Origin of the sequence: Bradyrhizobium erythrophlei, from assembly GCF_900129425.1 — a bacterium.
Lineage (GTDB): Bacteria > Pseudomonadota > Alphaproteobacteria > Rhizobiales > Xanthobacteraceae > Bradyrhizobium > Bradyrhizobium erythrophlei_C.
Window position 1 is genome coordinate 6,848,062 of the sequence record NZ_LT670817.1, and the last position, 57,177, is coordinate 6,905,238.

The 57,177-nt window shown below is 63.3% G+C and carries 52 protein-coding genes and 1 pseudogene (1 of these 53 only partly in view); 23 read left to right on the forward strand and 30 right to left on the reverse strand.

Translation table 11 applies throughout. The features are described 5' to 3' along the window. The 5 genes from purD to B5527_RS32660 form a co-directional block, all read right to left on the reverse strand. Window positions 1-1,091, reverse strand: the 5' portion of a protein-coding gene (gene purD, locus B5527_RS32640) for a phosphoribosylamine--glycine ligase (RefSeq protein ID WP_079605163.1). The gene continues 193 nt to the left of window position 1, outside the view; the window shows 1,091 of its 1,284 coding nt (coding positions 1-1,091); its start codon is at window positions 1,089-1,091; the stop codon falls past the left edge of the window. Window positions 1,092-1,298: 207 nt separating this feature from the next. Then, on the reverse strand, window positions 1,299-1,604 hold the full coding sequence (locus B5527_RS32645; RefSeq protein WP_079605164.1) for a winged helix-turn-helix domain-containing protein: 306 nt from the start codon (window positions 1,602-1,604) through the stop codon (window positions 1,299-1,301). 3 nt (window positions 1,605-1,607) lie between these two features. Further along, a complete protein-coding gene (locus tag B5527_RS32650; RefSeq protein ID WP_079605165.1) occupies window positions 1,608-2,165 on the reverse strand; it encodes a hypothetical protein in 558 nt (185 codons plus the stop codon). Then, window positions 2,162-3,184 (reverse strand): alpha/beta hydrolase, encoded by a 1,023-nt coding sequence (locus B5527_RS32655; RefSeq protein WP_079605166.1) that lies wholly within the window; start codon window positions 3,182-3,184, stop codon window positions 2,162-2,164. Before B5527_RS32655 ends, B5527_RS32650 begins: the two co-directional genes overlap by 4 nt. Further along, window positions 3,181-4,176 carry an alpha/beta hydrolase gene (locus B5527_RS32660; protein ID WP_079605167.1) on the reverse strand — a complete coding sequence of 332 codons (996 nt, stop codon included), beginning with the start codon at window positions 4,174-4,176 and terminating at the stop codon, window positions 3,181-3,183. Before B5527_RS32660 ends, B5527_RS32655 begins: the two co-directional genes overlap by 4 nt. A 144-nt stretch (window positions 4,177-4,320) precedes the next feature. On the opposite strand from B5527_RS32660, the gene xseA reads away from it, so the two are divergent. Further along, window positions 4,321-5,934 (forward strand): exodeoxyribonuclease VII large subunit, encoded by a 1,614-nt coding sequence (xseA, locus tag B5527_RS32665; RefSeq protein ID WP_079605168.1) that lies wholly within the window; start codon window positions 4,321-4,323, stop codon window positions 5,932-5,934. 126 nt (window positions 5,935-6,060) lie between these two features. On the opposite strand, the gene B5527_RS32670 is transcribed toward xseA, so the two are convergent. Further along, the gene (locus B5527_RS32670) at window positions 6,061-6,897 is read right to left on the reverse strand and encodes a dienelactone hydrolase family protein (RefSeq protein ID WP_079605169.1); all 837 of its coding nucleotides are present in this window, start codon (window positions 6,895-6,897) and stop codon (window positions 6,061-6,063) included. Window positions 6,898-7,091: 194 nt separating this feature from the next. Here B5527_RS32670 and B5527_RS32675 point away from each other — a divergent pair, with 194 nt between their 5' ends. Beyond that, window positions 7,092-7,319, forward strand: a complete 228-nt coding sequence (locus B5527_RS32675) for a DUF2093 domain-containing protein (protein ID WP_079605170.1) — start codon at window positions 7,092-7,094, stop codon at window positions 7,317-7,319. Here B5527_RS32675 and lpxK read toward each other — a convergent pair. Genes lpxK through B5527_RS32705 form a run of 6 tightly spaced genes read right to left on the reverse strand, consistent with a single transcriptional unit; the run spans window position 7,316 to window position 12,860 of the window. Next, window positions 7,316-8,344 carry a tetraacyldisaccharide 4'-kinase gene (lpxK, locus tag B5527_RS32680; protein ID WP_079605171.1) on the reverse strand — a complete coding sequence of 343 codons (1,029 nt, stop codon included), beginning with the start codon at window positions 8,342-8,344 and terminating at the stop codon, window positions 7,316-7,318. The genes B5527_RS32675 and lpxK overlap by 4 nt on opposite strands. Further along, window positions 8,337-9,641: a 3-deoxy-D-manno-octulosonic acid transferase gene (locus B5527_RS32685; RefSeq protein ID WP_079605172.1), complete on the reverse strand. Its 1,305-nt coding sequence runs from the start codon at window positions 9,639-9,641 to the stop codon at window positions 8,337-8,339. The genes lpxK and B5527_RS32685 overlap by 8 nt, the downstream gene beginning before the upstream one ends. Beyond that, window positions 9,634-10,350 carry a lysophospholipid acyltransferase family protein gene (locus tag B5527_RS32690; protein WP_079605173.1) on the reverse strand — a complete coding sequence of 239 codons (717 nt, stop codon included), beginning with the start codon at window positions 10,348-10,350 and terminating at the stop codon, window positions 9,634-9,636. The genes B5527_RS32685 and B5527_RS32690 overlap by 8 nt, the downstream gene beginning before the upstream one ends. Further along, window positions 10,347-10,595, reverse strand: coding sequence for a DUF4170 domain-containing protein (locus B5527_RS32695; RefSeq protein ID WP_079605174.1), 249 nt, complete (start codon window positions 10,593-10,595; stop codon window positions 10,347-10,349). The genes B5527_RS32690 and B5527_RS32695 overlap by 4 nt, the downstream gene beginning before the upstream one ends. A gap of 59 nt (window positions 10,596-10,654) precedes the next feature. Further along, window positions 10,655-11,473, reverse strand: a complete 819-nt coding sequence (locus B5527_RS32700; protein ID WP_079605175.1) for a 3'(2'),5'-bisphosphate nucleotidase CysQ — start codon at window positions 11,471-11,473, stop codon at window positions 10,655-10,657. Continuing rightward, the gene (locus tag B5527_RS32705; protein ID WP_245332355.1) at window positions 11,460-12,860 is read right to left on the reverse strand and encodes a TldD/PmbA family protein; all 1,401 of its coding nucleotides are present in this window, start codon (window positions 12,858-12,860) and stop codon (window positions 11,460-11,462) included. The genes B5527_RS32700 and B5527_RS32705 overlap by 14 nt, the downstream gene beginning before the upstream one ends. 271 nt (window positions 12,861-13,131) lie before the next feature. On the opposite strand from B5527_RS32705, the gene B5527_RS32710 reads away from it, so the two are divergent. Further along, on the forward strand, window positions 13,132-13,659 hold the full coding sequence (locus tag B5527_RS32710; protein WP_079605177.1) for a DUF6101 family protein: 528 nt from the start codon (window positions 13,132-13,134) through the stop codon (window positions 13,657-13,659). A 62-nt stretch (window positions 13,660-13,721) separates the two neighbouring features. On the opposite strand, the gene ubiA is transcribed toward B5527_RS32710, so the two are convergent. Together ubiA and B5527_RS32720 are read right to left on the reverse strand one after the other, a co-directional pair. Continuing rightward, window positions 13,722-14,657, reverse strand: a complete 936-nt coding sequence (ubiA, locus tag B5527_RS32715) for a 4-hydroxybenzoate octaprenyltransferase (RefSeq protein ID WP_079605178.1) — start codon at window positions 14,655-14,657, stop codon at window positions 13,722-13,724. A 10-nt stretch (window positions 14,658-14,667) separates the two neighbouring features. Next, window positions 14,668-15,336: a hypothetical protein gene (locus B5527_RS32720; protein WP_079607689.1), complete on the reverse strand. Its 669-nt coding sequence runs from the start codon at window positions 15,334-15,336 to the stop codon at window positions 14,668-14,670. Between the two features lie 203 nt (window positions 15,337-15,539). Here B5527_RS32720 and B5527_RS32725 point away from each other — a divergent pair, with 203 nt between their 5' ends. The 6 genes from B5527_RS32725 to B5527_RS32750 all read left to right on the forward strand — a co-directional run bounded on the left by B5527_RS32725 (window position 15,540) and on the right by B5527_RS32750 (window position 21,517). Next, window positions 15,540-16,301: a 16S rRNA (uracil(1498)-N(3))-methyltransferase gene (locus tag B5527_RS32725; protein WP_079605179.1), complete on the forward strand. Its 762-nt coding sequence runs from the start codon at window positions 15,540-15,542 to the stop codon at window positions 16,299-16,301. Between the two features lie 141 nt (window positions 16,302-16,442). Next, on the forward strand, window positions 16,443-17,618 hold the full coding sequence (locus B5527_RS32730) for an ATP phosphoribosyltransferase regulatory subunit (RefSeq protein WP_079605180.1): 1,176 nt from the start codon (window positions 16,443-16,445) through the stop codon (window positions 17,616-17,618). Next, complete coding sequence (hisG, locus tag B5527_RS32735) at window positions 17,615-18,592, forward strand: ATP phosphoribosyltransferase (RefSeq protein WP_079605181.1); 978 nt, start codon at window positions 17,615-17,617, stop codon at window positions 18,590-18,592. The genes B5527_RS32730 and hisG overlap by 4 nt, the downstream gene beginning before the upstream one ends. A gap of 84 nt (window positions 18,593-18,676) precedes the next feature. Beyond that, the gene (locus B5527_RS32740; protein ID WP_079605182.1) at window positions 18,677-19,723 is read left to right on the forward strand and encodes a glycosyltransferase family 2 protein; all 1,047 of its coding nucleotides are present in this window, start codon (window positions 18,677-18,679) and stop codon (window positions 19,721-19,723) included. Then, the gene (locus B5527_RS32745; RefSeq protein ID WP_079605183.1) at window positions 19,720-20,562 is read left to right on the forward strand and encodes a ChbG/HpnK family deacetylase; all 843 of its coding nucleotides are present in this window, start codon (window positions 19,720-19,722) and stop codon (window positions 20,560-20,562) included. Before B5527_RS32740 ends, B5527_RS32745 begins: the two co-directional genes overlap by 4 nt. Before the next feature lie 115 nt (window positions 20,563-20,677). Next, the gene (locus tag B5527_RS32750) at window positions 20,678-21,517 is read left to right on the forward strand and encodes a DUF2076 domain-containing protein (RefSeq protein ID WP_079605184.1); all 840 of its coding nucleotides are present in this window, start codon (window positions 20,678-20,680) and stop codon (window positions 21,515-21,517) included. 72 nt (window positions 21,518-21,589) lie between these two features. Here B5527_RS32750 and B5527_RS32755 read toward each other — a convergent pair whose 3' ends face one another. Next, window positions 21,590-22,363, reverse strand: a complete 774-nt coding sequence (locus B5527_RS32755; protein ID WP_079607690.1) for a L,D-transpeptidase — start codon at window positions 22,361-22,363, stop codon at window positions 21,590-21,592. 312 nt (window positions 22,364-22,675) lie between these two features. On the opposite strand from B5527_RS32755, the gene B5527_RS32760 reads away from it, so the two are divergent. Then, a complete protein-coding gene (locus B5527_RS32760; RefSeq protein ID WP_079605185.1) occupies window positions 22,676-23,452 on the forward strand; it encodes a protein phosphatase CheZ in 777 nt (258 codons plus the stop codon). A 72-nt stretch (window positions 23,453-23,524) separates the two neighbouring features. On the opposite strand, the gene B5527_RS32765 is transcribed toward B5527_RS32760, so the two are convergent. Then, the gene (locus B5527_RS32765) at window positions 23,525-24,040 is read right to left on the reverse strand and encodes a hypothetical protein (RefSeq protein WP_079605186.1); all 516 of its coding nucleotides are present in this window, start codon (window positions 24,038-24,040) and stop codon (window positions 23,525-23,527) included. A 324-nt stretch (window positions 24,041-24,364) separates the two neighbouring features. On the opposite strand from B5527_RS32765, the gene B5527_RS32770 reads away from it, so the two are divergent. The 4 genes from B5527_RS32770 (at window position 24,365) to B5527_RS32785 (ending at window position 29,543) form a co-directional block, all read left to right on the forward strand. After that, window positions 24,365-24,661, forward strand: coding sequence for a co-chaperone GroES (locus tag B5527_RS32770; RefSeq protein WP_079605187.1), 297 nt, complete (start codon window positions 24,365-24,367; stop codon window positions 24,659-24,661). Window positions 24,662-24,819: 158 nt separating this feature from the next. Beyond that, a complete protein-coding gene (gene groL, locus B5527_RS32775) occupies window positions 24,820-26,466 on the forward strand; it encodes a chaperonin GroEL (RefSeq protein ID WP_079605188.1) in 1,647 nt (548 codons plus the stop codon). A 205-nt stretch (window positions 26,467-26,671) separates the two neighbouring features. Next, window positions 26,672-27,871 (forward strand): hypothetical protein, encoded by a 1,200-nt coding sequence (locus B5527_RS32780; RefSeq protein ID WP_079605189.1) that lies wholly within the window; start codon window positions 26,672-26,674, stop codon window positions 27,869-27,871. 127 nt (window positions 27,872-27,998) lie between these two features. After that, complete coding sequence (locus B5527_RS32785) at window positions 27,999-29,543, forward strand: phytoene desaturase family protein (protein WP_079605190.1); 1,545 nt, start codon at window positions 27,999-28,001, stop codon at window positions 29,541-29,543. A gap of 5 nt (window positions 29,544-29,548) precedes the next feature. Here the strand turns inward: B5527_RS32785 and B5527_RS32790 are convergent, their stop codons facing one another. Continuing rightward, window positions 29,549-29,965 carry an META domain-containing protein gene (locus B5527_RS32790; protein WP_079605191.1) on the reverse strand — a complete coding sequence of 139 codons (417 nt, stop codon included), beginning with the start codon at window positions 29,963-29,965 and terminating at the stop codon, window positions 29,549-29,551. 161 nt (window positions 29,966-30,126) lie between these two features. Further along, on the reverse strand, window positions 30,127-31,791 hold the full coding sequence (locus B5527_RS32795) for an L-lactate permease (RefSeq protein ID WP_079605192.1): 1,665 nt from the start codon (window positions 31,789-31,791) through the stop codon (window positions 30,127-30,129). 307 nt (window positions 31,792-32,098) lie between these two features. Between B5527_RS32795 and B5527_RS32800 the strand changes: the two genes are divergently transcribed. Next, window positions 32,099-33,847, forward strand: coding sequence for an ABC transporter ATP-binding protein/permease (locus tag B5527_RS32800; RefSeq protein ID WP_079605193.1), 1,749 nt, complete (start codon window positions 32,099-32,101; stop codon window positions 33,845-33,847). Window positions 33,848-34,207: 360 nt separating this feature from the next. On the opposite strand, the gene B5527_RS32805 is transcribed toward B5527_RS32800, so the two are convergent. Further along, on the reverse strand, window positions 34,208-35,221 hold the full coding sequence (locus tag B5527_RS32805; RefSeq protein ID WP_079607691.1) for a TorF family putative porin: 1,014 nt from the start codon (window positions 35,219-35,221) through the stop codon (window positions 34,208-34,210). 647 nt (window positions 35,222-35,868) lie between these two features. Here B5527_RS32805 and B5527_RS44760 point away from each other — a divergent pair. Further along, on the forward strand, window positions 35,869-36,318 hold the full coding sequence (locus tag B5527_RS44760; RefSeq protein ID WP_154072643.1) for a hypothetical protein: 450 nt from the start codon (window positions 35,869-35,871) through the stop codon (window positions 36,316-36,318). Here the strand turns inward: B5527_RS44760 and glcF are convergent. Continuing rightward, window positions 36,261-37,577: a glycolate oxidase subunit GlcF gene (gene glcF, locus B5527_RS32815; RefSeq protein ID WP_079605195.1), complete on the reverse strand. Its 1,317-nt coding sequence runs from the start codon at window positions 37,575-37,577 to the stop codon at window positions 36,261-36,263. The two genes, B5527_RS44760 and glcF, sit on opposite strands and share 58 nt — an antisense overlap. After that, window positions 37,574-38,812 carry an FAD-binding protein gene (locus B5527_RS32820; RefSeq protein ID WP_079605196.1) on the reverse strand — a complete coding sequence of 413 codons (1,239 nt, stop codon included), beginning with the start codon at window positions 38,810-38,812 and terminating at the stop codon, window positions 37,574-37,576. The genes glcF and B5527_RS32820 overlap by 4 nt, the downstream gene beginning before the upstream one ends. Window positions 38,813-39,093: 281 nt before the next feature. Between B5527_RS32820 and B5527_RS32825 the strand changes: the two genes are divergently transcribed. After that, window positions 39,094-39,432 (forward strand): putative quinol monooxygenase, encoded by a 339-nt coding sequence (locus B5527_RS32825; protein WP_079605197.1) that lies wholly within the window; start codon window positions 39,094-39,096, stop codon window positions 39,430-39,432. 263 nt (window positions 39,433-39,695) lie between these two features. Here B5527_RS32825 and B5527_RS32830 read toward each other — a convergent pair whose 3' ends face one another. After that, the gene (locus tag B5527_RS32830) at window positions 39,696-41,189 is read right to left on the reverse strand and encodes an FAD-linked oxidase C-terminal domain-containing protein (RefSeq protein WP_079605198.1); all 1,494 of its coding nucleotides are present in this window, start codon (window positions 41,187-41,189) and stop codon (window positions 39,696-39,698) included. Between the two features lie 234 nt (window positions 41,190-41,423). On the opposite strand from B5527_RS32830, the gene cycA reads away from it, so the two are divergent. The 3 genes from cycA to B5527_RS32845 all read left to right on the forward strand — a co-directional run bounded on the left by cycA (window position 41,424) and on the right by B5527_RS32845 (window position 47,922). Continuing rightward, a complete protein-coding gene (gene cycA, locus B5527_RS32835) occupies window positions 41,424-41,816 on the forward strand; it encodes a cytochrome c-550 CycA (protein ID WP_079607692.1) in 393 nt (130 codons plus the stop codon). An 81-nt stretch (window positions 41,817-41,897) separates the two neighbouring features. Beyond that, a complete protein-coding gene (locus B5527_RS32840) occupies window positions 41,898-45,095 on the forward strand; it encodes an adenylate/guanylate cyclase domain-containing protein (RefSeq protein WP_079605199.1) in 3,198 nt (1,065 codons plus the stop codon). A 271-nt stretch (window positions 45,096-45,366) separates the two neighbouring features. After that, entirely contained in the window at window positions 45,367-47,922 is a 2,556-nt protein-coding gene (locus B5527_RS32845; RefSeq protein ID WP_245332356.1) for a hypothetical protein, read from the forward strand. Here B5527_RS32845 and B5527_RS32850 read toward each other — a convergent pair whose 3' ends face one another. Then, entirely contained in the window at window positions 47,923-48,903 is a 981-nt protein-coding gene (locus tag B5527_RS32850; RefSeq protein ID WP_079605200.1) for an alpha/beta fold hydrolase, read from the reverse strand. A 261-nt stretch (window positions 48,904-49,164) separates the two neighbouring features. Between B5527_RS32850 and B5527_RS32855 the strand changes: the two genes are divergently transcribed. Then, window positions 49,165-50,463, forward strand: coding sequence for an IS4 family transposase (locus B5527_RS32855; RefSeq protein ID WP_172842477.1), 1,299 nt, complete (start codon window positions 49,165-49,167; stop codon window positions 50,461-50,463). 215 nt (window positions 50,464-50,678) lie between these two features. Here the strand turns inward: B5527_RS32855 and B5527_RS32860 are convergent, their stop codons facing one another. Further along, a complete protein-coding gene (locus B5527_RS32860; protein ID WP_079605201.1) occupies window positions 50,679-51,446 on the reverse strand; it encodes a DUF3750 domain-containing protein in 768 nt (255 codons plus the stop codon). Window positions 51,447-51,607: 161 nt separating this feature from the next. Between B5527_RS32860 and B5527_RS32865 the strand changes: the two genes are divergently transcribed. Further along, window positions 51,608-51,790, forward strand: a complete 183-nt coding sequence (locus B5527_RS32865) for a hypothetical protein (protein WP_079605202.1) — start codon at window positions 51,608-51,610, stop codon at window positions 51,788-51,790. A gap of 35 nt (window positions 51,791-51,825) precedes the next feature. Here the strand turns inward: B5527_RS32865 and B5527_RS32870 are convergent, their stop codons facing one another. From B5527_RS32870 to B5527_RS32890, 6 genes and pseudogenes are all read right to left on the reverse strand, one after another. Beyond that, window positions 51,826-52,080: a hypothetical protein gene (locus tag B5527_RS32870; RefSeq protein WP_079605203.1), complete on the reverse strand. Its 255-nt coding sequence runs from the start codon at window positions 52,078-52,080 to the stop codon at window positions 51,826-51,828. A gap of 123 nt (window positions 52,081-52,203) precedes the next feature. Next, the gene (locus B5527_RS32875; protein ID WP_079605204.1) at window positions 52,204-52,857 is read right to left on the reverse strand and encodes a tetratricopeptide repeat protein; all 654 of its coding nucleotides are present in this window, start codon (window positions 52,855-52,857) and stop codon (window positions 52,204-52,206) included. Between the two features lie 107 nt (window positions 52,858-52,964). Then, window positions 52,965-53,090: a type B 50S ribosomal protein L36 gene (gene ykgO, locus B5527_RS32880; protein WP_002718645.1), complete on the reverse strand. Its 126-nt coding sequence runs from the start codon at window positions 53,088-53,090 to the stop codon at window positions 52,965-52,967. A 217-nt stretch (window positions 53,091-53,307) separates the two neighbouring features. Beyond that, a complete protein-coding gene (locus tag B5527_RS32885) occupies window positions 53,308-54,012 on the reverse strand; it encodes a hypothetical protein (RefSeq protein WP_154072644.1) in 705 nt (234 codons plus the stop codon). 676 nt (window positions 54,013-54,688) lie between these two features. Next, window positions 54,689-54,835 carry a hypothetical protein gene (locus B5527_RS44765; RefSeq protein WP_154072645.1) on the reverse strand — a complete coding sequence of 49 codons (147 nt, stop codon included), beginning with the start codon at window positions 54,833-54,835 and terminating at the stop codon, window positions 54,689-54,691. A gap of 241 nt (window positions 54,836-55,076) precedes the next feature. After that, window positions 55,077-55,344, reverse strand: a pseudogene (locus B5527_RS32890) (IS1595 family transposase); the annotation flags it as partial. A gap of 223 nt (window positions 55,345-55,567) precedes the next feature. Between B5527_RS32890 and trpS the strand changes: the two are divergent. Beyond that, window positions 55,568-56,593, forward strand: a complete 1,026-nt coding sequence (gene trpS / locus B5527_RS32895) for a tryptophan--tRNA ligase (protein WP_079605206.1) — start codon at window positions 55,568-55,570, stop codon at window positions 56,591-56,593. Window positions 56,594-57,177: the final 584 nt, after the last annotated feature.

Sequence of the window (57,177 nt, forward strand, 5' to 3'; positions counted from 1 at the left end):
GCGTGGAAAATCTCGACGCCCTCGACCTTTGCGGCGTCATCGAGCCCTTCGATGCGCGTACCCTTGGCGTAGTCACCCGGATAGCCCTTCGCCGCCATCACTACCGTGAGCGCAGCTTCGGGAAACCAGCGCAGGTCAAAATTCTTCAATTGTCCGTCGCATGACGCCAGCAAGGCCGGCACGATGTCCGACATCATCCGCAGCATCAGCACCTGGCATTCCGGATCGCCGAAGCGGACATTGTATTCGAACAGCTTTGGGCCGTCCGGCGTCAGCATCACGCCGGCATACAATATGCCTCGGAACGGCGTGCCGCGCGCCTTCATGCCGTTGACCGTGGGAAGGATGATCTTCGCCATGATCTCCGCATGGATTTCGTCCGTCACGAATGGCGTCGGCGAATAGGCGCCCATGCCGCCGGTGTTCGGGCCCTCATCGTGGTCGAACACGCGCTTGTGGTCCTGCGCGGACGCGAGCGCGATCGCGGTCTCGCCGTCGGACAACGCGAAAAAGCTGATCTCGCGGCCGGATAAAAATTCCTCGATCACAACTTCGGCGCCCGCCGCGCCGAACGCGCCGTCGAACATCATGGCAATGGCGGCTTCGGCTTCGGCCATGGTCATGGCGACGACGACGCCCTTGCCGGCCGCCAGACCATCGGCCTTGACCACGATCGGCGCGCCCTGCGCGCGGACATAAGCGAGCGCGCCGGCGGCATCCGTGAAGCGGCCATAGGCGCCGGTCGGAATGCCGAATTCGGTGCAGAGCGCTTTTGTAAATCCCTTGGATCCCTCGAGCTGCGAAGCCAGCTTGCTCGGCCCGAACGCCTTGATGCCGGCGCTGGCGAGATCGTCGACGATCCCCGCCGCGAGCGGAGTTTCCGGGCCGACCACGACGAAATCAACGGCGTTGGACCGGCAGAAACCGATCACCGCGGCATGGTCGGCAATATCGAGCGCCACGCATTCGGCCTCGCGCGCGATGCCGCCATTGCCCGGCGCGCACCAGAGTTTTGTCACCAGCGGGGAAGCTGCGATCTTCCACGCCAAAGCATGTTCGCGGCCGCCGGAGCCGAGCAGGAGGATGTGCATGAGACGCAGCCGGATCAGGAGATTCGAAACCGAGTCGGTCGCACGAAACTCCCTCGCGCTGCAAGGGGAAGATGACCTCAATCACCGTCATTCCGGACGGCGCGCTTGCGCCGATCCGGAATCTCGAGCTTGTTTTGCGCCCGGCGCCCTAAAGCTCGAGATTCCGGGTTCGCTCGCGTTGCGAGCGCCCCGGAATGACACGAGAACTCACGGCTGGCGCGTCGCGGCCGCGATGATTTCCTGCAAGGTCGCGACATGGCGGGCGAACGCGCCGCGCCCGGCAGCCGTGGCGGTCACCGTGGTCTGGGGTTTTTTGCCGACAAAGGCCTTTTCGACCGACACATAGCCGGCCTTGGCCAGCGTTTCGATATGGGCGCCGAGATTGCCGTCGGTGGCGCCGGTCAGCTTCTTCAGCCGGGCGAATTCCAGCCCGGCGGCGGCGGGCAGCGCGTTCAGCGCCGCCATGATTTTCAGCCGCAGCGGCTGATGGATGATGTCGTCGAGTTCGGCCATCGGTCAGTCCCGGCGCATCCAGAGACCGCCCAGGATGAGCCCGCCGCCGTTGACGAAGGCCATCCACGGGTCAAACCAGTCGCCGCTGAAGAAATAGCCGATCAGCGTCAGCGCGGTGATGCCGAGGCCGATCGCCACGAACGCCTGCCCGAACCACAACCCGGCGATGGTGTAAAACAGCATGTAATAGATCGGCCAGAACGTTGCCATTTGACGCGGTGTGAAATGGCCGAGCCAGCAGCTGGAAAAAACTCCGAACGCGATGAACAGCAGCAGTGCGACGAGCATTCGGAAATCGAAGCTGCGGATGCCCGTCTGTGAATAGCTGGAGGCGCTGATCGCGAACGAACCCGCGATTCCCGCGACATCGACGGCGATCCAGATATAGCCGGCGGTGCGCGGCCACAGGAACGACGCGATATTGCCGGCAAAGACCAGCATGCCCCACATGATCATCAAGAGGCTGGAGAGATTGTAGATCGTCGATTGACGAACCCGGCGCGCGATCAAGTCGATATCCGACAGCGCGGAGGCGGCTTCCCTGGGATCGATGCTCGTCACGAGTTCAGACCTGCGGTCGCGACGTCGTCGGCGATCATCGATACGGCTCTCGGGTTGCTGACGATGCCCACGTGGTTGATGCCGTCGATCAGCTTCACAGTGACCGGCGGCGTGACCCCGCGCACCGCCTCGGCGTATTTGTCCGCCAGCATCAGCTCGTCATCGGCGCCGGAATAAATGCTGACCGGTCTGGTGGCCGCGGCGAGATCGGTCCGGAAGTCCAGATGGGTGGCAAAATTACTTCGCAGCCGTTCGGTATAGGCCGGCACCAGGCTCTGCTCGGAATGCGGTGGCACCGCGAACGCCAGCACGGGAAGCGCATCGCAGCACACGATTCCTATCCTCCGCAGCATCGTCAGGGCGATGATGCGCGGCATATCGGGGCTGGCCCAGCCGCCGGAATTCGGCCGGTTGGTCGGCGCGTAGTAGCCGAGATAAGGCGCGAGTAGCACGGTGCGCACGAACAGTCCCTGAATCGGCGATCCCGCGACGCGCAGCGCAAAGCCGCCGCCTGCGGAGTGGCCGATCAGCGTCAGCGGCGCGGTCGGTGATGTCTTGCGAACCACCGCAACGAAATCGGCGAGATCGTGCTCGAGCTGCCCGACATAGCCGATATCGCCGCGCGTCCCCGATGCGCCGTGGCCGCGAATGTCCACCGCATAGCTTTCGACGCCGTGCGCCGCCAAGGCCATCGACAGCACATGGATCGCGTTTCCGCTGGAACCGGATGAGCCGTGAATCAGGATGGCCACGCGCCCGGTCGCGGGGCCCGTCGCGGGATAGTGACGGAAGCCCAGCGCAGTGCCGTCGCGCGCCTGAAACCGCTCGATGGCAGGCAAGGTGCTGAAATCGATGGTGCCCCGGGCCGCAGAGATGGAACGGAGTTCAGGCGGAGCAACCAGGGGCGCCGCGATCATCACCAAGAGTACCAGGGCAGCGACGCCAACCCCGCAGAGCCCCCACCGGAGGGCGCTGAACAGCGCTGAGGCGGTTTTCTTCAAGCCAATGCCGTTGATCATGATCCGCTCCCTGCTTTGGCGATGTCATCCGCGATCGCAGCGACCGCCGCAGCGTCGCTGACAATTCCCATGTGGTTGACGCCATCGATCAACCTGACCGGGGCGCGCTCGCCCACGGCATCCCGGTATTTGTCGGGAAACATCAATTCGTCGGCGGCACCGGCGAACACCGCGACCGGCCTGGTCGCGGCCACAAAGTCGTCGCGGTAGTCGCGCGAACTGCCGAAATTGCGCATCAGGCGATACGAATAGGTCGAGGCCAGGATCGCACTGGTGTTTGGACCAACCGCGAAGGCGACGGTCGGCAGCGATTCACAGCAGACGATTCCGAGCCGGCGCAACATCGTCAGGCCGAGGAGACGGGGAATGTCAGGGCTCGCCCATCCGCCCGCGTCCTGGCGGCTGCTCGGCGCGTCGTAGCCGAGATAGGGCGCGAGCAACACGGTGCGCACGAACAGGTTCTGGATCGGCGATCCCGCGACCCGCAGCGCGAACCCGCCGCCGGAGGAATGGCCGATCAGGGTAAGCGGCGCGGTGGGATTGTTTTTGCGGATCTCACCGACCAAATCCGAAAGATCGTCCTCAAGCTGCCCCAAATAGGTGATGTCGCCACGAGTGCCGGACGCGCCATGGCCGCGAATGTCAGGCGCGTAGGTCTCAACGCCCCGCCCCGCGAGCGCCTTTGCCAGAGCGTGAACCGCAACGCTAGATCCCGACGAGCCGTGGATGACGACGGCAATCTGTCCGGTCGCCGGCGAGCCGGCCGGATAATGCCGGTAGGCCAGTTCAGTGCCGTCGCGGGCATGAAACCGCTCGATCCCCGGCATGTCGCTGCGATCCACCGCACCCGCCGTGTTCGAAACCGAGATCAGCTCCGGTGGTCGCCGGACCGGCGTGGCGACCAATGCCGCCAGCACCAGCGTTACAAAGCCTGCGGCGGCAAGACTCCAAAGGATGAGCTTGAAACTTCCCGAAACGATGGTTGCGACCATGAAAAGCCTCCGGAAATCGTATTTATTCACAATACAGAGAACTCTGTAATACAGAGTAAGTGCGAACGCAAGCGCAGATTTGCGGTGACGGCTCAAATCCTTACCTTGCATGCTGGTACAAAAAGCCCGATTCGATAGCCCGAGATGACTGCAACTGAAGCCCTGATCAACGCACCCGAATTTACCGTCTCCGAACTGTCGTCCGCCTTGAGGCGGACGGTGGAGGACGCCTATGGGCATGTCCGGGTGCGCGGTGAAATCTCCGGTTTTCGCGGGCCGCACTCCTCCGGGCACTGCTATTTCGCGCTGAAGGACGAGAGCGCCAAGATCGAGGCGGTGATCTGGAAGGGCGTCCATGGACGGATGCGCTTCAAGCCACAGGAAGGCCTCGAGGTCATCGCCACCGGCAAGCTCACCACCTATCCCGGCTCGTCAAAATATCAGATCGTGATCGAGGCGATCGAGCCCGCCGGGATCGGCGCGCTGATGGCACTGATGGAAGAGCGCAAGCGCAAGCTCGGCGCCGAGGGGCTGTTCGACGAGGCGCGCAAGCAGCTTTTGCCCTGGCTGCCGGAAGTGATCGGGGTCGTCACCTCGCCGACCGGCGCGGTGATCCGCGACATCCTGCATCGGCTGGAAGATCGATTTCCGCGCCGCGTGCTGGTGTGGCCGGTGCGGGTGCAGGGCGAAGGTTCGGCCGAACAGATCGCAGCGGCGATCCGTGGCTTCAATGCGCTGCCGGCGGGCGGCAGGATTCCGCGGCCCGATCTCTTGATCGTCGCGCGCGGCGGCGGTTCGCTGGAAGACCTGTGGTCGTTCAACGAGGAAATCGTGGTCCGCGCCGCGGCTGACAGCATGATCCCGCTGATCTCCGCGGTCGGACACGAGACCGACATCACGCTGATCGATTTTGCCGCCGACAAGCGCGCGCCGACGCCGACGGCCGCCGCCGAGATGGCGGTGCCGGTACGCGCCGAACTGTTTGTCGAAGTCGCGACGTTCGCGCGGCGCACGATGGTGTGCTGGCAGCGCGGACAGGAGGGCCGCCGCAACGAACTGCGCGCCGCCGCGCGCGCGTTGCCGGCCGCGGGCGAGTTGCTGGCGATCCCGCGGCAGCGGCTGGACGGCGCCGCAAGCGCCCTGCCCCGTGCCTTGAAAGCCAATACCCACGCCCATTTCCGCCGCTTCGCCGCCACCAGCGCTCGGCTGACCGTGCGGGTGCTGCGCGGGCAGTTGGCGCAGGCCAACCATCGGCTGACGGTGTCGGGCGAACGGATGACGCTGTCGGCCCGATCGCTGCTGCGAAACCGAAAGGAGCGGTACGCGGGCCTCCAGATCAGGCTGAAGGCCTCAAAGCTTTCCAACGCGCAGGCGCAGCGCCAGACCATCGCCCGCGACCGCGAACGCGCGTTGCGGCTGGCCGAGCGCGCCCGCCGCGCGCTCACAACGGCGATGCAGCGGCTTCAGGCCCGGGTCACCCATAGCGGCCAATTGCTGGGGGCACTGTCGTATCGCAGCGTGCTCGCGCGCGGGTTTGCACTGGTGCGCGATGAACAGGGTTTTGCCGTGCATGCCGCAGCCGGCATAGGGCCGGGGACGCGGCTTGATCTGGAATTCACGGACGGACACGTCGCGGCCACCGCCGATGCGGATCGGCCGGCGGCGAAGCCAGCACCGTCAAGGCCGGCCGCGAGCGAACCGAAGCAGTCAGCGCCAAAGCGCGTGGTCAAGCCGGTGGATCAGGGCAGTTTGTTTTAGAAATATCTCGCCGCCGTCATGCCCGGGCTTGTCCCGGGCATCCATGTCTTTCTTCGCTGCAACAAGGCGTGGATGGCCGGGACAAGCCCGGCCATGACGATCCACTTTAGTCGATCGACGACGCTCTCACCTTGCCAGCCATTCCGCGACGCGCTTTTGCGAATCGGCGCGCGCTTCCACGTCGGTACCGAGATGGCCGCGGTCCGGCACGGTCGCATCCGATGTCCCGGATATCGCATGGAGCGGAAAATTGGCGCGGTCGAAATCGTGATAGGCGCCGGGATAAACCACGATCCGGGCCAGCGCGCTGCGCCCGCGCGCGCCGTCCACCATCTGGCGGCAAGCGGGCGGCGAACTGACGTCGTCCTTGGCGCCGATCAGGAGCAGCGTCGGAACCCGCGCGCTCCATCCAAGGCCGGACGAGACGCGGCAATCCGGATAGAACGCCACCGCCGAACGGAAGTCCGGCAGCGCATTGCGCGACGACAGTTGCGGACGCACCGCCCATAGCAGCGCGCTGGCGCCGTTCGCCCATCCCAAAAGGCTGATGCGATCGTGAACGGCCCAGGGCTGATGCTCCAGCCATTGCCGCGATGCCATGATGTCCGCCACCCGTTCGCGGCGGGCGCTCACCCGGCGCTCCTTGACGCGGCATTGCGGGCCGAGTTCGCGCGAACCATAACTGTCCGGCAGCAGGACAGCGCTGCCCGCCTTCAGCAATTGCTCGGCCCAATCGCGGTAGCGCGGCAGCACCGGCTCGGAATGGTTGCCCAGCCCGCCGCACCCGTGCAGGGCGATCACGGTCGGAAACGGGCCGGCGCCGTTGGGCTTGTAAAGCTGCGCGTGCAACAACCCGGTGCCCAGGGGGATGTCGACCTCGTGCGGGACAGGCAACGGCGCCGTATGCGCGGCAGAAGCCAAGGCAAATAGCGTCAGGAACGTGATCGCTGAGAGGAGGCGCATCGGGTGTGTCGGGTCGTTATGCTGCTTCAAAATCAGCGTTCCATTGGCGCGAAAGTTAGCATGTGCCAAAGCCGGAATTTCATCACAAATCGGTGGGTTTGACGGACGGACACCGTGACCTATTTATGATAGATCGCATCGGGAAAAGCATTTAGTCTGGCCGAACAGGCCCGGATTACTCGGAGATTTCAACCGTGCTGAATAAATTCGGTCCCTCGGGCCATGGCGAAGCGCAGGTGCAATATCTGGATGGCGATTTTCGCGTGATTTCGCCGGGAACCTATGTGCGCTGCGCGGTCACCGATGCCCGGATCCCGCTCGACGAACTGAAATACTGGAGCGTCGATCTGCAGGAAGCTTACGCGGTGCCGAGCGCGGTGTTGCAGCGGCATTTTCCAGCGGCGTTGAAGACGCAGGGCTAATTGCGGCAGCGAAATCTGTTGTCCCTTGCCTTGAACAGCCGATCGGACACGAACTTCCGCAGCCCCGCGGCATCGTCGAACTCGAGCGTCACCGCGAACGGCACGATATCGCGTGCCCAAACCGGAAGCCCGCCGCCGGTGCGCAGCCGCGCCAGATCCTTTTCCGTCGTGACCAGCGTGAGCCCATCGCGTTTGGCGCCAGCGATCAGGGCTTCGATCTCATTTTGCGAAAGCGGATGGTGATCGGCGAAGGCGCGCTCGCCGACGACCTCGATCCCGCTTGCGCGCAACGTCCTGAAGAACCTGGCGGGATCGCCGATCCCGGCAAAGGCCAGCACGCGCTTGCCGCGCAGCGACGCCAGCGAGACATCGTCAGCCCTGAGATGTGCCGACAGCACGGGCTTTCCCCGCGCGGCGACGGCGGCGGCAACCGTCGCGGCGGCCGCGCCCTCGCCGACCACGATCAGCGCGTCGGTGAGGTCAAGTTGCGGCGGCAGCGGCGCGCGCAGGGGACCTGCGGGAAACACCCGGCCGTTGCCGAGGCCGCGGCCGTTGTCGATCACGATCAGCGAGGCATCCTTGGCGATGGCGGGGTTCTGAAAGCCGTCGTCCATCAGGATCACAGTGGCGCCTTGCGACCGCGCCAACGCGACGCCCGCGACACGATCGCGCGCAACGACCACCGGAACCGTTCGCGCCAGCATCAGGGGCTCGTCGCCGACATCGCCCGCCGCATGCCGCCCGGGATCGACGCTGACCGGCCCATGCAATCGGCCGCCATAGCCGCGGCTGAGCACCACCGGCGTCTCGCCGATATCGCGCAGCACCCTGGTCAGCGCCAGCACCGTCGGGGTCTTGCCGGCGCCGCCGACATGATAATTGCCGACACACAGCACGGGGATGCCGGCGTCAAACCCCTCGCGCTGCAGCCGCCAGCCCGCGACCAGGCCATAGATGGCGCCGAGCGGCGTCAGTAACAGCGATACCCATGATGACGGCCGGTACCAAAAGGCCGGCTCATGCATTGGCCGCTCCCATCTCGAGCCGCAGCTGCAACAGATACGGCTCCAGCGCGGCCAGCGTGCGATCGAGGGCGCCGCCGAGTTGCTCGACCACGCGTTCGGAAGCCGCCACTGACGATTCGCGCGCTACGGGGTCGGCCAGCAACTGACCGAGTTGCTTTACCAGTGCTTCCTGCGTATCGGCGCGCCTGGCGCCGCCGGCGTCATCGAGCGCCTCGTAGACGTCGGTGAAATTGAAGACGTGAGGGCCATGAACAATCGACGCGCCGAGCTTGATCGCCTCGATCGGATTCTGCCCGCCATGTTCGACCAGCGATCCTCCCATGAACACGATCGGCGCCAGCCGGTAGAACAATCCCAATTCGCCCATGGTGTCTGCGAGGTAGATGTCGGTGGCCGCGGTCGGCAACTCCTCGCGCGAGCGCAATCTCACCTGCAGACCGGAAGCCGAGATGGTGCGGGCGATCGCCTCGCCGCGATGAGCATGCCGCGGCACGATCACGCTGAGCAGCGATGGAAAGAATCCGGCGAGCGCCCGATGCGCTGCAAGCAGAAGTTCCTCTTCGCCGGGATGGGTCGACGCCGCGACGATGATCGGACGGCCGCGCGTCACCGACATCAGCCGCTCCAGCTTGGCGGCATCCGCGGGCGGAGCCGGCACATCGAGCTTCAAATTGCCCGTGGTAACGACGTTGCGGCTGCCGAGCGCGGAGAAGCGCTCCGCATCCACATCCGATTGGGCGAGGCAGACGTCGAACCGGCCAAGCAGCGCGGAGATCGTGGCGGTAACCCTGCGCCATCGCGGGAACGAGCGATGCGACATCCGGCCGTTGATCAGGACCATCGGCAGCCGCCGCGCCGCGCTCGACAGGATCAGGTTGGGCCACAGATCGGATTCGATGAACAGCGCGAGACTCGGGCGCCAGTGATCGAGAAAGCGCGCGACATAGCGCGGAGAATCGTAAGGCACATATTGATGGATGATATCGGCGGGAAACCGCTTGGCGACGATCGCGGCCGAAGTCACCGTGCCAGAGGTCAGGAGGATGCGGATATTGAGCGCGCGCAGCTTCTCGATCAATCCCGCCGCGGCCAGCACTTCGCCGACGCTGGCGCCGTGAATCCAGACCAGCGGTCCGTGCGGCCGCACGTCGCGGCTCATGCCGCGGCGTTCGCCGATCCGGGCCGGATCCTCCTTGCCCTGTTTCAGCCGCCGCTTGATCAGCGCCGGCGCCAGCGGCACCATGACCACCGACAGCCTCTGGTAGAAGCGCAACGTCATCGGCAAGGTGTTAGCCATGACCCGCCTGTTCCGGACGACCGACCTGCGCGCAGGCGCGCCGGGTCGCTTCGTTCAGGTTGGCCTCCAGTGCCGCCCGCAGTTTTTCCATGGTCGCGGCATCGGCATCCGGCGGCACAATGATCGGTTCAATGCCCACCAATGCGCCTCGCCCGAATGGCAAATTGATGGTGGTGCGGTCCCAGTTGTGGAGGCGGATGAAACGGCTGGTCGCCATGGCGAAGGGCATGATCGGCCGTCCGGATTCCCGCGCCAGCATGATGATGCCCATCCCCGCGACGCGCGCGCGCTTCGGCACATCCGCGGTCGAGGCGACGTTATAGCCTTGCTCTAGCGCCTGCACCATCTCCCTGAACGCACCGACCCCGCCCTTGCGGTGAAACGCGCCGCCGTGATCGCCGGAGCCACGGATGGTGCCGATGCCGAGCCGTTCGACGGCGATGGCGTTGAACTCGCCGTCGCGGTGCCGCGAGATCAGCACCTTGGCGCGATGGCTCTCCTTGGTCTTGATGAACGGCGTCAGGAAATGCTGGCCGTGCCAGAACGCGAAGATCGCCGGAAGCTGGGGCTCGACGATTTCATAGATATCCGGCGGATCGAAACTGAATTTGTTGGTAAGCCAGACCAGCCGCAGCCACTCGGCCGCGAAAAAACCCACAGCGCGCTGGACCCAGCTGCTGCGCAGCACATTACGGAGCAACTTTTTCAACGGGCAGGCTTTGTGTCTTGACCTGGATCGAGCAGCCGGTGGAGGTGGACGACGAAATAGCGCATGTGGGCGTTGTCGACGGTCTGCTGCGCCTTGGCTTTCCACGCCGCGTAGGCGGTCGCGTAATTGGGATACACGCCGACGATTTCCACCTGATCGAGATCCTTGAACGTTGTGCTTTTGAGATCGGTCAGCTCGCCGCCGATGACGAGATGAAGCAATTGTTGCGGGGCACTATCTGGCATGGTCGCTTTTCCTAACGTTGTGCCCGGCAACCAGGATTTCCGACGCGAATCGAGCCCGCTCAGGGCAACGGACGGGTCCGAAAATGCTCGACAATGCGTGCATGACGATCGCGTCCCGCTGCCACCAGTACCCCGTGCGTCACCTCCCGGCGATTGTACGAGATCGTATCCCCCGAGAGCGCCGTCATATTACCATTCGCTTCCTGCACGATCAAATTGGCCGCGGCAAGGTCCCAGTCGCGGCTTTGGCCGCCGGCGAAAGCCGCATCGAGCGTCCCCTGCGCGACCCGGCACAGCCGAAGCGCCAGCGAGCCGATTCGCGGATAAAGGACAATTTCGTCGGGTGACGGGCTGAGCCGCTGGACCAGCGGTTTCGGACCGGCGATGCGGGAAAAATCCAGCTCGGTGCCCCCTGTCGCATAAACAGGCACATGGTTGCGCGCGGCGCCCCGCCCGCGCGCGGCAAGGAAAAATTCATCGGTGGCTGGCGCAAACACCACCGCCAGCACCGGCGATGCGTCCTCGACCAGCGCCACGCTCACGCACCAGTCTTCGCGGCCGGCGAGATAACCGCGGGTGCCGTCGATCGGATCGACAATCCATGTCAGGTGCTTGCCGAGACGCTGCTCGTCATCGGCGCTTTCTTCCGACAGCCAGCCGTACTGCGGCGTGGCGGACCGCAGCCGGTTCTCGAGCAGGTCGTTGACCCTGATATCGGCTTCGGACACTGGCGACGACGCGCCCTTGGTCCAGTTTTTAAGCTCGGTGCGAAACAGCGATAGCGCCAGTGCACCTGCCTCCCGCACGCTATCCCTCAGCAGCGCGACATCGCGCGCCAAAATCTCGTCCGGGCCGCTGCCGGCGCTAACGTCCGCCAAGCGTCAATCCCTCGATCCGAACTGTCGGAGCGTTGACGCCATAACGGAATTCCAGATCGTTGGCCGGTACCATGGATTTGAAGATTTCGAGCAGATGGCCCGCGATCGTCACCTCGCTCACCGCATAGGTGATCTCGCCGTTCTCGATCCAGAACCCGGATGCGCCGCGGCTGTAATCGCCGGTCACGCCGTTGACGCCGGAGCCGATCAGGTCGGTGACGTAGAATCCCTGTTTGATGTCCGAGATCAGCTCAGCCGGCGTGGGTTCGCCGGCTTCGAGGTGGAGGTTGTACGATCCCGGCGACGGCGATGAAGATACGCCGCGGTGGGCGTGGCCGGTCGTGACCAGTCCGAGCTCCCGCGCGGTCGCGCAATCCAATAGCCACGTTGTCAGCACGCCCTCATCGATGATGGCGAGCTTTTTGACCTTGACCCCCTCGGCGTCGAACGATTGCGAGCGCAACCCGCGTACCCGCAGAGGATCGTCGATGATGCGGATGTTCCTGGCAAACAGCTGCTCGCCGAGCCGGTCCTTCAGGAAACTGGTCTTGCGCGCGATCGAGGCGCCATTCACCGCACCCACGAGATGGCCGACCAGCGATCCGGATACGCGGGGGTCGAACACCACAGGGACCTTGCAGGTCTCGACCTTACGCGGATTGGCGCGCGCCACCGTGCGCTCGCCCGCTTTGCGGCCAACGCTTTCAGGCGAAGCGAGATCGGAACCGTGCGGCGCCGAGGTGAAATCGTAATCGCGCTCCATGCCGGTGCCGTCGCCAACGATCGCGGTCATCGAGATGCCCTGGCTCGAGCGCAGATAAGAGCCGTGGAAGCCGGTCGAGGTGACCAGCACCATGCCGCCAATTCCGGTCGAGGCCGAGGCGCCGCCTGATTTGGTGACGCCCTTGACCGCGAGCGCGGCCGCTTCGGCTTCGCAGGCGCGGCGCTCCAGTTCGGCCGTTGAAGGCACCTTGGGGTCGAGCAGATCGAGTTCGGGGAAATCGCGCGCCAGCAATGACGGATCGGCGAGACCGACAAATTTGTCGTCGGGTGCGACGCGGGCCATCGCGACGGCGCGCTCCGCCAGCCTTGCAATGCCGTCGCCGCTGATATCGTTGGTCGAGACCACCGCCTGGCGCTGTCCCACCAGCACGCGCAGCCCGACATCGTCGCCTTCCGAGCGCTCGGATTCCTCGACCCGTCCGTCGCGCACCTCGACCCCTTGCGACACGCCGCGCACCGCCACCGCGTCGGCGGCGTCGGCGCCCGCGTGTTTGGCCGCCTCGACGAGGCGCTGCGCCAGCGTGCTCAGTGCGGATTGGTCGAACAGGCCGGCGGTTGCGGCATCAGATGAAAGCGGCGAAGCAGTCGGTGGTGAAGCGATCACGAACAAAATCCCAACAATGAAGGAGGATTGAAGATGGGCCGGGATACAAATCGGCGAACCCTTCAGATGTGCCCGTTTCACGCGCACTTCAAGCATTTTCACGGGCCCGAAGCGAAAGAATTTCGAGGATACGGCAAGGTCTCGTCAATCATGCCGACCGATGCTGGGCAGGTGACCATCTTTTAACCAGCCTTTTTAAGGCAATACGGACACGGCTCGGCTACGGTCTCGCTATCGACCGGGAAGATAATCCCGGCGGGGAGATAAAGCCGTGAGGCGTCAAACAGCAACAAGCGGGATCAATCCCGCCGGGTCGAGCCGCACATTGCGGCTCGACCCTCTTTCTCTGCCGGTCAGCTTCGATGCGCACGATTCCCGCGCGGACGGCGGCGTGCGGAGTATCGAACTCCATCGCGAACGAGTGGTCCTGCGTCGTGCCCTGCGCGGCATGCAGATGGCGGTCAACGTTCGCGTCAGCGATTTTCTCGGCGTGGCGCTGCGCGGCATCGACGATGACGCCCAGATGCTGGTGCTCGTCCACCGCGATCCGTCGCTGACGATTCCCCTGTGCGTGAGTTCCGACCGCAACGAGATCGCAACCGCATGGCAGATGTGGAGCGACATCTTCGCGCTTCCGAAATTGCCGGAAGACAAGCCGGGCGAACCGGCGCAGCGGCGCCGGCGCCACAACGCGATCCGCTCGCGGCGGCCGAAATTCCTGGTGCGGCGGCGCGCCGGCGACTTGCTCAACCCCGCGAATATTCACGGGGGCGAGCACGAGATCATCGCAAGGGATTAGCGAAAACAATTTCATCTTGCGCGCAGGTTAACATGCGTTGACGGCACGCTGCGCTTTGCCCGCTACACGTTAGCTTTCAGCACCGCATCGACCAGCAATCCCGCGAACAGCAGCAGCCCCGCGTCGCGGTTGGATTTGAAAATCCGCAGGCACAGCGCGGGATCGCCGATCTGAAGGCGCAGGATCTGCCTGATCAGATGGCCTGCGAACGCGGCAAGCCCGATCCAGGCCGGGAAGCCGGCACCGGCCAGCGCGAGCGCCACGCTGATCAAGACCACCGCCAATCCATAAAACACCGTCAGTGCCTGACGGGTGCGTGTGCCGAACAAGAGCGCGGTGGACTTGATCCCGATCAGCGCGTCGTCCTCGGCGTCCTGGTGCGCATAGATGGTGTCGTAGCCGATCACCCACGCGATCGAGCCGGCGTAGAGCGCCAGGGCCGTCGCATCGATCCGGCCCAGCGTCACTGCGAATCCCATCAGCGCGCCCCAGGAGAACGCCAGCCCAAGCACGATTTGCGGCCACCAGGTAATCCGCTTCATGAACGGATAGATCGCGACGATGACAAGCGAGGCGATGCCGGTCGCCACCGCAAAGCGGTTGAATTGCAGCAGCACCGCCAGTCCGATCAAGGCCTGAACGACCAGAAAGGCCGCTGCCTGTGCGACGCTGACCTGTCCCGCCGGAATCGGCCGCGACCGCGTCCGCTCCACCAGTGCGTCGAGATCGCGATCGGCAATGTCGTTCCAGGTGCAGCCGGCGCCGCGCATGACAAATGCGCCGATCAGGAACAGCCCGATCGTGAGAGGCAATCGGCCGATAATGCCGGTGACGCCGGCGGCCAGCGCCGCCGACCACCAGCATGGTATTAGCAGCAGCCAGGAACCGATCGGCCGGTCGAGACGGGAAAGCCGAAGATAGGGCCGCGACCATGGCGGCGCGTGGGTGTCGACCCAATTGCCGGTCGCATCAGCAACGCGTGTCGCCGCGCCGCTCATGTGATCAGGGTCATCGCGTGAGGACGTTGCCGTTCAGGGTATCGAAGGTGCTGCCGCCCTTCTTCGAGGCGTTGGCCTCCGGAAGTGCTGCCGAAGAGCCCAGCACGTCGCTCAGGCTCGGGCCAGCCGGTCCTCTTTGCTGCTGCTGCGCCACCGCGCAGACTTTCTGCTGCATACCCTCGGTGTTCTTGTGGCCGGTTTTCAGCTGTTCCGTTATCTGCGGCGGAATCCCGCACTTCGCTGAATGGCTTTCGACGTATTTGATCATCTTGATTTCGGCCTGGCTGAAACTTCCGATCAGTTTGCAGGCCTCCTCCGGAGACGCGTGGCGGTCGCTGGCGGCCTTGATCAATTTGCCACGCTTTTCCGCATCTTCCCGCAGCGGAAGGAATCCCTTCATGCATTCCTCGGAAGCCCCAGCCTGCGATGGCGGGGCCGGGCCGCGCTCGAACGAGGAACCCGTGATGGGCGCCGCGCCGTTGACCGGAAATGAACTGGAAGGCGCGCCCACCGAAGCGCTCGGGGCCGCTCCATTCACCGGCGGAAACGCCGGATCGTTGGCCAGCGGCGCGGATTGATTGGGCAGCGGCGCCGGAAAGGCGCCTTGTGCAACGGCCTGACCGGCATGGACAGCAAAGACGGCCACGGTCAGCGGCACAATCAGGCGGCGGATGGTCAAGGCTGTTCCTCCGGCAAGGTACAAGGGACCCCCAACGTCTTCCCGACAGAAGAACGATTCAGATAGGGTTTTTACGATTCCTGCCACTCCTTAACAACCCGTGGAATTTGGCAACAGCGCGGCGTAGGGCCGCGCCGAACGGCAATAATTGGGTTAATTCCAATCCTTTAGGCTAAAAGGCTGCGGAAATTGGAACATTGACCATGCCCCCACTCGATTTTCGCAGTCTGCGGCTGTTTGTCGATGCCGCGCTGGCACCGGGAGAAACCGTCGCGCTGGAACGAAGCCAGAGCAATTATCTCGGCAACGTGCTGCGGCTTTCCGAAGGCGGGACCATTTTGGCGTTCAACGGACGCGATGGCGAATGGCAGGCTTCGATTCGGGGCCGCAAACGGCCGGACAGCTTGAATATTATTGCCCGGACCCGGCCGCAGGACCGCCTGCCCGACCTCGCTTACGTCTTTGCGCCGCTGAAACATGCCCGGCTCGACTACATGGTGCAGAAGGCGGTCGAGATGGGAGCCTCGTCGCTGCAGCCGGTGCTGACGCGATTCACCCAGGTCAGCCGGGTCAACGGCGAACGGATGCGGGCCAATGTCATCGAGGCGGCCGAGCAGTGCGGCATCCTCGGCATTGCCGATGTCGCCGAGCCGGTGCCGCTCGATCGTTATCTCAGCCAGCGCCAGGCCCAGCGCCTGCTGGTATTCTGCGACGAGGCCGCGGAAACGACAAATCCGTTGCGGGCGCTGCAAAGCGAGCTGACGGTTGCAAACGGGATCGATGTCCTGATCGGCCCCGAAGGCGGATTTGCCGAGGAAGAGCGCGCGCTCCTGCTGCGGCAGCCGCGAACCCTCAGGCTTTCGCTGGGGCCCAGAATCCTGCGTGCCGACACTGCGGCGGTGGCAGCGCTCGCCTTGGTACAGGCGGCACTCGGCGACTGGACCGGGCCCGCCCCGGGCGGGTAGATAACGGCCTTGGCGGTGTCCTTGGCAGTATCCTTGGCGGTATTAAGGCACTTGGCCGATCCCTGTCGAAACCCGGCTCGGGCCATGCTAAGGGCTGCGCCCTACCCTCCCGACCTGTTTCCGGGATATTTGGATCTTGAGATGACCTTGACCGCCGCCCCTCGTGCGACCGGATCCGCAGCCTGGGCGGATGCGCTGCTATTGTCGTTCGCGCAGGCCGGCTACATCCAGGCCGAACCGGCGATCCTGCAGCCCGCCGAGCCGTTCCTTGACCTCTCCGGCGAGGACATCCGGAAAAGCCTCTATTTGACCACCGATGCCAGCGGTGAGGAGCTGTGTCTTCGACCGGATCTCACGATTCCGGTGGCGCGCGACTATCTCGCCTCGAGCCGCGCCGGCCAGCCCGCCGGATTCAGCTATCTCGGGCCGGTGTTTCGCTATCGTGGCGGGCGGCCGAGCGAATTCCTGCAGGCCGGCATCGAATCCTTCGGACGGCAGGACCGCGCCGCGGCCGATGCGGAAATGCTGGCGCTGGCGCTCGAGGCGACCGCCGCGTTCGGGTTGACCGAGGTCGAAATTCGCACCGGCGACGTGGCGCTGTTCATCGCGCTGATCGATGCGCTCGATCTCTACCCGGTATGGCGGCGGCGGCTGATCAAGGATTTCAACCGCAAGACCAGCCTGGCGCAGGATCTGGAGCGGCTCACGCTCGCGACCGGACCCGGCCACAACGAATATGAAGGCGTGCTGGCAGCCCTTGCGGGCTCCGACCGCAAGGCGGCGCTGGCGCTGGTCACCGACCTGATGTCGATCGCCGGCGCAACCAATGTCGGCGGCCGCTCGGTTTCGGAAATCGCCGATCGCTTCCTCGAACAATCGACGCTGAAGGGCGGCGCGCTGCCGCGCGACGCGCTGGAGCTGATCAAGCGTTTCCTCGCGATCTCGGGCGACCCCGACGATGCGATCGTGCGGTTGCGCGCGCTGGCCGCCGACGCCAGGCTCGACATTTCAGCCGCGATCGATCAGTTCGAAAGCCGCGTCGGCTTCATGGCCGCGCGCGGCATCGATACCGGCCTGACCCGATTTTCGACCTCGTTCGGGCGCGGCCTCGACTATTACACCGGTTTCGAGTTCGAACTGCAGCGCAAGGGCAACGGCGTCGAGCCTTTGGTGGCGGGCGGACGCTATGACGGACTGATGACCCAGCTTGGCGCACCCACCCCGATCCCCGCGGTCGGATTTTCGGTCTGGATCGAAAGCCTGACGCAAGCGGGGCGCCAGCCTGCGGCAAGCGGCTCGAGCAGGAGCGCGTCATGACGGCGCCGTTCGTTCTCGCCGTCCCGTCGAAGGGCCGCCTGCAGGAGCAGGCCGAGGCGTTCTTCACCCGCGCCGGACTGACGCTGGCGAAGCCGCGCGGCGCCCGTGACTATCGCGGCACCATCAGTGGGCTCGACAATGTCGAGATCGCCTATTTGTCGGCGAGCGAGATTGCGTCGCAGCTGGCGCGCGGCGCGGTGCATCTCGGCATCACCGGCGAAGACCTGGTGCGCGAAAGCATCGTCGATGCCGACAAGCGCGTCGCGCTGATCGACAGCCTCGGCTTTGGCAGCGCCAACGTCGTGGTTGCGGTGCCGCAGGCCTGGATCGACGTCCGGACCATGGCCGACCTCGACGATGTCACCACCGGATTTCGTGCGCAGCATAACCGGCGGATGCGGGTTGCGACCAAATACATCAACCTCACCCGGACATTCTTTGCGTCCCATGGCGTCGTCGACTACCGCATCGTCGAGAGCGCGGGCGCCACCGAAGGTGCGCCGGCGGCTGGCACGGCCGAAATGATCGTCGACATCACGACGACCGGCGCGACGCTGGCTGCCAACGGTCTGAAGGTGCTCGACGACGGCGTGATCCTGCGCAGCCAGGCCAACCTCGTGGCATCCAAGGACGCCGACTGGTCGAGCGAGGCCCGCGAGACCGCGCGCGTCATCCTCGATCACATTGCGGCCCGCGCGCGCGCCAGCAAATACCGCGAAGTCCGTACCCGATTTACCGGCTGCGACGCCGCATTGCTGGCCGAGGCCCATAACCGTTTCGGCGTGGTCTCGCCGTTCGGCGGACCGACGTCTTCGGGAATGGTGACGCTGCACTGCCCGCCGGCGCAGCTTTACGCGCTCGGCAGCTTTCTGCGCGCCCACGGCGCCGACACGGTGTCGGTGGCGTCGCTCGACTACGTGCTTGACCGCGACAACCCGCTGTTCGCCCGGCTTGAGGCCTTCCTGCAACAGTGAGGCAGCGCGCCGAGGTCCATCACCGTGGCGACAACGCGCGGCGATTGCCATATGCTGTTCTTTGGAACGGTTGGAACCTGATCGATGCTGCTGGGTAGCGATGTCTCTAGCCTGTCAACCACTGCCGCCAATGCCGCGGCACAGGGGTTGTCGATCGTCGTGCCCCTGTACAACGAGGCGGCCGGGCTGGCGGCTCTGCACGAGCGGCTCGGCGAACTGGCAAAGGTGCTCAGGCAACGCTACGGCCTCGCCTGCGAGGTCGTTTATGTCGACGACGGCAGTGCGGACGAGACGCTCACCATCGCGCGCGGGCTGGCGGCCGACACGCTCGATGTTCAGGTGGTGTCGCTGTCGCGCAATTTCGGCAAGGAAGCCGCGCTGATGGCGGGACTGGACCATGCCCGCCGCGGCGCCGTGCTGTTCATGGATGGCGATGGTCAGCATCCGCCGGATCTGGTCGAGAAGCTTGTCGGCCACTGGATCGATGGCGGCTACGACGTGGTCTACACCGCCAAGGCGCATCGCGACAACGAATCGTTGCTGCGGCGGCTTGCAGTACACGGCTTCTACGCGCTGATCAATTGGGGCGCGCGGCAGAAGATCCCCGAAGATGCCGGTGACTTCCGCCTGCTGTCGCCGCGCGCGGCGGCGGCGCTGCGGCAGCTTCCCGAGCGCAACCGTTTCTTCAAGGGGCTGGCGAGCTGGATCGGTTTCCGCCAGATCCGCGTCGACTACGAACCCGCCGCGCGCGCGCACGGCATGACGACCTTCAGCCCCGGCCGGCTGGTCGGGCTTTCGATCGAAGGCCTGACGTCTTTCTCGGTGGCGCCGCTGCGCGTTGCGAGCCTGCTCGGCGTGTTGCTCGCCACAGGGGCCTTTCTGTTCGGACTTTCGATCCTGTGGGAAACCTGGACCACCGGAAAATCGGTTCCCGGCTATCCCTCGCTGGTGGTCGGCCTGATGACCATCGGCGGCGTGCAGCTCATCATGATCGGCATTGTCGGCGAATATATCGGCAAGATCCTTTCCGAGCTGAAGGCGCGTCCGATCTATTTCGTGGCCGAACACACCGAGAAACGCGTCGCGACGAAGACGAGCCCCGGCGAAAGCGAAAGGACCGCCGCCGAATGAGCGACGCCGCGCCGCGCCGCATCTGGCTGTGCGCCGACGATTACGGTATCAGTCCCGGCGTCAACCGCGCCATTCGCGATCTGATCGGCCGCGGCCGTCTCAATGCGACCTCGGTCATGATGGTCGGACCTTCGATCGGCCGGGACGAAGTCAGCGCGCTTCGCTCCGTGGTCGCGAACAGTCCGCGTTGCTGCATCGGGCTGCACGCGACGCTGACGGCACCGTTTCGGCCGCTGACGATGCATTTTCAGCCGCTCGATGGCGGCATGTTCGTGAGCTTTCCGAAACTGCTGCGCGCGGGTTTGCTGGGGCGGCTCGATCCCGAAATCATCCGTGCCGAATTGATGGTGCAACTCACGGCCTTCAGCGGAATGTTTGGCCGCGCCCCGGATTTTGTCGACGGTCACCAGCATGCGCAGCTGTTTCCGGGGGTGCGCGACGCATTTCTGACGGCGGTGAAGGAAGCCGCGCCCGACGCCTGGGTTCGCCAGGGCGGACGCCATGCGCCGCTGGCGCGCCGGCTCGGCTCACCCAAGGCGTTGTTCCTCGACATCCTGAGCGCGCGTTTCCGCCGCCGCGCGGCACGGGCCAACATCACCTTCAATCCGGCATTCGCCGGCGCCTATGATTTTTCCCGGCAACCCGATTTCGGTGACCTGATGCGGCAGTTTCTCGAGGATCTGCCGGAGGGCGGTCTCATCATGTGCCATCCCGGCTTCGTCGACGACACCCTGGTCAGCCTCGATCCGCTGACCTTCCACCGCGAACATGAACATGCTTTTCTCGGCGGCGAGCATTTCCCGCGCCTGCTGGCGGCAAACAAGGTCACATTGGGCTGACAGCCGTCAAAGCCCCCGGGGTGTCTTTGTCACATAGATTTAATGCCGCCGGGCACTACTTGCGACACAAAGCGCCCCTACATCCCGTGGGCGCTTCGGGAGCGAGGAGAAAGCCATGACACCGCAAGAACGCCAGATGATCGACGATCTTTTCGACCGCGTCTCGAAGCTGGAGAGCGCGCCGCGCGATCCGGACGCCATGGCCGCGATCTCGCAAGGCTTGCGCCAGGCGCCCAACGGCGTTTACGCGCTGGTGCAGACCGTGCTGCTCCAGGATGAGGCGCTGAAGCGCGCCAACAGCCGAATCCAAGAGCTCGAGGCCGCCAGCGCGCCGGCGCAAAACCAGTCCGGCGGCGGATTCCTCGATTCGATGCGCGAATCGGTCTTCGGCCATGACCAGCCGCGCGGCTCGGTACCCAACGTCCGCCCGCCCGAAAGTCCCAGCCGGCCGGTATGGAACAGTGGCCAAGTAATGCAGCAGGCGCAGTCGCCCGGCCAATATAATCAGGCCCCCTATGGACAGCCCCCCTATGGTCAGGCTCCCTCCGGTCAACCCTCCTATGGCGCGCCCGCGGCCCCGATGGGCGGCGGCGGATCGTTTCTGGGAACCGCGGCTGCCGCGGCGGCCGGCTCGATCGGTGGGTCGCTGCTGCTCGGCAGCATCCGCTCGATGATGGGCGGCAGCCATGCCGGCTTCGGCGGCGCCCCCACGGTCGTTGACGAGACGATCGTGAACCAGGCCCCGTGGGGCGATCAGTCCAAGAGCGACCTGGCGCGCGACGCCGGCGTCAACGACATCGGTTCATCGTCGTCGGATCGCGGTGACGACAGTTCTCGCTCGGGATTGTACGATACCGCATCCGACGACCACTACGACGATAACAACGACGACCGTGACGACACGGATCTAGATTCGGACGATTTCGGCGGCGACGACGGCAGCGAAGACGTCTGATCGGGTACCGGCGCGAAACAAAAAAACGGCCGCCCGGATCGAGCGGCCGTTTTGATTTTCAGCCTGGCCGACTTAGATGACGACGACCTTCGCCCCGACACTGACGCGGCCGTACAGATCGATCACATCCTCATTGCGCATCCGGATGCAGCCTGACGATACGTTGGTGCCGATCGTCCAGGGCTCGTTGGAGCCGTGAATGCGATAGAGCGACGATCCCAGATACATCGCGCGGGCGCCGAGCGGATTTTGCGGGCCGCCCTCCATGTGCCGCGGCAGATCGGGGCGCCGCACCAGCATTTCCGCCGGCGGCGTCCAGTCCGGCCATTCCTTCTTCGCGGAAATCTGCTTGACGCCCGACCACATGAACCCGGGCTTGCCGACGCCGATGCCGTAGCGCAGCGCCTTGCCGTTGCCCTGCACCAGAAACAGAAACTTGTTCGGCGTATCGACGACAATCGTGCCGGCGCTTTCCTTGCCGTGATAGTCGACCAGCTGCTTCTCGAATTTCGGATCGAAGGGGCGTTGCCTGGGATCGCTGGCCTCTTCCTGCTGCGGCGGCAACAGCTGCTGCTGGTAGGTAGGCTGCTGCTGATAGGTGGGCTGCTGCTGATAGCGCTCGCCTTGATTCTGTCCGTCGCCGAACAGGAATTCGATGAAACCGCCGCCCATGCTGGAGCGCTCGGCGTAAGCCGTGCGCACCGGCGCGGGCGGTGGCGCGAACCGGTCGGCGTAGATCACGGTGAGTTCGGCGGATGGAGCAGCCTCGTTCGCGGCGGCCTGATGAAGTCCGGCGCCGAGAGAAGATGCGCCGGCGAGGAGCGCAAGCGAGATTTTTTTGAACATCGACGTACTCTGTACTGTTTCGTCTTGTTGAAGCTGTTTGTCGGCGAGCGCCCGATTGAAGCGCCGTTGCACGCCACCAATTAAAATCAAAACCGCATCGGTTTGGTAAACAGAAACGGCCTTTGGATTCACCACGTCGCCAAATCCGCGCGGTTTTGTCCGGCAGCGTTTATTTTCGATGAATGCCGGTCGCGCATGGTTAATCGCTGGTATGTGGCCATCGGCACACATCATCGAATCGGTTCCCTGCGTGAACCTCGCGTTAAATCGCATCGGTCTAGAACGTGATGAGTGCAGGTCAGGAAAAATCCAATGCCGGTTAATCGCAGACGTTTTCGTATCGAAGAAGCATTGGCCGGCGACATGCCGGCGTCCGCAGCCGCCGACGACGACGTCGGTCCGATGCATCGCGAGATCATGAGTGAACTTCGCGCCATCCGTGCCCAGATGGGGGCGGTCCGGAGCGGCGGCGGCGCGGCAACGGAGACCATCGGCGAGACGGTTTCGCGCGAAGTCTCCGAAGCCCTTGCGTTGCTCGACACCTATCGCGCCCAGATCGAGCAATGCGAAAAGCTCAAGGTCGAACTCGACCTCATTCACGATGCCATCACCCGCACCAAGCGGGAAATCGCGGTGCTGCACAGCACGAGTTTCAACGGCGAGGAAATGGCCAGGGTCAACGGCGAGCTTGGCGCCGTGGTCGGCGGCACCGAGCAAGCCACCCAGCAGATCCTGGAAGCCGCGGAGGCGATCGATAATGCGGCGACCGCGCTATCCAAGGTGAGTTCGCCTGATCAGCAAAAGCTGCTCAGCGAGGAAATCCAGGAGCGTGTCGTTTCGATCTTCGAGGCCTGCAATTTCCAGGATCTGACCGGTCAGCGCATCAACAAGGTGATGACCACGATGAAATTCATCGAGAACCACATCACCGTCATGATGGACATCTGGGGCGGCGTCGATGCGATCAAGGCGCACGCGCCTGCGATCGTCGATACAAGGGAAGGCGACGACCGGCTGCTGAACGGTCCGAAGCTGGACGGCGACGACGGTCATGCGTCGCAGAACGACATCGACGCGCTGTTTAACTGAGTCTGGCTTGACCGGGTTTCGATTTGCTCAAGTCGCCGGGTGGAAGCACCCGGCGACCTCCATGGCCGCCAATCAGGCGCGCGGCGCGCAGCGGACATAGACCATGTTGCCGTAACGGGTCGCCGCATCCGGGTCGATGAAACGCGTGACCAGCACGCGCCCGTCGAACGAGACGATCTCGCGATCCTGTTCGCCGCCGGCCGGTCCGGGCGGACCGATATAGTTCTTGCCGCTTGGGCTGCCCTTGAGACGCAATTCCTGCGGCGTCGCCTGGTCGGCCAGATGCATGATGACGCCGCCGGTGGTGCCGGAGCCGATCACATAAGGCTGCTTGCACTGCGCCTTGGCCGCGACTTCGGTGCGGGCGCGGTCGGCCGGATTCTGGAACGACGCCAGACCCCAGCGGCCGACGATCTCGTCGGGACGGATCGACGCCGGCATCTCGGGCGCGACACCCGGCTCCGGAGCCGCTGAAGGGGACGATGAAAATGACGGCAGGCTCATGCTCCCGCATGCACCCAAGAACATCGCGAGCGCCGACGCGATCCCCAGATTGGCGACCCCGCGCACGCTACGTAAGCTGACCATAGCATCCCCCCGAACAAATTCGTGGCCGCACCCATCCGGCAACCAAGCGTAAAACCACTGCCGGAGCAATGAGGTCCAACAAATTACCCGACAGCTCCGATTTGGTTTCCGGAACCATCCTATATCGGTCTCACCAACGGCTTAACCCCCCTTTGCTTGACAGGATCGGCGTCTAGCCATATTCCGGGCGCACAATTGGCAGTCCGAGAGCGCGATTGCTAAGGATACGAGCCGTTTTGCTCCTTGGCGGTGTCGAACAGGCCCGTATCCCGATCCACTTCCGATGACAAGTCAGATCCAAAAGAGCCTCCAAAAGGAACCGTCATGGCTAAATCCAAATTTCGTCCGCTGCATGACCGTGTCGTGGTCAAACGTATCGATGCCGAAGAAAAGTCCAAGGGCGGCATCATTATTCCCGACAGCGCCAAGGAAAAGCCCTCGCAGGGCGAAATCACGGCGGTCGGCCCCGGCGGCCGGGACGAAGCCGGCAAGCTGATCCCGATCGACCTCAAGGTCGGCGACCGCGTGCTGTTCGGCAAGTGGTCCGGCACCGAGGTCAAGCTCGACGGCGAAGAGCTCCTGATCATGAAGGAGAGCGACATCATGGGCGTGCTCGCCTGAGGCCAACGTCTTTCCGTCGTCATTGCCGGGCTTGACCCGGCAATCCATCGCCTTCGCATAGACTTTTCCGAAGAGGATGGATGCCCGGGTCAAGCCCGGGCATGACGAATAAAAGCGCCGCGGGCGCGTGTATCCAATCATTCCAGGAGTGAATTCCAATGGCAGCCAAGGACGTAAAGTTTTCCGGAGACGCGCGCGATCGCATGTTGCGCGGCGTCGATATTCTCGCCAATGCGGTGAAGGTGACGCTCGGCCCCAAGGGCCGCAACGTCGTCATTGAAAAGAGCTTCGGCGCACCGCGCATCACCAAGGACGGCGTGACCGTCGCCAAGGAAATCGAACTCGAGGACAAGTTCGAGAACATGGGCGCACAGATGCTGCGCGAGGTCGCCTCCAAGACCAACGACACCGCCGGCGACGGCACCACCACTGCCACCGTGCTGGCGCAGGCGATCGTCCGGGAAGGCGCCAAATCGGTCGCCGCCGGCATGAACCCGATGGACCTGAAGCGCGGCATCGAGATCGCGGTGACGGCCGTGGTCAAGGACCTCGAGAAGCGCGCCAAGCCGGTCGCTTCATCAGCCGAAATCGCGCAGGTCGGCACCATCTCGTCCAACGGCGACGCCGCGATCGGCAAGATGATTGCCCAGGCGATGCAGAAGGTCGGCAATGAAGGCGTCATCACCGTCGAGGAGAACAAGTCGCTCGCAACCGAAGTCGACATCGTCGAGGGCATGAAATTCGACCGCGGTTACCTGTCGCCCTATTTCATCACCAATGCCGAGAAAATGACGGCCGAGCTCGAGGACGCCTACGTGCTGCTGCACGAGAAGAAGCTGTCCGGCCTGCAGGCGATGCTGCCGGTGCTGGAGGCCGTGGTGCAGTCCGGCCGGCCGCTGCTGATCGTCGCCGAAGACGTCGAAGGCGAGGCGCTGGCGACGCTGGTCGTGAACCGTCTCCGCGGTGGCCTGAAGGTCGCCGCCGTCAAGGCGCCCGGCTTCGGCGATCGCCGCAAGGCGATGCTGGAAGACATCGCGATCCTGACCGGCGGCCAGCTGATCTCGGAAGAACTCGGCATGAAGCTCGAAAACGTCACCGTCAACATGCTCGGCCGCGCCCGCAAAGTCGTGATCGACAAGGAAAACACCACGATCGTCAACGGCGCCGGCAAGAAGAAGGACATCGAAGCCCGCGTCGGCCAGATCAAGGCGCAGATCGAGGAGACCACCTCGGATTACGACCGCGAGAAGCTGCAGGAGCGCCTTGCCAAGCTCGCCGGCGGCGTCGCGATCATTCGCGTCGGCGGCGCGACCGAGGTCGAGGTGAAAGAGAAAAAGGATCGCGTCGAAGACGCCCTCAACGCGACCCGCGCGGCGGTGCAGGAAGGCATCGTACCGGGCGGCGGAGTCGCCCTGCTGCGCGCCAAGCGTGCCGTCGGTCGCATCCACAACGACAATTCCGACGTGCAGGCCGGCATCAATATCGTGCTGAAAGCACTGGAAGCGCCGATCCGCCAGATCGCCGAAAATGCCGGCGTCGAAGGCTCGATCGTGGTCGGCAAGATCCTCGAGGAAAAGTCCGAGACGTTCGGCTTCGACGCCCAGACCGAAGAGTATGTCGACATGGTCGCCAAGGGCATCATCGACCCGGCCAAGGTGGTGCGCACCGCGCTGCAGGACGCCTCGTCCGTGGCCGCCCTTCTGGTGACGACGGAAGCCATGGTCGCCGAACTGCCGAGGGAGCCGGCGCCGCCGATGCCCGGCGGTGGCGGCGGCATGGGTGGCATGGGCGGAATGGGTTTCTGAGACCGGCCTGCCGCCGACATTGTGGATCATCGAAGGCCGCCTCCGGGCGGCCTTCTTTTTGGCGTTGGTGCAGAGGTTTGCTAGTGAGGGCCCGGTCCGGATTCGGAGCTGGGCCAACCGGCCTTACGATACAATCTCATTCTGACCTGCCGGTTCTGTCTTACCGGTTCTGTCTTGCCGATTTTGCCCAGCGGGGAGCTTCAAGATGCGCTCGATTTTAGTTTGCCTGATCGGTCTGACGATGACGGCCTCCTCCGGTCTGGCGCTGGCTGAGATGAAGCTCTCGACGAAGGCCGCGCCGGGCGCCAACGAGACCAGATATTTCACTTCCATCGACGGGCTGATGGAAGGCAATGCCGACGTCATTCTCAAGGAGACCCGCCAGGGCAAGACCGTCACCTCGGCGGTGCTCGACGTCTGCTATCCCGCCGAGAAGGGCTCCGATCGCAAGGACCGCTTTGTCGCCAACCTCGCGGTCAACGGTCAGACCCTGACCGGAAGCACGCAAAGCCTCGGCGACAAATTGCCGGTGACGGTGAAACTGGTGCGCAGGCCGACCGGCGACAGCTTCGAATTCAAGGGCCAGATCAGCGTCGGCCAGACCGTCACGGAAGTGGCCTCTTCGGACAATTCCGATCTCAGCGAAAAGGAATTCCAGGACAACCAGACAACCGATGACGGGATCACGCCGGCGCCGGTGGATTTTACCGAGGTTTCTCCGGAATCGATCGGTGTCAGGGTAAAGCTGGACGCGGCGCTGGATTTCCTGAAGGGGTTGAAGGGGCAGGACGTCGAGGTCTCCCTGAGCAGCCTCACCGTCTCCTGCGACGCGCTGCGCGCCGGCGAGCAGACGATCAACCTCAGCACCGATCCGAACCGCGCCGCCGCGCTGATTGCGAAATTCAAGTCGTCGCCCGGCGTGGTCGCCGCCGGCTGGACCACTGGCATCGTGGAAATGGAGCGCTCGATCCGTTTTTCGGCCGCCGACTGGCGCGACGGCGACAAACCCAACCGGGACAAGCTCGCCGCGGCGATTGCCGGCGTCCTGACTAAAACGCTTTCCGCGAAATCATCGTCGTCGGCGTGGGACGCCAATACCGGGGCGCTGAGATTGACGTTCAAACGGCCGAGCCCGCTATTCCCCGCGCTCGAGCTCACCGAGACCATCGAGGTGACCGCGCTGGTGGCGCCGGACAAGCCTGGCGGGTCCGACCGGCTGATGCTGTGGATCGGCAATCCCGTCACCACCACGACGGACGAGTCGGCGGGCGCCAAGCTCAATCTGGCCGACGAGGCCAGCGCCGACGAGGAAGAGGACCAAAAGGACGACAACGGCTCGGTCGATGCGCTGGCCAGGGAATTCAAGGGCCAACGCTGGGACGCGGATAAATCGGCCTGGAAATAGCCTGTTTCTGCCGGTCTGGGGCAGCTTGCGACGCGCGCTTTGCACGCAGCCCTGCATTTGACATGCCGCGCCATAGCGGCAATGAACGGGCGATATCCGCACAAGGCCTTTCGGGATTTCAGGTTTGATGGCGCGCTATGACGTAGTGGTGATCGGCGCCGGCCTGGGAGGCTTGACCGCCGGCGCGATCCTGGCGCGCGCGGGGCGCAAGGTCCTGGTCATCGAGCGCAGCAACTCGGTGGGCGGCGCGGCATCGAGCTACAAGGTCGGCGATCTCTTCGTGGAAGGTTCGTTGCACGAGACCAGCGATCCGCACGATCCCCGCGATCCGAAACACGGCGTGTTGAAGCGCGCGGGCGTGATCGACGCCGTGAAATGGATTCCGGCCGGCGCATTTTACGAGGCACGCGGCGGTCCGCTCGGCGAGCCCTTTGTGATGCCGGACAATTTCGACGCGGCGCGGCGCGCCTTGACCGAACGCTTCCCGGAGGCCCGTACCGGGATCCATCAACTGCTCGAGGAAATGGAGCGCATCGCCGCCGCGGCCGGCACGCTTTCGCAAGGCCGGGAGGCGCTCAAGAATCCGCGGCAAGCTCTGGGCGCGCTGTTGAAGCTAACTCCCGCGATCCGCGACTGGCGGCTGTCGCTGTCGCAAAAGCTCGACCGGACGTTCGGCGACAACGAAGCCGTCAAATGCGCGCTTGCCGCCAATCTTTCGTATTATCACGACGACCCCGCGACGCTGTGGTGGGTTTTCTTTGCGATGGCGCAGGGAGGCTATCTGCAAAGCGGCGGCCGTTACGTGCAAGGCGGTTCACAGCGGCTCTCGAGCGCGCTCGCCCGCGCCATCAGGGCGGCCGGCGGAGAAGTGATGGTGCGTCGCGTCGTCAGCCGCATTGCCGTGGGCTCGCAAGGCGGGCCCAGCATCGTCACCCACACCGCCCGCGACGGCACCGATCCAGGACAGGTGGAAGGCTTGCGGATCGTCAGCAACGCCGCGCCATCGGCGCTGGCACCGTTGCTGCCCGCGGCGGTCGCGCAAAAATTGACGGAAGACTACGCACAGCGGACCTCGTCGATTTCGCTGTTCGCGCTGACGCTCGGCCTGTCGAAGCCGCCGCGAGAATTCGGCATATCGGCCTATTCCACGCAATTGCTGCCGCGCGATATGAAACGGCTGTCGGACTATGCGCAGGGCGCCGCGCTGATGGCGGGCGAGCCCGGCGAGCGGATGCCGCCGATGTCGGTGGTCGATTATGCCGCGATCGATTCGGGGGTACCCGCGCCGCCCTATGTGCTCTCGATCATTGGGCCCGACCTTCTGTCGAACTGGGAGAGTTCGGACATGGACGCCTATCGCGAGAAGCGCGGGCGATGGCAGGATGCGATCGTCCACTATCTCTCTTCATTTTATCCGGGCCTCGCGGACGGTGTGGTCGCGTCGTCGTTCAACACCGCGCTGTCGGTGCGTCAATATCTCGATGCCCCCGGCGGCGCGGTTTATGGGTTCGCCCCGACCCCGCCGCGCTCGCTCTGGCGCATGCCTGCCCGTTCGCCGCGCACGGCGGTGCCGGGCCTCTATCTGGCGTCGGCCTATGCGGGATTCGGCGGCTATACCGGCGTCGTGCAATCCGCCGGCGAGTGCGCCGACATGATTCTGCGCGAGCAATAAAAGACTCAATCGGTGTTGATACGGAACCGCAGCGGCCTGGTTCCGATGAACGAAACCAGATCGCCCTGCCGCTTCCAGGTGGCGGCCTCGCTCAGCGCCGCGAGCAGTTCATCGTCGGCTTGCGCCCGCGCCGGTGGGCAGGTGGTATTCTCCAACGGACCGGCGACAAAGATCACCGTGTTGCCCGCCACCGAAAACTGGCCCCTGCCGCCCTTGCACCACAATTCCAGCGTCGCCGCGCCATTGTCGCCGATCTGCAGCGTCGGCAGCCGCTTCGACCCGGGCTGCGGCGCCGCATCCAGTGTCATCTCGAACCCGAATGGAAATCCGTCATCGGCATAAGCCGCATCGGCATTGAGGGCGCCCCCGGCCAGTAGCAGCGTGACTGCGGCCAGCTTGAAAACCCCTGTCGCTAAAGACATACAGTTCCTCGAAATATCCCGGCATCGATTGCCGCGCGCCGTTGTAATGGGCGAACGTGACATTGACCAGATCGGCCGCCGCAAAAATTGTCGGCGCATAAAAAATCCCCGCGGGCCATCGGCCGCGGGGATTTCTTGTCCGTATCGTCAGAGCCGCTGTTCTATTTCAAGACCATGGCCGTGAACGGATAGACATAGGCCTGCAGCATCACAAAGAGACCGACGAGGCACGCCAGCGCGATCGAATGCTTGAACACGAAGCGCAGAATCGTGCCTTCGTGGCCATACCAGTTGGTCGCGGTGGAAGCGACGACGATCGACTGCGCGTCGATCATCTTGCCCATCACGCCGCCGGAGGAGTTGGCGGCGGCCATCAGGATCGAGGAGAGACCCAGTTGCTCCGAAGTGATCTTTTGCAGATTGCCGAACAGCACGTTGGAGGCGGTGTCCGATCCCGTCAGCGCGACGCCCAGCCAGCCGAGCAGCGTACCGAAGAAGGGATAAAGCACGCCGGTCGCGGCAAAGGCGAGACCGAGCGTGGCATCGACACCGGACAGCCGCGTCAGCGTACCGATCGCCAGCATCGCCGAGATCGTGATCAGCGAAATCGCGCACACCCTGATGGTCCGGCCGTACTCCGAGATCAGCTTCATCGGCGACAGGCCCACCAGGAAGCCGGAAATGATCGCCGCGATCAGCATGCCCGTGCCGGTGAACGACAGATAGGTGAAGCCGAACACCGCGCCTTCCGGCGTCGGCTTTGCCGCCACCGGCGGCACCTTATTGATCATCTTGTCGAGGTCGGGGACCCCGTAATTCCAGGCAAAGTGTGCGTTCGCCCAATCCTTGAAGCCCTGATTGCCCCAGATCAGCATTACGACGCAGACGATGATCCATGGCAGCAGTGCGCCCCAGAGCTCGGCCTGCGTCAGCGGCGTCTTGTCCATCGGCTTCGGCGCCGTCATCGTCGACGCCGATTCGTCATGACCGCGCAACGCCGGCGACAACCAGAGCTGCCTCGGCTGCCAGACTTTCAGGAACAGGATCAGGCAGCCCATCGAGATCAGCGATGCGCCGATGTCGACGATCCAGGGATTGATGTAGTTCGAGATCACAAATTGTGGAATCGCAAACGATAGACCGGTGACGAGAATGGCGGGCCAGATGTCCTTCATGCCTTTCCAGCCCGCGAACGCCCACACCACCCAGAACGGCACCAGCAGCGAGAAGATCGGCAACTGCCGTCCGACCATCGCACCCAGAATGTAGGGGTCGAGGCCGGTCACCGAGGCCAGCCCCTGGATCGGGGTACCCAGCGCGCCAAAGGCAACTGGGGCGGTATTGGCGATCAGCGACAGACCGGAAGCCGCGAGCGGCGAAAAGCCGAGCCCGATCAGAACCGAGCCGGTGATCGCGACCGGTGTGCCAAATCCCGAAGCACCCTCGAAGAACGCGCCGAAAGAAAACGCGATCAGCAACAGCTGCAAGCGCCGGTCCTCGGTGACGCCGCCGACGGCACGTTTCAGCAGCTCGAATTTTCCGGTGAGGACCGTAATTCGGTAGAGGAAGATCACGTTCAGCACGATCCAGCCGATCGGGAAGAAGCCGGACACGATCCCGAGCACCGATGCCCGGATCGACATCCCCGCCGGCATCGTGAAGACGAAGATCGCGATCAGGTTGGTCAGGATCACGGCAATGATTGCTGCGATATGGGCCTTGACCTTGCCGCTCGCGATCAACACTAACAGTGTGACCACGGGAATGGCCGCGGCGACCGTCGACAGTGCCGCGTTGCCAAGCGGATTATAGATTTGGTTCCACATTACGGTTCCTCCCCACGCCATTATGCGGCGCCCCTGACCAGCGTGGACGGTCAGGTGCGCCTGACGTGATCGCAGAAGTGCGTACGCAATGCGCGAAATCAGCCGCGAATTTGGGCAATTCCAAAATCGCTCACAACCTCGCGAAGTGTGGACGCCCCCCGCCCCTCGCCGTTACCCCCATGCTAGGGTTGACTCGGAGTCCGGGACAAGCCAACGCAGTCCAAGAAACCTACGACTTTAGTCTAAATGTCTCCAATTCCCCCATTTTTTCAGGCCTTTGGAGCCTTCTTTCAGGAGACGGCAATCTGTGAACAACATCCGCTCGACGCTCGCCATCGTATGGCGGATCGCCGCACCTTATTTCCGTTCCGAGGATAAACTGGCCGGCCGCGTGCTGCTCGCGGCGGTGATTGCGATCGAGCTTTCGCTGGTCGGCATCAACGTTCTGCTGAACGAGTGGAACAACCGCTTTTACAATGCGCTGCAGGAGAAGAACTGGGAAGTTTTCGTCAGGCAGATCGGCATCTTCTGTATTCTTGCCACCTTCTACATCGCGCTTTCGGTGTACCAGCTCTACCTCAACCAGTGGCTTCAGATCCGCTGGCGGCAATGGATGACGCGGCGCTATCTCGGCGAATGGCTTCACGACGCCAACCACTATCGCATGCAGCTGCAGGGCGACGCCGCCGACAATCCGGACCAGCGCATCTCCGATGACGTAAAACTGTTCGTCGATCAGACGCTGGGCCTTGGCGTGGGCCTGCTGAGTTCGGTGGTGACGCTGGCGTCTTTCGTCGTCATTCTCTGGGGTCTGTCGGCGGAGTCGCCGTTGACGATCTCCGGCCACGCGTTCGCGATTCCCGGTTATCTGGTTTGGGGCGCGCTGATCTATGCCGTTTTCGGCACCGCGCTGACGCAGTGGATCGGCTCGCCGCTGGTCAACCTCTCGTTTGAACAGCAGCGCTTCGAGGCCGATTTCCGCTTCAATCTCGTGCGGGTGCGCGAAAACTCCGAACAGGTTGCGCTGTTGAGGGGTGAGAGCGCCGAACGGCAGCGGCTTTCGGAGCGCTTCGGCCGCGTCGTCGAGAACTGGTACGCCATCATGAGCCGGACCAAGCGGCTGACGGCGTTTACCTCAAGCTACTCGCAAGCCGCGGTGATCTTCCCCTATATTCTGGTGGCGCCGGCCTATTTCGGAAACAAGATCCAGCTCGGCGGCATGATGCAGACCGCATCCGCTTTCTCCAGCGTGCAACAAGCCCTGTCATTCTTCGTTTCGATCTACCGGTCGTTGGCGGAATGGCGCGCCGTCGTCGCGCGTCTCAGCGGATTCGAGATGTCGATTGCCAGCGCGATGACGCAGGCGACCCAGGCCCCTTCGATCGGCGTCGTGTCGTCGGCCGGCAGCGATAAAATCGACCTCAACAAGCTTCTCGTCAGTCTGCCCCACGGAACCCCGCTGGTTTCGGCTGACGGCTTCAGCATTCGCACCAACGAGCGTACCCTGGTCACCGGTCCGTCCGGCGCCGGCAAGTCGACCTTGTTCCGCGCCATCGCCGGGATCTGGCCGTTCGGCAGCGGCTCGATTGCGATTCCGGCCAGGGCCAAGCTGATGATGCTGCCCCAGCGGCCGTATTTTCCGCTCGGTTCACTGAAGGCCGCGATCGTCTACCCCGCCGAAGCGAGCGCGTTCAGCTCAGACCGGGTGCGTGATGTTCTGATCGCAGTAGGCCTGCCCCAGCTCGCGTCAAGACTGGAAGAGGACGCACACTGGAATCGGATGCTCTCGCTGGGTGAGCAACAGCGCCTCGGGATCGCACGCGCGCTATTGCACGCGCCGCAATATTTGTTCCTGGACGAAGCGACCGCCTCGCTCGATGAAGCCTCGGAGGCGGCGCTTTACCACCTCCTCAGGGAGAAATTGCCGGCAACCACCGTCGTGTCGATCGGCCATCGCTCGACGCTGGCGGCGCTTCACCAGCGCAATGTGGTGCTGTCCCGCGACGGCGATCGATTTGCACTGCAGAACCGCCGCGAGGACGTCAAGCAGCCCTAGCGGCGCATAGCGCGACGCGAGCGACAACCATCGAACCGTCGCATGGCGCCAGTGCGATGGCCGCGCCCCAAGCCTGACTAAAGCGTGATGAGATGAAGTTGAGCTGCGACGCAGCGGAAACTTCACCTCTCCCATAGGGAGAGGTCTGCGCGTAGCGCCGGGTGAGGGATTACGGTCTATCGTTGGTGCAGCACCCCTCACCCGATTTGCTGCGCAAATCGACCTCTCCCCGCTGGGGAGAGGTGAAGGACAAGACCGATCCAAATTAAAGCCATCCCGCTCTAGAAAAGGCGCGCAACACCGCCAAAAGAAAAGGGGCGGCAGATCGCTCTGCCGCCCCCGTGGTCTCGATGGAATGACTTACTTCAGGTTGGTCATCGCGGTCAGGTCAGCCGAAAGCTTGGCGATGCCGGCCGCGCCGCACCAGTTGGAGCCTGCGCCAGTCGGATTGATCGAGGTGATGTTGCTCGTTCCGGCGGAGTTGAAGGCGCTGGTGAAGGCGTTGCAGTTACCCTTCGACAGGTCGGTGTCGGAGTAGCGCAGATCGAGTGTGAACACCTTGTAGGTGAAGCCGATGCCGATGTTCCAGGTATTGTAGTCGGCGTATTTGATGCCGTTCGGGAACGGCCCGGCGAAACCAGGATTGGTGAACGTGGTTCCGTAGAAGGAGTCGGTTGTTCCAAGAAACTGCCGTCCGAACTCGCCGGAGACATACATGCCGACGCCGCTGGTACCGAATACCGTGGCTGGCGCGGTGTACTTGCCGGTGACCGAAGCGTAGTCGCCCCAGGCGCCGGAGTTCAGGAAGTTCGGCGAATAGTACTCGTTCAAGCCGAACTGCCAGTTGTCGTTGATGGTGTAGTTAACTTTTCCGTAGACTTCGAAAAAGCTGACGTCCTTCTTCATGACGTTGCCGTCTGGCAGGATATTGGCCGCGCATTCCGGGCTAAGCGGCTTGCCGGCCGGATCGGTCGGAGCACCGAAGAAGCAGGTTCCTCCCGGATACAGGTAGCCCCAGACACCGAAGTCGAACGCGAACGCGCCGAAGGTCGGACGAATACCGCCGTAGACGTCGATTTCGGCCGCGGCGCGGTTCGCGAAGGAGATGCTCTCGCCGGAGGTGCCGATGTACAGCTGCAAGTCTTTGGTGACGTTGTAGCGCGGCTCGAAATAGGCAGCCACCGACGGGTTGTGATTGGACTGGGTGATACCGCGGAAGATGTAATCATTCATGATTGCGCTGCCGAAGGCGATATCCCAAGGATCGAACGCTGCCGGAGGCGGCGCTTTGACGGCCTTCGTGTACAAATCGGCCGAGAAAGCCGAGCCTGCGGTCATTGCAAGCACCGCCGCAGCCAAAACCATTTTCTTCATGTCGATCCCCATCGCTTTAAACACAGTCCCGTTCCGGCGCCCCCAGGGACAAGCGGTAACCGACTGCAACCAAATTCCGTAACCTGTTCGCAATCTGGAACGCGCCACCCGTTCAGTGAAAGCAAAAAAGACAAGCATTTGCCGCCTTTTTGGGCGTTATCGCCATCGGGCAAAATGTTGTCAGCGTGTGTTGCATTACAACAACAACTTCGCGTGATTTTCGTGCCGGTCAGGCGACTTTTGGGCAACAGGCCGGCTTCGGGAAGGAAGAGCCAGACGCCGGCTGATCGAGACCCAATCGAATCAGCCGCCTGGGCTACGCCCCTGCGTGCAGCGGGGCCGATCAACCGGAAAAATGTTCGGGGACCTCCCGGCATGAAAAAGGCCGCAGCGACGGGCGCTGCGGCCTTGAAGCGTGACCCTCGGTAACCGGGCCGCGTTGGCGCTATTTGTCGTCGTCGTCGCTGGATGACGACGGGGCCGACGAAATCTCGCCGCCCGAGTGCCCCCATGACGGCGCGGTACTTGGAGCAGGACTCGAAACAACGGGACTTGAAACAGCGGGACCTGGGCCCGCCCAGCTCGGAGCTGATGGGACCGGCGTCGGAGCAGGCTTTGGCGCCGGAGCCGGCTTGGGTGCGGCGGGCTTGGACACGACAGGCTTGGGTGCCGCAGGCGCAGCAGGCTTGGGCGCGACGGCCTTCGGTGCGGCGGCCTTGGGCGCGGCAGCCTTGGAGACCGGAGCGGCCTTCTTTTTTGCAGCGCCCTTTTTGGCGCTGGCCTTCCTGGCTGATTTTTTCGGCGCCGCCGCCTTCGCCTTTTTGGCGGACTTCTTCGCCGACTTCTTGGCCTTTTTTGCCGATTTCTTCGAAGATTTCTTCGCGGATTTTTTCTTCGCCGTCAGAAGCTTTTTCTTGTTTTTCTTAGCCTTCTTGGCTTTTTTACTCTTTTTGCCTTTAGCCATCGTGATCCTCCTGTTGCCGCCGATCCATGTCTATCGAGCGTTTCAAGTCGCCGCCTCGAGCGCGGGGCCAATCGATCAGTTCAATCCTGGCCGGGGACCCCCTGTCGCCCAATCGAGAAGCTCAATCGTGTGAACCACAGGAACTGACGTACCACCGGCAATCTGCACCATGCATCCAATATTGCCCGCAGCGATCATGTCCGGCTTGACCATCGCAATGTTGGCGACCTTTCGATCGCGCAATCTGTCCGCAATGTCAGGCTGGAGAATGTTGTAGGTCCCCGCCGAACCGCAACACAAATGGCTCTCGGGTACATCTTTCACCACGAATCCGTTCTTGGAAAGCAATTCTTTCGGGGCTTGCGTGATTTTCTGTCCGTGCTGCAGCGAACAAGCCGAGTGATAGGCGACAACAATGTCGCGCTGTTGCTGCGATGACTTGAGCTCGATGCCACCGAGATACTCCGTAATATCCTTGGCCAGCGCTGAAATCTTCGCCGCCGGGCCGGCGAAATCGCGATCCTCGCGCAGCATGAAACCATAGTCCTTGATCACCGTGCCGCACCCCGATGTCGTCACCAGGATGGCGTCGAGACCGTCGCGCTCGGCTTCCGCGAGCCAGACCGTGATGTTGGCGCGCGCCCGCGCCAGGGCGTCGCCGTCGCGGCCGAGATGGTGTGTCAGCGCACCGCAACATTGCTCGTCCTTGACCAGCACCACCTCGATGCCGTGACGCGTCAAGAGATTGATGGCGGCCTGATTGATGCGCGGCGCCAGCACCTGTTGGGCACAACCCTGCAGCAGCGCGACACGCCCGCGCCTTGCGCCGAGCGGCGGAAAAACGCTCCCGCCGGCCGGTCCGGATGCCGGCAGGCTGTGTGGCGCCAGCGCCAGCATCGCCTTGATTCGCCGCGATAAAGTCGGCACTGCCGGCGCGGCTTTGGGGGTCGGCAGCAATCCAGCCAGCGGCCGGCCGAACCGCGCCAGGATCATGCTGAGGCGAAACAGCCCCGGCCGCGGCAGCACCCAGGCCAGCACCGCCCGCAACGCCCGCTCGGCCAGGGGCCGGGTATATTCCTTCTCGATCCGCACCCGCGCCTGATCGACCAGATGCATGTAGTTCACGCCGGACGGACAGGTGGTCATGCAGGCGAGGCAGGAGAGACAGCGGTCGATGTGCTTGACCACCTCCGGCGTCGGCGGCCGGTTCTTTTCCAGCATCTCTTTGATGAGATAGATCCGGCCGCGGGGGCTATCGAGTTCGTCGCCGAGCAGCACGTAGGTCGGGCAGGTCGCGGTGCAGAATCCGCAATGCACGCAGGCGCGCAAAATCTTGTCGGCTTCGGCGATGTCGGGATCGGCCAGTTGCGCCAGACTGAATTCGGTTTTCATGCCAGGAATCCCCGTATCATCCGGCCGCGATTGAGGATGTTTTTCGGATCGAAGCTGTGGCGGACGCGTTCGCTCAAGCTCGCCACGCCGCCCTGCTGCGGATGGAACACGTCGACGCTGCGCCGCACCTCGTCGGATGCGCGGATCAGCGTGGCGTGGCCGCCGACCGCATTGACGCGCTGGCGCACCAGCGCGGCCCGGGCGTCGGGCGTGGCAGGCAGCGCCGCCCAGATCAGGCCGCCGCCCCAGTCGTAGATCACGTCGCCACCGGTGTCGCGTGCCAGCCGCTCGCCGAGCGCGCCGCCCGCGGCCGGCGGACAGACGATCCGCCATACCGGCCACGCCCCCAGCGCGCCGTCGGCCGCGAACGGCGTGACGTCGCGAACCGACCTCCAGACCGCGGCCGAGGCGGCATCTTCCAGAATCTGCGCCGGCCCGAACGGCGTAAGAATTTTGCCGAGCGCGGCCGCGCGATGGACGGCCGACGCCGTAATGCCCTCCAGCCGCAGCAACGTGACCGCCTGCTGTGGCGATCCAAGGTCCGCCAACGCTCCCGCGGCGGCCCGAAACGCCGAACTCGGCAGGTGGGCGGCGCCGGACAGGTCGAACGGCGAGCCCAGCGCCGCCGTCATTGCCCTGACTGCGGTGGCGTCATCCAGCCCACGCAACAGCAGCGTGCGCTCGCTTTCGGGCCTCGGCATCACCTTCAAGGTCACTTCCGTCATGACCGCGAGCGTGCCCCAGGACCCCGCCAGCAGCTTGCAGAGATCGTAACCGGTGACGTTTTTCACCACCCGGCCGCCGGCCTTGAAGCTGTCGCCGAAGCCGGACACGGCATGCGCGCCCAACAGATGATCGCGGGCGCCGCCGGCCCGGATACGGCGGGGACCGGCGAGGCCGACGCCGATCATGCCGCCGATGGTTCCAAGGTTTGGGGTACCCAGCAGCGCCGCGGTGTCGATCGGTTCGAACGCGAACTGCTGGTTCCTGGAATCGATCAGCGACTTGACGTCGGCCAGCGGCGCGCCCGCCTGCACCGTGATGATCAGTTCGTTCGGCTCATAGGCCGTCACAGCATTGAGCGCCGACAGATCGAGCAGCGCATTGGTCGCCATCGGCTGGCCGATCTGCCGCTTGGAGCCATGGCCGATGATTTCCAGCGGCTGCTCGCTGGCAATCGCCGCGCGCACCACCTGCTCGACGTCCTTGGCGTCACGTACTTTCAGGGTATCCAAACCAACCGCCTTGCTGTCATCGTCAGGCCCATCATGGAACGGCCGCGCGGCGCAACCATCCGGTCCCGGCCATCCTTCTAAAGGCGCGGCTGGCGGGCACAAGGGCGAGTTTGAAAACCGAAGCGATCATCGGCCAACACCCCTTTCCGCTCGCAACATCATCACTTCGACCATCATCGAAGCATTCACGCATATTATTCGCCATATATCGAACTGTAGCCGTCAATGGACGGACCATCCAGCGCCCGGCGATTGAGGGCAAATCATCAGGGAGCACCACCATGAATCGATATGCCATCAACGAGCGAACCATCAGCGATGCCGTCAGCGGCGGCGGCCTGCTGGTGGTCGCGCAATGGGAGGCCAGCGAAGGACAGGCCGACAGGGTCGCCGGCATTCTGCGCCGCTTTCTGCCCGAGGCGCAAAGCGAGCCCGGCGCCAAACTGTTCCTGATCGGCCAGGCACGGGACAATCCCGCGCAGTTTCTGTTCTACGAACTGTTCCGCGACGAGGCCGCTTTCAAGGCGCACCAGGACAGCGCGCATTTCAAGACCCATATCGCCGGCGAGGCCTTGCCGCTGCTCGCCAAGCGCGAACGCCTGCAATACGCATTGCTGTAACCCGGCAACAGTACCGCCCCTTCTAAAGCGTGACGAGATTAAGGTTAGATCGAGTTGTAGCGGAAACTTTACGTCTCCCATAGGGAGAGGTCGGCGCGTAGCGCCGGGTGAGGGGTTACGGTCTATCGTTGGTGCAGCACCCCCTCACCCGATTTGCGGAGTTTATCATCGGGCGGCGCTTCGCGCCGACCCGTTGGCAAATCGACCTCTCCCCGCTGGGGAGAGGTGAAGGGCACTCCGATTCAAGTTAAACCCATCTTGCTCTAGAACCGCGGCAATTCGGGAAAAGCCAGCTTGCCGCCGTGGACGTGCATGCGGCCGAGTTCGGCGCAGCGGTGCAGGGTCGGAAACATCTTGCCGGGATTGAGCAACCCCTGCGCGTCGAACGCGCATTTCAGCCGCTGCTGCTGGTTGAGATCGATCTCGCTGAACATCTCCGGCATCAAATCGCGCTTCTCGATGCCGACGCCATGTTCGCCGGTGAGCACACCGCCGAGTTCGACGCAGACCCTTAAAATATCCGCGCCGAAGGCCTCCGCCCGCTCCATCTCGCCGGGCTGGTTGGCGTCGTACAGGATCAGCGGATGCAGGTTGCCGTCGCCGGCATGAAACACATTGGCGACGCGGAGATCGTACTTGCCCGATAGCTGGCGGATTCGCGCCAGCGCCTCCGGCAATTTGCCGCGCGGGATGGTGCCGTCCATGCAGAGATAGTCCGGCGAGATCCGCCCCACGGCCGGAAACGCCGCCTTGCGGCCGGCCCAGAACAGATTGCGCTCGGCTTCGGAAGTGGAAATCTGGCAGGTGGTCGAGCCGCAGCCTTGCGCGATCGCCTCGACGCGGCTGATCAGTTCATCGACCTCGACGCCGGGACCATCGAGTTCGATGATCAGGAGCGCCTCGACGTCGAGCGGATAGCCGGCATGAACGAAGGCCTCGGCGGCGTGGATCGCCGGCTTGTCCATCATTTCCATGCCACCCGGAATGATCCCGGCGCCGATGATCCGCGCCACGCATTCGCCGGCCGCCTCGACCTCTGCGAAGCCGACCATCAGCGCGCGCGCGGTCTCCGGCTTCTGCAGAATCCGCACCGTGACCTCGGTGATGACGCCGAGCAGGCCCTCGGAGCCGGTGATGATGCCCATCAGGTCGTAGCCGCTGCTCTCGGCGGATTTGCCGCCGATCCGGATGATTTCGCCCGTGATCAGCACGATTTCGCACCCGAGCACGTTGTTGGTAGTCATGCCGTATTTCAGGCAATGCACGCCGCCGGAATTCTCCGCGACATTGCCGCCGATCGAGCAGGCAATCTGCGAGGACGGGTCGGGCGCATAGTAGAATCCGGCGTGGGCGACGGCCTCGCTGATGGCCAGATTGGTCACGCCGGGTTCGGTCACGACCACGCGGTTGTCGAAATCGATCTCGCGGATGCGCTTGAATTTGCCAAGCCCCAGCAGCACGGCGTCGGCCAGCGGCAGCGCGCCGCCGGACAGCGAGGTGCCGGAGCCGCGCGGCACCACCTTGATGCCCTGCTCGAAGCAATACTTCAGAACCTGCGAGACCTGTTCGGTCGTGTCCGGCAGCACCACCACCATCGGCGGCTGACGATAAGCCATCAGGCCGTCGGACTCGTAAGGGATCATTTCAGCCGGGCTGTCGATCACGCCCTCGCCCGGCACGATCGCCCGCAACGCCGCGACGATGGTCTCGCGTCGGTCGAGAACCGCCTGATCCGATGCAGGCATCATGATGGTCATGGACTTCTCCCCGGCCGTTTTCGGGCGTGTGCGGCATCCGCCATTGGCCGATTTGTCATGCCAAATCAAGCACGTCTGGGCCGCTTTGGGTAGCTCGCCAACGCATGGGCGCGCCACAAACGCGCGGGAACGCCGGCCGGACCGATGAACCCGGAGCCGTTTCGCGGCTTGTCCACCGCGAGCGCCCCATGCAACAACGGCGGCAAGCCACCCTGGAACGACCAAGAGCCTCCCATGAAAAAACTGACCCTGAGCGCGCTGGCCGTCATCGCATCGTCGGCAGCCACGACCGCCGCCCTGGCGCAGGACGTCGCGGCGGGCAAGACGTCGTTCATCAAATGCATGGCCTGCCATTCGATCGGGGAAGGCGCCAAGAACAAGATCGGCCCCGAGCTCAACGGGCTCGACGGCCGCAAGGCGGGCACCGTGCCGGATTTTAACTACTCGGACGCCAACAAGAATTCCGGCATCACCTGGAACGAGGCGCAGTTCAAGGAATACATCAGGGATCCCAAAGCCAAGATTCCCGGCACCAAGATGGCCTTCGCCGGCATCAAGAACGACAAGGAGGTCAACGATCTCTGGGCGTTCATCGCGCAATACGACAAGGACGGAAAGACCAAATAGGCGCGTCGCGTCTGTTCGCCCTGCTACAATCTGCGTAAATGTGCCAGTCTGGTTCGGGACAGCGTCAGGAAACCCGACGGCATGAACGATCTTCGCGACTGGTTGCGCAGTAACGGGCTTGAGCAATATGCCGACGCATTCGAGGCGAACGATATCGACCTCGACATCCTGCCGGAGCTGAACGAGCAGGATTTCGAACAACTCGGCCTGTCCCTGGGGAATCGCCGGCGGCTGATGAAGGCGGTCGCCGACCGCGGTGCCGGGCCGGCGCCATCGAAGCCTGTCCGCCCTGACGGACCGGGTTCGGGCGAGGCCGAGCGGCGTCAGGTGACGGTGCTGTTCGCCGATATGGTCGGCTCGACCGCGCTATCGGCCAAGGTCGATCCCGAACTGCTCGGCGGCCTGATCCGGCGTTATCAGGACGCCGTCGCCGGCGCGATCGGCCGGTACGGCGGCTTCGTCGCCAAGTTCATGGGCGACGGCGTTCTGGCCTATTTCGGTTTTCCCCGTGCCTTCGAGGACGCCGCGGAACGCTCCGTTCGCGCCGCGATCGACGTCCTGGCGGAAGTCGGCGGCATCGAATTGCCGGACCATACGCCGGTACAGGCACGGATCGGCATTGCTACCGGCCTCGTGGTGGTCGGCGAAATCATCGGAACCGGCACGGCGCAAGAGCACACCATCGTTGGTGAAACCCCCAATCTCGCCGCCCGGCTGCAGGCGCTCGCCGGTCCGGACACCATTCTCGTCAGCGAGTCGACCCGGAATTTACTCGGCGGGCTGTTTGAACTCGAACTTACCGGCGAACACGAATTGAAAGGATTCGCCCGCCCGGTGCCGGCCTGGCGTGTGCGCGGCGAAGCCTCGGTCGAAAGCCGCTTTGCCGCGATTCGGGCCGGCCGGAACCTGCCGCAGATCGGCCGCGCCCACGAAATGGGACTGTTGCTCGAGCGCTGGCAGCTGGCGCGGCAGGGCGAGGGCCAGATCGTGACCGTGGTCGGCGAGGCGGGAATCGGAAAGTCGCGCTCGATCGAAGCGCTGCGCGAAGCGCTGGGCGGCAAGCCGCATGCGCGGATCAATTTGCAATGCTCGCCGCATCACGGCGACAACGCGCTTTATCCGGTGAGCCAGTATCTCAGCCGCGCCGCCCGCTTCGCCGCGACCGACACGCCGGGCGCGCGGATCGAGAAACTCGGTGCCCTGTTCGCGCAGCGGACCGCTTCGGATCCGGCAGCGATCCCGCTGTTGGCCGAGTTGCTGTCGATCCCGCTGGCGGCAACGGTGCCGTCGTCGCAGACGCCGGCCCAGCGCAAGGCGTCGACGCTGGCCCTGATCGTCGACGAGTTCCTTCGGATGGGCGAGAGCGAGCCCGTGCTGATCGTGCTGGAAGACGCGCACTGGATCGACGCCACCACGCTGGAAATGATGATGCGCCTGACCGACAGCATCGGCCAGGCACGAGCGCTGGCGTTGGTGACCGCGCGGCCGGATTTCGCGCCGCCCTGGCTGGCGCGGCCGCAAGCGACCCTGTTGACGCTCGGCCGGCTGGGCCGTCAGGAATGCACGCAATTGGCCGCCGGAGTCGCCGCCGCGCACGGTCTGTCCGCGGAAACGGTCGCGGCGATCGTCGCCAAGACCGACGGCGTACCGCTGTTCGTGGAGGAATTGACCAGGAGCGTCATGGAAACGGCCGGCGAAGGCAGCGAGGTGCCGGCGACACTGAAGGATTCGCTGATGTCCCGCCTCGACCGGCTCGGCGAAGCGCGCGAAGTGGCCCAGATCGCCGCAGTCATCGGCCGGCAATTCAGCTTTGCGCTGCTCGGCGCAGTTGTCTCGGGGGATGCCGGTGAACTCCAGGCCACGCTGGCGAAGCTGGTTGCGGCGGGCATCGTCTTTCCCGAGGAGCGCGGCCTGGAACGGAGCTTCAGTTTCAAGCATGCGCTGGTGCGCGACGCCGCCTACGAGAGCCTGCTGCTGGCGCGCCGGCGCCAGTGGCACCAATGCATCGCCCATGCGCTGGAGCAGCATTTCGCCGACATTGCCGCGAGCGAGCCGAACCTGCTGGCCTATCATTTCGGTGAGGCCGGCCTGCCCGCCCCCGCCTGCGACTACCGCATGCGCGCCGGCGATCAGGCGGTGAACCGTTCGGCTTATACCGAAGCGATCGCGCATTTCTCGGCCGGTCTCAAGCTCGCCGAAGCATTGCCGGCGCAGGACGGGATGCGCCGGCAACTGGAATTTCTGCTCAAGCTGGGCTCGGCGTCGGTCGTCGCTCACGGCCTGCAGAGTTCGGAGGTAGAGGACGCCTACACCCGCGCCGGCGTCATCGGCGAGAAACTGGGTGACGGCCCCAGATTATTCCAGGCCAAATGGGGCCTGTGGATCAACGCCAATCTCCGACGCAAGACCTCGCTGGCGCGCGACCGCGCCGGCGAACTGGTCACGCTTGCGCAACGCTCCGGCGATGGCGATCTGTTGCTCGAAGCGTATCACTGCCAATGGTCGACGGCTTTTTTCCGGGGCGACGTCATGGGCGGGATCGAGGGTTGCCGGAATGGTGTCGAGCTCTACGACATGGCCCGCCACCGTCACCTCGGTCACCAGTTCGGCGGTCACGATCCCGGCGTTTGCGCGCACTCGCAGTGCGGCAACTCGCTGCAGCTGGCGGGCGAAAGAGGAAAGGCAGCGCAAAGCTTCGCAAAATCCCTCGCGCTTGCTGAATTGCTGGACCATCCCAACACCCTCGCTCATTCGCTGCACAATTGCGGCATAGGTCACCAGCTTGGCGGCGACCGCGACGCCACATTCACCGCGGCGCATCGTTCGGCGGGACTGGCGGAAAAATTCGGCTTGTTGCCGTGGCGCGCGGGCAGCCTGGTGCTCGCGGCCTGGGCGACCGCGATCGGTTCCGGCGTCGCGGACTCCGCGCGACGGATCGATGCCGAGATCGGCAATGCGTCAGCCCTCGGTCCGCTGCCGCAATATTATCTCGGTCTGGCCGCCGAAGTGCTGCTGGCCGCCGGCCGGCCGGCGGACGGCCTCGCTCATCTCGACCGCGCCGTCGCCGGGATCGATGAACCCGGCATCGGCTTCTATTTGCCGGAGATCTATCGCCTGCGCGGGGAATGCCTGCTGGCGCTCGGCCGCGACAACAAGGACGAGGCGCGGTCGGCCTTCGCGACCGCTCGCGACATCGCCAAGCAGCAGGGCGCCGTCATCTTCGAGCGCCGCGCCGAGGCGTCGCTTTCCGAACTCGCAAACAGTGCAGGCCGCGGATAACCGAGGTCCGGGTATCGCCCGCGGACGCGGGAAGATGGATGTCCGCTTTGGCGCGCGTTCCCGACTCACGCCGGACATCGCGTGAGGTCCGCGCACGGCATCCATCCGCGCGAATTATTAATCAACATCACGCAAAAGGCCTCGGCGGCGACGCGTTGACGACGCGTGTGGAGCTTTTTAGCGACCAATATCAACCGGTTATTAGGGAGTTTCATTCAGCGTCCGCGACCAAGGCCGTGTCGCGTGGATTGATTTCATTGAGGGCATTATCTTGCAGGCATTTCCCCGAATCCTGAACCGCTATTCCCTGGCGATTTTCGTGCTGGCGTGCGCCACGCTGTCCTACCAGATCCTGATCACCCGTTTCTTCAGCGTGATGCTGTATTACCATTTTGCATTCGCTGCCATTTCGCTCGCCATGCTCGGGCTTACCCGCGGCGCGATGGAGGTCTACAACAAACCCGCCCGCTACACTCCCGAACGGGTGGGCGTGGAATTCGCCTGGCATGCATCGTGGTTCGCGATCACCGGCGTCGGTGCCATGATCGCCTTCCTGTGCGCGCCGCTGGTGATTCCGCAAGAATACGTGCAGGTGACCCTGGCGATCGCGACGGTCGCCTTCGTCATGCCCTTTACCGAAAGCGGCGTCTGCATAACGCTTTTGCTGACTCGCCTGCCGTATGGCGGCGGATGGCTTTATGCGGCAGACCTTTCAGGGGCGGCGCTCGGCTGCCTGGGAGTCATCTTCGCGTTGCTGGTCGTCGACCCCGTAAGCGCCACCCTATGGATCGGAGCCTTCGCCGCCGGTGCAGGCTGGATCATGGTGCGCGACAACGGCGACATCCGCAGCCTGCGTCTGAGCGGCGCCGTCGCGCTGACACTGGCGGCCGCCGCCGCCGTGCATACCGGACTTGATGTTTCCGGCAACAACCATCTCGGTGTGTACTGGGCCAAGGGGGTTCAACAGATCGGAACGCTGTTCGAACGCTGGAATACCTACTCGCGCGTCAGGGTGACGGCGCTTGGAGAGAGCGCTCCGTTTGGCTGGGGCCTGACCCACACGCCCGCGAAAAAAATAGACCAGAACCATCTCGATATCGACGCGGATGCCGCCACGGTCATCACCCGCTACGATGGCGATATCGGCAAGCTCTCCTACCTGAAGGACGACGTCATCAACGCCGCCTATTTGGTGAAGCCGCCGGCCGACGTCGCCGTGGTCGGCGTGGGCGGCGGTCGCGACATCCTTTCCGGACTCTTTTTCGGCGCCAAACGCATTCGCGGGATCGAGATCAATCCTGCGATCTTCGAAGTCCTCACCGACAAGTTCGCCGATTTCTCCGGCCATCTCGATCGCCAGCCCGGCGTGTCGCTGGTCAATGCCGAAGCCCGCAGCTACATCAACCATTCCTCGGAACGATACGACCTGGTCCAGATATCGCTGATCGACACCTGGGCCGCGACGGCTGCCGGCGGCTTAACCCTCACCGAAAACCGCCTTTATACCGTGGAGGCGTGGGGTGACTTTTACCGGGCACTCAAGCCCGGCGGATTGCTGTCGGTATCGCGCTGGTTCGAGCCGGAGGGTCACCGCGGCGAGTTCTATCGTCTGGTGGCGATCGCGGCGAGCGCGCTCCAGCGCAGAGGTGTGCCCGCAGCCGAGCTGTCGAACCATGTCGTCGCACTCAACGTCGGCAGCATCGTCACCGTGATTACCAGTCCGGACGCCATTACCGATGCCCAATGGCTGGGGGCGCGCAGCAGACTCGAGGCCCAGGGCTTCAAGATACTGCTGGGGCCGCATGTCGGCTTCGACGACGTCACGTCGACGCTGATGGCCGGCCATGCGGACGCAGCCTTCTTCGCGTCGCTACCGGAAAATATCGCCCCCTCGACGGATGACAATCCGTTCTTCTTCTATACATCGCGCTTTCGCGATCTCGTCGGCAAGCCTTCATCGACCCTCTCCAACAACAACCCGGCGATCAGCATGACCCTGATGCTGATCGTGATGGCGCTCTGCGCCTGCGCATACTACATCGTCGTTCCCTTTGCCCGTATGGCAAGGCGGATGCCGCTGTCGGTGCTGGCGCCGCCGGTGACGTATTTTTGCGCGATCGGCATGGGCTTCATGCTGATCGAGATATCGCAGATGCAGCGGCTGATGGTCTTCCTTGGACATCCCGTCTACGGGCTGGGTGTCGTGCTGTTCACGATTCTTCTGTTTGGCGGGATCGGCAGCGCCACCGTCGGTGCGCATTCTCCCCGGCCGGGCGTACTGTTCGCCAGAGTACTCGCGCTGCTTGCGACGCTCGCGGTGGCGGGGTTGTTGACGCCCTTGTTGACGACGTGGGCGCGATCGGCAGCGACCGACATGCGCATTCTGTTGTCCGTGCTTCTGCTGGCGCCCCCGGCGTTCTGCATGGGCATGATGTTCCCGCTCGGGCTGAACATCTGGCGGCGTCACTCGGAGCTGCTGCCGTTCTTCTGGAGCGCCAACGGGATCACGTCGATGTTTGCCTCGGTGCTGGGCATGGCCTTATCCATCGAATTTGGTATCGCCACCACATATGCGCTGGGCGTCGGCTTTTACGTCGTCTGCGCAGGCATCATCGTCGGAAGCCGCCGGGCGATCCGCTTCGGCGCGCCCGCGGCGGTTCGGGCCGGGGGACTACAATTGGCGGGCGACGATAGAATCGCTTCCGTAGCCGCTTCGGACGCACCGTCAATCCAATCGGCGCAGATCGAAACAGTCGCCGATAACAAGGCGCTCGAACCGTCCGTTGCGCCGGACGTGCACGCGCGCGCCGACGAGTTTGGACGATAATCAAGATCGCGCGGAGGCGTCCCGGCCAGCCACCGCCGCACGGTCCGCGATCCCGCCGATCATCGCCTCGACCTCGGCGGTCACAAGATCCGGCGCAGCGTTCTGGATCATGTGGCCGACACCCGGCAGCACGATCAGTTTTGCGCCTGCGACCACGGCGGCGAACGGGCGCGAGTGAATATTCGTCGATACGGTCTTGTCGGCATCGCCCGTGATCACCACGGTCGGCGCCCTGATGTCGGCGTAGTGCGGCGCCTGCTCGGCCACCGCAGCCTTCAACGTCACCAGATCCCGCGCATTGGCGAGAAATTCGCGTGGACGCAGCAATAGCGGCGTCGCGGTGTTGCCGACCCAGTCTCGCGGCATGACCTGCGGCAGGAACACGCCGCGCGCGCCGGATTCGGTCAGCAAGATGCCGAGCGGCAGCGTAATGGTGTAGGCGAGCAGCGGGCCGATCACGGGCGTGGTGACAAGCTTGTTGTACCATCCGACGCCACCCGGCCACGGATAGGCCACCGGCGCCAGCATCACCAGACCGGCGACGCGCCCGGGATAGTCGAGCGCTATCCGCGCGCCCAGCGCCCCGGCCCAGGAGTGGACCACGAAGATCGCGCTGATAACGCCGAGTTTTTCCAGCGCCGCATCGATCATTCGGCCCTGGATCGCCGGCGTCGAATCCTTCTGATGCGCGCGCGTGCTCCAGCCATGACCGGGGCGATCGATCAGGATCACCCGATGATTTTTCGCGAGCCTCTTGCCGAGCGGCTGCCGCATGGTCTCCAGATTCGAGCTCGCGCCGTGGATCATCACGACCGGCGGACCATCGGCGTCGCGCGGCCCGATATCGATGACGTGGAGGGTTGCGCCGGCGACCTCGATCATCCTGCCCTGGGCGGGCCAGGCGCGCTGGATCGCAAGGACACCGGCTTGCGTGATCAGCGCCAGAACAGCCAGCGCGGCCACGACGACGATCGATATCATTTGCTACATCCTGAAGAGCCCGGGGTATCAGCTAAAGCGTGATGAGATGAGGTTAGATTGAACTAGGACGCAGCGGAAACTTTTACCTCTCCCGTAGGGCTAAGGCGTGCACACAATTTCAATAACATTTTTCTTGCCATGAGTGAATCGAGTCTGATTCCTTGCATTGCGGTCCACAAGAAGGATGATCGCATTGATGGAAGGGATGGATTGGTCAGTCGGTCGCTTTGGCGATGTGCGACTGGCCAAAAGGGGGCGCTGTTGTTGCAGCGCGCCGTTGAACGCGTCACGATGAACCTGCGTGCGGCGTCCGACGGCCGAGCTGAGTGGGTGGGGTTCAGCCGCTGGCTGAATAATCCGAATGTGACAGCGAACGAAATTGCTGTGCATAATGCAGAAGTTCTGTCGGACCGTGTCGCGGGCCTGCATGTGCTTGCAATCCAGGACACGACGGAACTGAACTATGCCAGGCACGCCGGACGGGTCCGGGGTCTTGGGCCATCCGGCAACGGACGCGATCCGGGCTTGTTTGTGCACCCCGTGCTGGCGATTGATGCGGGCAGCGGAGCCTTGCTCGGGTTGGCTGGAATGCAGATCTGGACGCGTCAGGGGCCAGCGTCCCCTGATTACCGGCGTCAACCGATCGAAGAGAAAGAATCCTATCGTTGGATTAAGGGGGCGGCGAGCGCCAAGAGCGCGCTTGCTGCGGCAGCGATGGTCACCGTGATCGGCGACCGCGAGAGCGATATTTACGAAGAGTTTGACCGGATACCTGACGCGCGCACCCATCTGCTCACGCGTGCCTGTCGTGATCGCGCCTTGGTGGGTGGCGGTCGGCTGTTTGGCATTACCGAAAGCTGGCCGGTCCGGCATCGCTTCAAGCTGGAGGTCCGAGCCCAGCCCGGTCGCCCGGCTCGCACGGCCAAGGTGGCGCTGCGCTTTGGCGAAGTGACGATCAAGCGCCCGGGCAACTGCAGCGATCCCGCAGCCGCGCATCAATTGACCTTGCGTCTGGTCGAGGTCAGGGAGCTTGATACCGCCGTCGAGGGGCCGATCCACTGGCGTCTGCTTACCACTCATGAGGTTACGACGGTTGCGCAGGCCTTGGAGATCGTTGGTTGGTATCGCGAGCGCTGGCACGTCGAACAGCTGTTCCGCACCAGCAAGAGCCAGGGTCTCGACCTTGAGAGCAGCCAGGTCGAAGCGGCCGATGCCTTGTTCAAGCTTGCCGCCATCGCAATGATTGCCGCCACCAAGATCATGCAGCTCGTCCTCGCCCGCGACGGCACGGTCGATCGCCCGGCCACCGACGTGGTAGCGGTGGAACAATTGCCAATGCTCGAGGCCTTGCAGATCCGTCTCGAAGGCAAAACAGCCAAGCAGAAAAATCCTCATCCCAGGCGATCGATCGGCTGGCTCGCCTGGATTGTTGCGCGCCTCGGTGGCTGGACCGGTTACACCTCCGAACGCCCACCGGGCCCAATCACCATGCGCCGTGGCTGGCATCGCTTCGAACAAATGGCTCAGGGTTGGAGACTCAGAGATGTGTGCACGCCTTAGCCCGTAGGGAGAGGTCGGCGCGTAGCGCCGGGTGAGGGGTTACGGTCTATCGTTGGTGCAGCGCCCCCTCACCCGATTTGCTGCGCAAATCGACCTCTCCCCGCTGGGGAGAGGTGAAGGGCACACCGATTCAAATTAAAACCATCACGCTTTAGTTACGGTTTTACGGCGCGCGAGTTTGGCGGCCAATGCCGGATCAGGGCCGCCACAATCCCTCAAGCACCAAAACCAAGCCGTCCCAGTCCCGGCATTTTGATCGCCGGCCGCCGCAGGTCGAGGCCGAACACCGCGCCGAGAAAATTGATCTCGATGCCTTCGACCCAGCCGACCGTCAGTCCCAGATAGCCGCCGAGCGTGACCCGAACGCCGGTTCGCGAAGGCGTCAGTCCGAACATGCCGCCATTGTAGGGAAAATCCTTGCCGATGGCGGTCGGCGGCAGCGTGGCCCGCAATTCCGGGGCCGCGGCCATGACCGCGGTGACAAAGGTATTGGAATTCGGTCCCGGCCAAGCGCGATAATCGCCGTAAGACCGCAGCTGATAGCCCTCGATCGCGGCACGGATTTTGGGGATCATGCGATCGGCAGCGTCGCCATCGGCCGCGGCGATCACCTTCGGCATATCGCCGAACCAACGCCCGTCGGGCGCAAAGCCGTTGACGCGGATCGGTTCGCCCCAGGCCGTGTAATCATAGCGCGTATAGCGGGGTGCATCGGACTCCTTGACCACGATCCAGCTGTGGACCGCGAAGATTCCGCGCCAGCGAACCGTCCGCGCGGCGAAAACCCGCACCAAGGCGTCAGGGTGTTGCGCGGGTGACGGCAAAAGACCGGCGCTGGAGCGGTCGGCGCTCTGCCAGTCGACGGAACGATCCCCCAGCATATATTTCACTGACGAAACCGTGATCGGGGCAACAAGCAAAAACAGCAGGCCAATCACGGATTTTCTCACAATGGGCAACTCTGGACGGCACGCATTCTTCATAAAGCCGTCATCAGCAGTTTTATATATGGGGACGATGAGCACTTTTGCCATGCGAAGTGCACGCGTCATCGAAGCTGTCGCCACCGGACCTATCCACGTAATCCACAGGAACCCGGGACGGGCAGTAAAAATTATGTCAGGGGATATTTGGAGGATTTTCGATGATGTCCAGATCGAATGAAGCCGCGATCGACGAAATCGTGGCGAGCTGCAACGGCGACGTGCGCGGCGCGCTGAGGGCGCTGCTGCTGGTCAACGAGCAACTGGAGGCTGAACTGCAGCAGCTCTACGCAGCGGTTGCCATTGGCGGGCCGTTCGAGCGCGGCAGCAGCGTTCTGCACTAGCTAGAGTCTGATTCAGAAGCAGTTGAACCGGGATCCTACTCCACCTGCGATTGGTCGGCCGCCGGATCGCCCTTCGGGCAAGCACTAATGGTCGAGCGGGCCAGCTTGGCATCCTCGACGGATTTATAGGGGCCGTCCTCGAACCAGATATCGCCCGTCACAACCGGATTGCTGGTCACGATCTCGCATTGGCTGGTGGCGCGGTTGCCGACCACCCAATACAGGCCATCCGCGAAGCAACTTGTTCCGATCGCGAGCGTCATCGCGCCGGCCAGCATCAGGGATTTCATGGCTTTGCTCCTGCGATGGGGGTCAAGCGGTCAAGTGCGGCCTGACGAAAACCGTTCCGGCTGAAGGCGGATTGTCCGTCGCCGTGGTTAATCGGCCCGCACTCCGATCGGTCAAACGATCGATCAGATGTCGCGTCCTTCGACCTTTTCGGTCAGGGTCTTGACCAGTTCGGGCACCTTGTCGAGGTGCGGGTTGACGGCGAGCGCCTTGCGGAAGGCGTCGAGCGCGCGTTTGTCGTCGCCGAGATCCTGCATGATCATGCCGAGTCCCGCCAGCGCGCCGAAATGGCGGGGTTCGCGGACCAGCACCTGCTCGATATCCTCGAGCGAATGGGCGTAATCATTCTGCAGGTAATACAGTGTCGCGCGCCGGTTCCAGCCCTCGACATAATCGGGACGCAGCTTGACCACGGCATCGAGCAATTTCAGCGCAACATCCATCTGCTGGGCGTCCATCGCGGCCTTGGCCCGCACCATCAACAGGGCCGCGGTGTCGCTGGGGGTCTGCATCCACAGCGCCCAGATCCGGGCCTCGACATGTTTGGCGCTGGCCTCATCGGGCGCCGCCTTCAGCGCGCCGAACAGGAAGTCCAGTCCGCGCGTCTTGTCAGTGCCGACCTTCGGCAGCTTGCCCGGCGGCTCCGGCAGTTTTTTCTGCTGCTTCGGCGCGCCCGGCCCCGGATCCTGCGCCGACGCCGCCATCGGCGCCACGGCGATGACAGCGGTGACGAGCAGGGCCAGGTGGCAGTTGCGCGCGAGAGAGAATCTGAATGCCATCGCCAAAGTCTAGACGCAGAAAAACGCACTGCAAAGCAGCGATGGCGTCAAAGACCTGTGATGGCGGCAGATTTCGTGAAGGCCCGAGCGCGCGTTTCAGGCTTGATTCAGCCCTGACGCGCCTTGAAACGGCGCTGAACCTTGTTGATCACGTAAACCCGACCCTTGCGGCGGACCAGACGGTTGTTGCGGTGGCGTCCACGCAACGATTTCAGCGAGTTACGGACCTTCATGGGACAATCCTGATGCTCTGAAAGGCCGTGCTGGACAGGCCGAAAAGTGGCAAATGGGCTTAATCCCGCCGGCGGCCGTGCCACCCGGGACGCGCGGTTTCTAAGCCATGCGGCGGTGGAATGTCAATGCGGGCGGGGGCGGCGCGGCGGGGATCACATGACCCGAAATATAGTGAAGAGCCCGTTTCGGACCTATTCTAAACTGGCGCGCCTGAGATTACTCCGCAGATGATTCTGGCGGGGGAAGAACGCTTGCTTGATTTGGTTGAGGTGAGAGAGCCAGCCTACGTGGTGCGGGAGGTTTTTCAGGCAATGGCGGCGTTGCGGTTTCGCCGCCATCCCAAGTAATTACGCCTCCGGTTAGCGACGCGAAACTCCAATAGAACAGGCCTGACCCAAACATTGTGAGTGCGGCCAAGTCGTCGGCCACGGATCGAAGCTCCGAAAGATCCAGGCTGATGAAGTTATTTTCATCGAAGCTTTTCTTAGATGGCTTGGCTAAGGTTAGATGCGAGACAGAAATGTCTCTTGGCCATGCGTTATGGGCCTTTGAGTGCAATAAAATATTTCTGTTTTCGGTCGAAATTCCGTAGCCAGAAATGAAATGCTCGTATCGGTCGCGAAACTCGGGTTTTTCGTATTCCGCCATTTTCAACGCTATTTCTATGCGCTCAGCGTTGTTTAGCTTTGAGAAAACCATCTTCCCCACTTGGATTTTGCCTAGGGTTAGGAAGAAAAGTCGATAGAAATTGCCTTCCAACTCGTTGTAATTGGCGGCAATGACTCCGAGCGCGTGCATATGATCTTTAAGGTTGGGGTTGTACGTCCAATCCCAACTCCACAGTTTTTCATGTCCTCCAATCGCCGCTAAAAGACCGCCATAGTAGCTCGTTTTAACCGGCTCTGGATCGTCTGAAGACATGACTAAGCCACCCAATGATTATTCTGAGAAAAGGAAGCCCAAGCGCGCTTCGAAACTGCGTTCAAGGGCGCATTGAACACGCCGCACAAGCCGCTGAAGGAGAAGCCGAAGAAACGGGAGGCTAGCAAGCCAACCTCCCGCCCTCGTTCACGTAAAAAGATAAACAAATAGCGCGACGGCCCGAAGGCAGGCGGCTACGTCCACTTTTACAGAACACCGGATGATGAGTTGCTTGCGCATCTCGTATTCCTCCGGGCAGCAGCGCGCCGCTTGCCCAAAAGGGTTTGCGGTGAAGCTCCCATCGAACGAATAAGCCGTCGTTCATGGGTGCATCGGCCCATCATTGGCGAGCTAGCATCACCTCCGACGGACCCCATGTCGCTCCCAGTTGTCCTTTTGCGGAATCGCCGGGTGTGGTGGCGAGGGCATCCGGGCTGGGCATGGGCTACGACGTATCCATTCGGGGTATCTGCATTGCGAGTGCAGCGCCGTTTGGGGCCGTAGTGCGTGAATGGTGAGCCGGCTGCTATTTTGAGTCGAGTCTATTTTGGCCGTTTTCCACGCCAACGCAGAAAGCGCCGGGCCTGACGTTTTGAAATTCGGCTTAGTTAGCTTGACGATACGTCAGACGCTTGCGCTCGTGCGCATAAAGCCAAAGCCGCACGAGGAAATGAAGCTATCGAAGGCGACCAAGAATCGCTCCGGCAAGCTTAAGCGGAAAGCCACCACAAATTCCAACGATGGCAAAGGCAATCGGCCAAAGGCAGGCGGCAAGACCAAATAGCCAATGCTGCTTGGCGACTGGAATCTTCGTCTTTTTCATCTGATCCCCCGTCTCTTCCGCGATAGGAGGGCAGATATTTGACGGGCGCACAAACGCCGGGGTCCGTGGAGTTAATGGCGTGTTAAACACATTTTGGCTTAAGCGGTTGATATCATTAGAACGTGGTCCTCTGGGGATAACTTGCTAAGTCTCTGATTTTTAACGTTTACGTTCAGCGCGGTCCCTGCGGCTTTTCCAAGCTCGAAAGCGCCCTGCCGCATGCTTCTTGTAACTGATCTTGGTGAGTCGGCCGGTACGTCAGGCGCTTGCCCTCGATACCCTTGAGAGTTTTCGCCGTCCGTTCCCCATCGCTAACGTCAAGGCCGGACGATTGTTATAACGGAATGCAAATTCCGAGAGATAGTGCCGTAAGTGCTGGTCACCGCAGACGTATAGGTCCCGCGCATACCGCCCTTGCCGAGCAATTTGTAAAGTTTGCTTTCATCCCTAACCAGGGTGGCCTTGCGGTGCACGTTGGTGAGGATTTTTTCGAATAGACGCGATCCGGCACACGCGCCGCTGGCAATTCGTCTTGCCGCGCGCGAGCATCAATGCCATGTTTCGCGCATGACGCTTAAATGCACACCGCTCAAATCACTTTGGTGGCGCTCCTCTTAAGGAGCGGCATGGCGTTATTATTTCGACTTCAACGACCTTCGCCGCCGTGATCGGTGAGCAAGGTCGTCTTCCGACAAGTCTCCAATCGCGGCGGCTCCAGCCAGGAGAAGCCATATGTTTGTCGAGACTGCGCGACCCGTCATTCTCACCGGCGATCGCACCACTGGTCCTCTTCACCTCGGCCACTATGCGGGCTCCCTGAGAAACCGGGTGGCTCTTCAGCACAGCCATCGGCAGTTCGTCTTGCTGGCTGATGCGCAGGCCCTGACCGACAATATCGACGATCCGGAAAAGGTGCGCCGCAACGTGATGGAAGTGGCGCTTGACTATCTGGCCGTCGGCATCGATCCGGCGGAAACGACAATTTGCGTGCAATCCGCATTGCCCGCGCTCGCCGAACTCACACAGCTTTATCTCAATTTTGTTTCCGTCTCCCGATTGGAACGCAATCCGACCATCAAGGATGAAATTCAGATGCGGGGCTTCGAACGTGACATTCCCGCGGGCTTCCTGTGCTACCCCGTGGCGCAGGCCGCAGACATCACGGCATTCAAGGCAACGGTCGTGCCCGTCGGACTGGATCAGGCTCCGATGATCGAGCAGACCAATGAAATTGTTCGTCGGATCAATCGACAGGTCGGTCGCGAGCTGTTGTTGGAGGCAAAGGCGCTCATTCCCTCGACGGGGCGGCTTCCCGGCGCCGACGGGAAGACGAAAATGAGCAAATCCCAGGGTAACGCGATTTCGCTTTCCGCCGGTCCTGACGAGATTCGGGCTTTTGTAAATCGCATGTACACCGACCCGAACCACCTGCGCGTCTCCGATCCCGGGATGATCGAAGGCAATGTCGTCTTTTCATACCTCGACGCGTTCGATACCGACCGCGCCGCCGTCGATGAATTGAAGGAGCGCTACCGGCGCGGAGGGCTTGGCGACGTGGTCGTCAAGCGTCGCCTTGAAGACGTGCTGCAGGAGCTTCTGAAACCGATTCGCGAACGTCGCGCGGCGGTGTCCCGCGATCCCGGTTATGTGTTCGATGTTCTGCGCTCCGGCACTGCTAAAGCGCGCGCGATAACTCAATCAACTCTCGATGAATTGCGTGACGGTCTGGGGTTGTTTTCGCTCGCTGGAACGGCATGAGACCGCCCGGCGTTGTCCGAGGAGGTTCTACCCACCTTCCGGACTTGCGCGCGAAGGCGAATTTATTGAGGCGATTCAGCCTGATTTGCCCGACGGGCGTGCTTGCCGATTTCGTGTCCAGCCCCTTTTGAAAAAATATTCTGTTTTTCCGAATACGCAAATCAGTCTATATTCCTAGCCGTCCACCCCACAGAGGGGCGTATCGCGATCGTCACGGACGCGGGGTTGGATGCGATGGACGGGGGCGGCGCCGATGACGAAAGCGCCTGCTCGCGGACGGCGAAGACGTGTGGTCCTGACGCCCCGACGCTGGCGTCAAGTTTGCGGATTAATCCGCGTAACGACGGTGGCAAGAAAGCCGATCACCGGGGAGAGCACGGTATAAGCCGTAAACCATTGCGTGCGGGAATGTCGGGTGTTTTCCGATGGCTCGCTGTGAATACTCGTGTGCATACTTACTACCAATAGCGCACACGAGGCTGCGGGTGCATCGGGCGCCCGGCATTCCCCACGCCCTCTGTTTTCAGGGCGGAGATTATTGCAAACCTCGGACGCATCGCGCCGCGAGAATGCGAAAGTGTGTC

Coding starts and splice junctions, on each gene's coding strand:
- B5527_RS32645 (WP_079605164.1), bottom strand. CDS start 1,604: ATGGCCGAACTCGACGACATCATCCATCAGCCGCTGCGGCTGAAAATC.
- B5527_RS32655 (WP_079605166.1), bottom strand. CDS start 3,184: ATGATCAACGGCATTGGCTTGAAGAAAACCGCCTCAGCGCTGTTCAGC.
- B5527_RS32660 (WP_079605167.1), bottom strand. CDS start 4,176: ATGGTCGCAACCATCGTTTCGGGAAGTTTCAAGCTCATCCTTTGGAGT.
- xseA (WP_079605168.1), top strand. CDS start 4,321: ATGACTGCAACTGAAGCCCTGATCAACGCACCCGAATTTACCGTCTCC.
- B5527_RS32670 (WP_079605169.1), bottom strand. CDS start 6,897: ATGCGCCTCCTCTCAGCGATCACGTTCCTGACGCTATTTGCCTTGGCT.
- lpxK (WP_079605171.1), bottom strand. CDS start 8,344: ATGCATGAGCCGGCCTTTTGGTACCGGCCGTCATCATGGGTATCGCTG.
- B5527_RS32685 (WP_079605172.1), bottom strand. CDS start 9,641: ATGGCTAACACCTTGCCGATGACGTTGCGCTTCTACCAGAGGCTGTCG.
- B5527_RS32695 (WP_079605174.1), bottom strand. CDS start 10,595: ATGCCAGATAGTGCCCCGCAACAATTGCTTCATCTCGTCATCGGCGGC.
- ubiA (WP_079605178.1), bottom strand. CDS start 14,657: ATGAGCGGCGCGGCGACACGCGTTGCTGATGCGACCGGCAATTGGGTC.
- B5527_RS32725 (WP_079605179.1), top strand. CDS start 15,540: ATGCCCCCACTCGATTTTCGCAGTCTGCGGCTGTTTGTCGATGCCGCG.
- B5527_RS32730 (WP_079605180.1), top strand. CDS start 16,443: ATGACCTTGACCGCCGCCCCTCGTGCGACCGGATCCGCAGCCTGGGCG.
- hisG (WP_079605181.1), top strand. CDS start 17,615: ATGACGGCGCCGTTCGTTCTCGCCGTCCCGTCGAAGGGCCGCCTGCAG.
- B5527_RS32740 (WP_079605182.1), top strand. CDS start 18,677: ATGCTGCTGGGTAGCGATGTCTCTAGCCTGTCAACCACTGCCGCCAAT.
- B5527_RS32745 (WP_079605183.1), top strand. CDS start 19,720: ATGAGCGACGCCGCGCCGCGCCGCATCTGGCTGTGCGCCGACGATTAC.
- B5527_RS32750 (WP_079605184.1), top strand. CDS start 20,678: ATGACACCGCAAGAACGCCAGATGATCGACGATCTTTTCGACCGCGTC.
- B5527_RS32755 (WP_079607690.1), bottom strand. CDS start 22,363: ATGTTCAAAAAAATCTCGCTTGCGCTCCTCGCCGGCGCATCTTCTCTC.
- B5527_RS32760 (WP_079605185.1), top strand. CDS start 22,676: ATGCCGGTTAATCGCAGACGTTTTCGTATCGAAGAAGCATTGGCCGGC.
- B5527_RS32765 (WP_079605186.1), bottom strand. CDS start 24,040: ATGGTCAGCTTACGTAGCGTGCGCGGGGTCGCCAATCTGGGGATCGCG.
- B5527_RS32770 (WP_079605187.1), top strand. CDS start 24,365: ATGGCTAAATCCAAATTTCGTCCGCTGCATGACCGTGTCGTGGTCAAA.
- groL (WP_079605188.1), top strand. CDS start 24,820: ATGGCAGCCAAGGACGTAAAGTTTTCCGGAGACGCGCGCGATCGCATG.
- B5527_RS32780 (WP_079605189.1), top strand. CDS start 26,672: ATGCGCTCGATTTTAGTTTGCCTGATCGGTCTGACGATGACGGCCTCC.
- B5527_RS32785 (WP_079605190.1), top strand. CDS start 27,999: ATGGCGCGCTATGACGTAGTGGTGATCGGCGCCGGCCTGGGAGGCTTG.
- B5527_RS32790 (WP_079605191.1), bottom strand. CDS start 29,965: ATGTCTTTAGCGACAGGGGTTTTCAAGCTGGCCGCAGTCACGCTGCTA.
- B5527_RS32795 (WP_079605192.1), bottom strand. CDS start 31,791: ATGTGGAACCAAATCTATAATCCGCTTGGCAACGCGGCACTGTCGACG.
- B5527_RS32805 (WP_079607691.1), bottom strand. CDS start 35,221: ATGAAGAAAATGGTTTTGGCTGCGGCGGTGCTTGCAATGACCGCAGGC.
- glcF (WP_079605195.1), bottom strand. CDS start 37,577: ATGAAAACCGAATTCAGTCTGGCGCAACTGGCCGATCCCGACATCGCC.
- B5527_RS32825 (WP_079605197.1), top strand. CDS start 39,094: ATGAATCGATATGCCATCAACGAGCGAACCATCAGCGATGCCGTCAGC.
- B5527_RS32830 (WP_079605198.1), bottom strand. CDS start 41,189: ATGACCATCATGATGCCTGCATCGGATCAGGCGGTTCTCGACCGACGC.
- cycA (WP_079607692.1), top strand. CDS start 41,424: ATGAAAAAACTGACCCTGAGCGCGCTGGCCGTCATCGCATCGTCGGCA.
- B5527_RS32840 (WP_079605199.1), top strand. CDS start 41,898: ATGAACGATCTTCGCGACTGGTTGCGCAGTAACGGGCTTGAGCAATAT.
- B5527_RS32850 (WP_079605200.1), bottom strand. CDS start 48,903: ATGATATCGATCGTCGTCGTGGCCGCGCTGGCTGTTCTGGCGCTGATC.
- B5527_RS32860 (WP_079605201.1), bottom strand. CDS start 51,446: ATGAAGAATGCGTGCCGTCCAGAGTTGCCCATTGTGAGAAAATCCGTG.
- B5527_RS32865 (WP_079605202.1), top strand. CDS start 51,608: ATGATGTCCAGATCGAATGAAGCCGCGATCGACGAAATCGTGGCGAGC.
- B5527_RS32870 (WP_079605203.1), bottom strand. CDS start 52,080: ATGAAATCCCTGATGCTGGCCGGCGCGATGACGCTCGCGATCGGAACA.
- B5527_RS32875 (WP_079605204.1), bottom strand. CDS start 52,857: ATGGCATTCAGATTCTCTCTCGCGCGCAACTGCCACCTGGCCCTGCTC.
- ykgO (WP_002718645.1), bottom strand. CDS start 53,090: ATGAAGGTCCGTAACTCGCTGAAATCGTTGCGTGGACGCCACCGCAAC.
- B5527_RS32885 (WP_154072644.1), bottom strand. CDS start 54,012: ATGTCTTCAGACGATCCAGAGCCGGTTAAAACGAGCTACTATGGCGGT.
- B5527_RS44765 (WP_154072645.1), bottom strand. CDS start 54,835: ATGAAAAAGACGAAGATTCCAGTCGCCAAGCAGCATTGGCTATTTGGT.
- trpS (WP_079605206.1), top strand. CDS start 55,568: ATGTTTGTCGAGACTGCGCGACCCGTCATTCTCACCGGCGATCGCACC.